41 protein-coding genes and 1 riboswitch are annotated in these 44,240 nt (G+C 39.5%); of the genes, 37 read left to right on the top strand and 4 right to left on the bottom strand.

Annotation, left to right across the window (positions count from 1 at the left end; genetic code table 11):
* The first annotated feature begins 274 nt into the window (after nt 1-274).
* The 12 genes from ABH966_RS24525 (at nt 275) to ABH966_RS24470 (ending at nt 14,731) form a co-directional block, all read left to right on the top strand.
* The gene (locus ABH966_RS24525; RefSeq protein WP_370083066.1) at nt 275-664 is read left to right on the top strand and encodes a MerR family transcriptional regulator; all 390 of its coding nucleotides are present in this window, start codon (nt 275-277) and stop codon (nt 662-664) included.
* Nucleotides 657-2,159: a class I adenylate-forming enzyme family protein gene (locus ABH966_RS24520; RefSeq protein ID WP_370083064.1), complete on the top strand. Its 1,503-nt coding sequence runs from the start codon at nt 657-659 to the stop codon at nt 2,157-2,159. Before ABH966_RS24525 ends, ABH966_RS24520 begins: the two co-directional genes overlap by 8 nt.
* A 1-nt stretch (nt 2,160) precedes the next feature.
* A complete protein-coding gene (locus ABH966_RS24515) occupies nt 2,161-3,828 on the top strand; it encodes an acyl-CoA dehydrogenase family protein (RefSeq protein WP_370083062.1) in 1,668 nt (555 codons plus the stop codon).
* Nucleotides 3,829-3,904: 76 nt separating this feature from the next.
* Nucleotides 3,905-4,087: riboswitch (cobalamin riboswitch) on the top strand.
* Nucleotides 4,088-4,115: 28 nt separating this feature from the next.
* Nucleotides 4,116-4,316, top strand: coding sequence for a hypothetical protein (locus ABH966_RS24510; protein WP_370083060.1), 201 nt, complete (start codon nt 4,116-4,118; stop codon nt 4,314-4,316).
* 99 nt (nt 4,317-4,415) lie between these two features.
* Nucleotides 4,416-5,381, top strand: a complete 966-nt coding sequence (locus tag ABH966_RS24505) for an ABC transporter substrate-binding protein (protein WP_370083058.1) — start codon at nt 4,416-4,418, stop codon at nt 5,379-5,381.
* Nucleotides 5,378-6,379, top strand: coding sequence for a FecCD family ABC transporter permease (locus ABH966_RS24500; RefSeq protein WP_370083056.1), 1,002 nt, complete (start codon nt 5,378-5,380; stop codon nt 6,377-6,379). Before ABH966_RS24505 ends, ABH966_RS24500 begins: the two co-directional genes overlap by 4 nt.
* Nucleotides 6,376-7,851: an adenosylcobinamide amidohydrolase gene (locus ABH966_RS24495; protein ID WP_370083054.1), complete on the top strand. Its 1,476-nt coding sequence runs from the start codon at nt 6,376-6,378 to the stop codon at nt 7,849-7,851. Before ABH966_RS24500 ends, ABH966_RS24495 begins: the two co-directional genes overlap by 4 nt.
* A gap of 168 nt (nt 7,852-8,019) precedes the next feature.
* A complete protein-coding gene (locus ABH966_RS24490) occupies nt 8,020-8,583 on the top strand; it encodes a cob(I)yrinic acid a,c-diamide adenosyltransferase (RefSeq protein ID WP_248717808.1) in 564 nt (187 codons plus the stop codon).
* 464 nt (nt 8,584-9,047) lie between these two features.
* Nucleotides 9,048-11,270 carry a heterodisulfide reductase-related iron-sulfur binding cluster gene (locus ABH966_RS24485; protein WP_370083052.1) on the top strand — a complete coding sequence of 741 codons (2,223 nt, stop codon included), beginning with the start codon at nt 9,048-9,050 and terminating at the stop codon, nt 11,268-11,270.
* 198 nt (nt 11,271-11,468) lie between these two features.
* Complete coding sequence (locus ABH966_RS24480) at nt 11,469-12,674, top strand: acetyl-CoA C-acetyltransferase (RefSeq protein WP_370083050.1); 1,206 nt, start codon at nt 11,469-11,471, stop codon at nt 12,672-12,674.
* Nucleotides 12,674-13,525, top strand: a complete 852-nt coding sequence (locus tag ABH966_RS24475) for a 3-hydroxybutyryl-CoA dehydrogenase (protein WP_370083068.1) — start codon at nt 12,674-12,676, stop codon at nt 13,523-13,525. The genes ABH966_RS24480 and ABH966_RS24475 overlap by 1 nt, the downstream gene beginning before the upstream one ends.
* A gap of 69 nt (nt 13,526-13,594) precedes the next feature.
* A complete protein-coding gene (locus tag ABH966_RS24470) occupies nt 13,595-14,731 on the top strand; it encodes an acyl-CoA dehydrogenase (protein ID WP_370083048.1) in 1,137 nt (378 codons plus the stop codon).
* Between the two features lie 5 nt (nt 14,732-14,736).
* Here the strand turns inward: ABH966_RS24470 and ABH966_RS24465 are convergent, their stop codons facing one another.
* The gene (locus tag ABH966_RS24465) at nt 14,737-14,940 is read right to left on the bottom strand and encodes a hypothetical protein (RefSeq protein WP_370083046.1); all 204 of its coding nucleotides are present in this window, start codon (nt 14,938-14,940) and stop codon (nt 14,737-14,739) included.
* Nucleotides 14,941-14,984: 44 nt separating this feature from the next.
* Between ABH966_RS24465 and ABH966_RS24460 the strand changes: the two genes are divergently transcribed.
* From ABH966_RS24460 to ABH966_RS24435, 6 genes are all read left to right on the top strand, one after another.
* Nucleotides 14,985-16,121, top strand: a complete 1,137-nt coding sequence (locus tag ABH966_RS24460) for an acyl-CoA dehydrogenase (RefSeq protein ID WP_370083044.1) — start codon at nt 14,985-14,987, stop codon at nt 16,119-16,121.
* A 3-nt stretch (nt 16,122-16,124) separates the two neighbouring features.
* Entirely contained in the window at nt 16,125-16,757 is a 633-nt protein-coding gene (locus tag ABH966_RS24455) for a TetR/AcrR family transcriptional regulator (RefSeq protein ID WP_323654254.1), read from the top strand.
* A 310-nt stretch (nt 16,758-17,067) separates the two neighbouring features.
* On the top strand, nt 17,068-20,316 hold the full coding sequence (gene icmF, locus ABH966_RS24450; protein ID WP_370083042.1) for a fused isobutyryl-CoA mutase/GTPase IcmF: 3,249 nt from the start codon (nt 17,068-17,070) through the stop codon (nt 20,314-20,316).
* 121 nt (nt 20,317-20,437) lie between these two features.
* On the top strand, nt 20,438-20,599 hold the full coding sequence (locus ABH966_RS24445) for a hypothetical protein (protein ID WP_370083040.1): 162 nt from the start codon (nt 20,438-20,440) through the stop codon (nt 20,597-20,599).
* A 151-nt stretch (nt 20,600-20,750) separates the two neighbouring features.
* Nucleotides 20,751-21,287: a DNA-directed RNA polymerase subunit delta gene (rpoE, locus tag ABH966_RS24440; protein WP_370083038.1), complete on the top strand. Its 537-nt coding sequence runs from the start codon at nt 20,751-20,753 to the stop codon at nt 21,285-21,287.
* A gap of 567 nt (nt 21,288-21,854) precedes the next feature.
* Nucleotides 21,855-23,447: a CTP synthase gene (locus ABH966_RS24435; RefSeq protein WP_370083036.1), complete on the top strand. Its 1,593-nt coding sequence runs from the start codon at nt 21,855-21,857 to the stop codon at nt 23,445-23,447.
* A gap of 105 nt (nt 23,448-23,552) precedes the next feature.
* On the opposite strand, the gene ABH966_RS24430 is transcribed toward ABH966_RS24435, so the two are convergent.
* Entirely contained in the window at nt 23,553-24,083 is a 531-nt protein-coding gene (locus tag ABH966_RS24430) for a DUF2529 family protein (protein WP_370083034.1), read from the bottom strand.
* Between the two features lie 155 nt (nt 24,084-24,238).
* Between ABH966_RS24430 and ABH966_RS24425 the strand changes: the two genes are divergently transcribed.
* The 16 genes from ABH966_RS24425 to ABH966_RS24350 all read left to right on the top strand — a co-directional run bounded on the left by ABH966_RS24425 (nt 24,239) and on the right by ABH966_RS24350 (nt 40,092).
* Nucleotides 24,239-24,595 carry a response regulator gene (locus ABH966_RS24425; protein ID WP_132360320.1) on the top strand — a complete coding sequence of 119 codons (357 nt, stop codon included), beginning with the start codon at nt 24,239-24,241 and terminating at the stop codon, nt 24,593-24,595.
* Nucleotides 24,596-25,327: 732 nt separating this feature from the next.
* Nucleotides 25,328-26,182 (top strand): class II fructose-bisphosphate aldolase, encoded by an 855-nt coding sequence (locus ABH966_RS24420; protein ID WP_370083032.1) that lies wholly within the window; start codon nt 25,328-25,330, stop codon nt 26,180-26,182.
* A 282-nt stretch (nt 26,183-26,464) separates the two neighbouring features.
* Nucleotides 26,465-27,115, top strand: a complete 651-nt coding sequence (gene fsa / locus ABH966_RS24415; RefSeq protein ID WP_370083030.1) for a fructose-6-phosphate aldolase — start codon at nt 26,465-26,467, stop codon at nt 27,113-27,115.
* 62 nt (nt 27,116-27,177) lie between these two features.
* Nucleotides 27,178-28,464: a UDP-N-acetylglucosamine 1-carboxyvinyltransferase gene (locus ABH966_RS24410; protein ID WP_370083028.1), complete on the top strand. Its 1,287-nt coding sequence runs from the start codon at nt 27,178-27,180 to the stop codon at nt 28,462-28,464.
* A gap of 95 nt (nt 28,465-28,559) precedes the next feature.
* Nucleotides 28,560-29,516 (top strand): class II fructose-bisphosphatase, encoded by a 957-nt coding sequence (gene glpX, locus ABH966_RS24405; RefSeq protein ID WP_370083026.1) that lies wholly within the window; start codon nt 28,560-28,562, stop codon nt 29,514-29,516.
* Nucleotides 29,517-29,763: 247 nt separating this feature from the next.
* Nucleotides 29,764-31,047 (top strand): transcription termination factor Rho, encoded by a 1,284-nt coding sequence (rho, locus tag ABH966_RS24400; RefSeq protein WP_370083024.1) that lies wholly within the window; start codon nt 29,764-29,766, stop codon nt 31,045-31,047.
* A gap of 463 nt (nt 31,048-31,510) precedes the next feature.
* Nucleotides 31,511-32,299, top strand: a complete 789-nt coding sequence (locus ABH966_RS24395; RefSeq protein ID WP_370083022.1) for a hypothetical protein — start codon at nt 31,511-31,513, stop codon at nt 32,297-32,299.
* Nucleotides 32,300-32,455: 156 nt separating this feature from the next.
* The gene (gene rpmE / locus ABH966_RS24390) at nt 32,456-32,659 is read left to right on the top strand and encodes a 50S ribosomal protein L31 (RefSeq protein WP_100543414.1); all 204 of its coding nucleotides are present in this window, start codon (nt 32,456-32,458) and stop codon (nt 32,657-32,659) included.
* Between the two features lie 308 nt (nt 32,660-32,967).
* The gene (locus tag ABH966_RS24385) at nt 32,968-33,540 is read left to right on the top strand and encodes a thymidine kinase (RefSeq protein WP_249075164.1); all 573 of its coding nucleotides are present in this window, start codon (nt 32,968-32,970) and stop codon (nt 33,538-33,540) included.
* Between the two features lie 185 nt (nt 33,541-33,725).
* Entirely contained in the window at nt 33,726-34,802 is a 1,077-nt protein-coding gene (gene prfA / locus ABH966_RS24380; RefSeq protein ID WP_370083019.1) for a peptide chain release factor 1, read from the top strand.
* Complete coding sequence (prmC, locus tag ABH966_RS24375; protein ID WP_370083017.1) at nt 34,789-35,649, top strand: peptide chain release factor N(5)-glutamine methyltransferase; 861 nt, start codon at nt 34,789-34,791, stop codon at nt 35,647-35,649. The genes prfA and prmC overlap by 14 nt, the downstream gene beginning before the upstream one ends.
* A 44-nt stretch (nt 35,650-35,693) precedes the next feature.
* Nucleotides 35,694-36,305, top strand: coding sequence for a stage II sporulation protein R (locus ABH966_RS24370; RefSeq protein WP_370083015.1), 612 nt, complete (start codon nt 35,694-35,696; stop codon nt 36,303-36,305).
* 101 nt (nt 36,306-36,406) lie between these two features.
* A complete protein-coding gene (locus tag ABH966_RS24365) occupies nt 36,407-37,441 on the top strand; it encodes an L-threonylcarbamoyladenylate synthase (RefSeq protein WP_370083013.1) in 1,035 nt (344 codons plus the stop codon).
* Between the two features lie 396 nt (nt 37,442-37,837).
* On the top strand, nt 37,838-38,335 hold the full coding sequence (locus ABH966_RS24360; RefSeq protein ID WP_370083011.1) for a manganese efflux pump MntP: 498 nt from the start codon (nt 37,838-37,840) through the stop codon (nt 38,333-38,335).
* 24 nt (nt 38,336-38,359) lie between these two features.
* Nucleotides 38,360-38,800 carry a low molecular weight protein arginine phosphatase gene (locus tag ABH966_RS24355; RefSeq protein WP_370083009.1) on the top strand — a complete coding sequence of 147 codons (441 nt, stop codon included), beginning with the start codon at nt 38,360-38,362 and terminating at the stop codon, nt 38,798-38,800.
* An 8-nt stretch (nt 38,801-38,808) separates the two neighbouring features.
* The gene (locus ABH966_RS24350) at nt 38,809-40,092 is read left to right on the top strand and encodes a methyl-accepting chemotaxis protein (RefSeq protein ID WP_370083007.1); all 1,284 of its coding nucleotides are present in this window, start codon (nt 38,809-38,811) and stop codon (nt 40,090-40,092) included.
* Between the two features lie 81 nt (nt 40,093-40,173).
* Here ABH966_RS24350 and ABH966_RS24345 read toward each other — a convergent pair whose 3' ends face one another.
* Together ABH966_RS24345 and ABH966_RS24340 are read right to left on the bottom strand one after the other, a co-directional pair.
* A complete protein-coding gene (locus ABH966_RS24345) occupies nt 40,174-40,527 on the bottom strand; it encodes a hypothetical protein (protein WP_370083005.1) in 354 nt (117 codons plus the stop codon).
* Entirely contained in the window at nt 40,461-41,063 is a 603-nt protein-coding gene (locus ABH966_RS24340; RefSeq protein ID WP_370083003.1) for a hypothetical protein, read from the bottom strand. Before ABH966_RS24340 ends, ABH966_RS24345 begins: the two co-directional genes overlap by 67 nt.
* A gap of 367 nt (nt 41,064-41,430) precedes the next feature.
* Here ABH966_RS24340 and rpiB point away from each other — a divergent pair, with 367 nt between their 5' ends.
* From rpiB to glyA, 3 genes are all read left to right on the top strand, one after another.
* Entirely contained in the window at nt 41,431-41,868 is a 438-nt protein-coding gene (rpiB, locus tag ABH966_RS24335) for a ribose 5-phosphate isomerase B (RefSeq protein WP_132360346.1), read from the top strand.
* Nucleotides 41,869-41,982: 114 nt separating this feature from the next.
* Complete coding sequence (locus tag ABH966_RS24330) at nt 41,983-42,525, top strand: TIGR01440 family protein (RefSeq protein ID WP_370083001.1); 543 nt, start codon at nt 41,983-41,985, stop codon at nt 42,523-42,525.
* Between the two features lie 60 nt (nt 42,526-42,585).
* Complete coding sequence (gene glyA, locus ABH966_RS24325; RefSeq protein ID WP_370082999.1) at nt 42,586-43,827, top strand: serine hydroxymethyltransferase; 1,242 nt, start codon at nt 42,586-42,588, stop codon at nt 43,825-43,827.
* Nucleotides 43,828-44,240 lie beyond the last annotated feature (413 nt).

The raw sequence follows: 44,240 nt of genomic DNA, 5'->3' as shown, positions 1-44,240 counted from the left end.
GACGGAAGCAACAGACGAATCGACGGATAGAAGCAGAAGTGACGGATAGAACAGTCAAAGTGACGGAATGAATCGCCAAAGCGACGGAAAGCCCCGCTAAACGACGGAAAGAACAGCCGCCCCGACGGATACAACAGCCAAACTGACAAACAGCACCCGAAATAAATCGATTCATCTACTTAAAGTAAGTATTTTCTCCAAAATTCAGAAATCTTGTTGTAGTTTACGTTAGCGTCAATGGTATACTGATGGAAAACGGAAGGGGGAGATGATGTTGAAGACGATTCAAGAAGTGGCTAAGCAGTTTAATGTTTCAACACGGACCATTCGTTATTATGAGGAACTTGGGCTGCTTAATCCTAATCGATCATCTACTAATCAGCGAACCTTTTCAAAAAAAGAATTAGCGAAGCTTAAGCTTATTTTCCGAGGAAAGCGATACGGTTTTTCACCTGAGGAGATCAAGGAAATGGTATTGCTGTTTGATTATGATCGCACGGGCATTCAGCAGTTGGAGCGTACGGTCGAATATGGGGAGCAAAAAATGCAAGAAATTGATGGCAAAATTGCAGAGCTTGTACAGATGAAAAAGGAGTTACAGCAATTACAAGGCATATTTACAGAAAAATTAGCGACTTTAAAGGGAGAGATGCATGATGAATAGTTCGAATTTGTTAGCACGTAATGCGCGAAAGTACCCTATGAGTGAAGCTGTTGTTTGTCAGGGCAGACGTGTGACTTATCGTGATTTAGATGAGCAAGTGACACGTCTTAGTCATGCTTTGTTAGAGCAGGGGGTCTGGCAAGGCGATAAAGTGATCATTTTTATGCCAAATGTTGTAGAGTTTGTTGTTAGCTATTTTGCTATTCAGCGTATTGGAGCTATTGTTGTTCCAGTAAATGCGAAATTTACGCTGCAAGAGGTTGAGTATGTAGCGCAGCATGCTGATGCTAAAGCTATTCTAGTGCATGAGGCGATTTTTGCAGCAGTTGAAAACATCACGGTTGTTCCTTTAAAAATCAAAACAGGTCAAGAGCAGGCTGATTGGCTAATCTATGAATCACTTATTCAACATGCAAGCAGTCAAACAATTGATTGCCAGTTGAATGAAGATGATGTTTCTACGATTTTATATACCTCGGGTACAACGGGAAAACCAAAGGGAGTATTGTTTAGCTATCGCAATATTTTAACTGTAGCGCAAATGATTGCAGTAGAAATGGAAGTAAAGCCAGAAAGTCGGATTCTTCTTATGATGCCGTTGACGCATTCAGCCCCATTACATTTATTTTTAATGGCAGGAGTATTTGTAGGCTCGACAAATGTGCTAACGCCAACATTTACGCCTGATTTATTGATAGATTCAATCGAGCGGGAACGGACAACGCATTTCTTCGGCGCACCTGTCGCGTATTTGTTAACCGCTCAAATGCCAAGATTGCAAACAGCTGATTTATCATCGATGAAATGGTGGTCTTATGGCGGAGCGCCGTTATCACAAAACGAAGTCCGCCATTTACAAGAAGCTTTCAGAACAGAAAACTTAACTTGTGTTTATGGCCTAACAGAGGCTGGTCCAAACGGTTCAATATTGTTTGGCGAAGAGCATGCAACGAAGGCAGGGAGCGTTGGTAGGCGTGCACCGCTTGGGGCGGAGCTGCGTATTATTAACGACAATGGAGAAGATGTCAGTGTTGGTGAAGTAGGAGAAATTGTGATATTCGGTGAGGGTAATATGCTGGGCTATTACAAGGATGATATGGCAACAAAGGCTGCATTTATAGATGGCTGGCTGAAAACAGGTGACTTAGCTCGCTTAGATGAGGACGGCTATATTTGGATTGTCGATCGTAAAAAGGATGTCATTTTGTCAGGCGGTGTGAATATTTATCCGAAAGAAATTGAAGATAGTATGTTGAGCTATGAGGGGATTTTTGAAGTGGCAGTAATAGGTGTACCGCATCCGGAGTGGGGAGAAACGGTGAAGGCCGTTTATGCCGCTAAAACGGAAATTGACGAGGATGAACTGAAAGCTTATTTGGAGGAGCATCTTGCTAAATATAAAATTCCACGCATCTTTGAACGTGTGGAAGCGTTACCACGAAATGCATCGGGCAAAATACTAAAACAATCCTTGAAGGGACAAGAGGTGAGATAGCATGAAGGTTTTACAGCGGGAAGAAATGAAAACAACAAATTTTTTTAACGATAATGATACACTTCATAAAGTTTTAGAAATGATGCTAGATAAAGAGTTTGTGGACTATGCAAAACGTGAGTTAACAGATTTTGGTGAGCTTTGTGCTGGAGATATTGATGTGAGAGCCAAACATACGGATCGAGAGGGTGAACCTCGATTACAAAGGTATAATGCCTATGGTGAAGAAGTGTCAGAGGTTTGGGTTAATGATGGCTATAAAAAAACAATAGAAGAAACGTACAATACCGGCATAGTTGGCTATGTGCATAAGGATATTCCGCAATTAGGTAGGAAGGGAAATTATGTGTATAGCTTTGCTCAAGGCTATATACTATCACATGCTGAGCCAGGCTTTTACTGTCCTGTTACTTTAACAATGGCAACGGCTTATCTCCTTGATCATTATGCGAGTGATGAGGTAAAGGAGCGCTTTTTACCACATGTTTGTGCAACAGGAGATACAGAGCTATATGAGGGGGCTACATTTTTAACGGAGCGTCAAGGTGGCTCTGATGTTGGGGCGAATGTTGTGGAGGCAAGACAGGACGGCAATCAGTATCGCTTATATGGGGAAAAATATTTTGCATCAAACGCAGGAATGTGTGGAGTAACTATGGTATTGGCGCGCATGAAAGGGGCTCAGGTAGGCTCAAAGGGCTTAACATTATTTGCAGTTCCGTGGCGAAATGAGGATGGCACAGTTAATAATCTCCGCATTCGGCGTTTAAAGGATAAACTTGGCGTTAGAGCAGTGCCTTCTGGTGAGGTGGAATTTGATGGTGCGCTAGCATATGTTGTTGGTGATCCGAATAAAGGAATTTATTATATGCTGGAGGCACTTAATTTATCAAGAATTTGCAATGCGGTTGCTTCTATCGGCATTATGCGCCGCGGATATTTAGAGGCGAAGTATTATGTGACAAATCGTCATGCCTTTGGTAAACCTTTAACGCAATATCCTATGATTCAGGATACACTAGGGAAATTCGCTGCCAAGCTTCATGTAGAAGTTGCCACGGTTTTTGATCTTATTCAGCTTTACGATAAAGTAACTAGTGGGCAGGGGAATAAAGAAGACATTATTTTAAACCGCTTGTATATTGCTATCATGAAAAAAGAAACGGCAGAGCAAGCTGTACATTATGCTAGTGAAGCCATTGAATTACATGGCGGAAACGGCTATATTGAAGATTTTGTTACACCTCGGTTATTAAGAGATGCACAGGTACTTACTGTGTGGGAAGGGACTGCGAATATTTTAGCTTTAGAGCTCATTCGTTTAGTTGATAAGTTTCATGCGCACGAAATGTTTGTTCGTGTCATGGAAGAACGTCTAGAAAAACTAGTTGCCAGTCCATTAGTTGAAATTGTCGTGGATCAATTAGCAAAACTAGAATCAACTTTGCAAACATTTAGCCGTTTAGATGATGCAACAAAAACGTTTGAAGCAAAAAAGGTCGCAGAGAAAATGGCGCATTTATATGAAAGTGTGGTAGCAGTCGAATGGGCACAAAGATTCGGTGGCAAATATGAGAAGCTAGCAGATATTTATTTAGAGCACACATGGGCATTGCGAGAAATGGGTGCACCAATGAAAACGGTACAGTATTTTTCAGATATCGTTTAACTTCTTTTAGTATATTGATTTGTTTAGAAGTCGTCTCGAATGGAGGCGACTTCTTTCATTTTCATGTATAATACAATCAACTGAATATTATAAAGGTTCTTTACTTAAGTAAAGTGAAAAGGGAAATCGGTGTAATTCCGATGCGGTCCCGCCACTGTATGTGTGAGTTTTTTCAATCTGCGCCACTGAAAATTTCGGGAAGGCTTGAAAAAGCGTATGGAGCACGAGCCAGGAGACCTGCCTTTATAGAAAACACGTTGTAGCCTACGAGGATAGGATGGTGGATTTTGTATATGTATTTTTGTGCAAATTTGACCCCCTCATTATTTTATGATGAGGGGTATTTGTTTTGGAAGATGAATGTCGATAAATTTGAAAACATGGGCGATAAATTCACAATGTTAGGCGATAAACTCAAAAAGTTGGGTGATAAATTCACAATGTTAGGTGATAAACTCAAAATGTTGGCTGGAAGTTCGCAATGTTGACGATAACCCCACAATGTTAGGCGATCAAAAACTAAAATGTATCGATCAATCAGAAAAACAATAAAAACTATACGCACAAATAGACTAAGGAGGATTCACATGAAGAAAATTTGGAAAATAGGGTTATCAGCATTTTTAGCTATGGGCTTACTTGCTGCATGTAATACAAAAGAGGCGACAAATGAAAAGCCGTCATCTTCTGAGCAACAAGAGACTGCAAAAGTAGATCAAGCAACATTCCCAATGACGATAAAGGATGCTACTGGCAAGGATATTACGCTAGAGGCACCTCCTGAAAAAATTGTCTCACTCATTCCGAGTAACACAGAAATATTATTTGGCCTTGGCTTAAATAATGAAATAGTTGGCGTGACCGATAATGACGATTATCCACCAGAGGTTACTAAAAAAGAAAAGGTTGGCGGTATGGATTATAATATTGAAAAAATTATTGCTTTATCGCCAGATATCGTTTTTACGCATGCGTCAGGTATGAGTTATTCAAAAGGAGCCATTGAACAGCTTGAGGCGGTAGGTGTGAAAGTATTTGTTGTAGCGGATGCAAAAAACTTTAATGAAACTTACACAACGATTGAACAGCTTGGTCGTGCAACAGGAAAACTAGAAGAAGCTAAAAAAATTGTTGCAAATATGAAGGCAAAAGTTAAAGAAGTTGAAACAAAACTTGACGGTGTTGAGCCGAAGAAAGTCTTTGTAGAATCGTCTGATGAGCCACAGATTTATACAGCTGGTAAAGGTACATTTATGAATGAAATGCTAGAAATGATTCATGCTGAAAATGTGGCAGCAGATGTAAATGACTGGTATCAAATCGATGCTGAAAAAATTATCGCGAAAAATCCAGATGTCATTGTTGTGGCATATAATTATGTACCTGAAATTTTAACGAAAATTCCACAACGTGCAGGCTTTGAGACAATCTCTGCCGTAAAAAATAAAGCCATAGTACAAGTAGATGAAAATATGATAAGTCGTCAAGGTCCTCGATTAGCAGATGGTCTTGAGGAACTAGCAAAAGCTGTCTACCCTGAGGCGTTTAAATGAGTAAAACAATTGTAGCCTATGTAACAGCAATTACGCTTCTAACCATTAGCATCTGGTGTGGTGTGGCGATAGGCTCAGTTCATATTCCACTAGAAGTGTTGTGGAATAAGGCGGCTGATGAAACAGCCGCCAATATTTTATGGAAAATTCGATTACCCCGAGTCCTGCTGGCAGGGCTTGTAGGGGCGTCACTTGCAATTGCAGGGGCAGCTTTTCAGGGCTTATTAAAAAATCCTTTGGCTGATCCTTATACATTAGGTGTTTCCTCTGGTGCATCAGTTGGCGCAGTTATGACAATTTTTTTTAGTATATCAATACCTGTAGTAGGCCATTTTACATTGCCGACCTTTAGTATGATAGGTGCCATATTAACGATGGTAGCTGTTATGGGCTTTGCTAGAATAGTAGACCGCTCGCTAAAAATGGAAACTCTTATTTTAACAGGGGTTATATTTAGTTCATTTTTAGGTTCTTTGATTTCATTAATGATTGCATTGTCTGGTGAAGAGCTACGCCAAGTAATCGGATGGTTGCTAGGCTCAGTATCGATGCGTGGTTGGCCATATGTTCAGATGATTATTCCGTTTGTCATAATTGGCTCAATTATGCTTTGGACACAAAGACGCGAGTTAAATGTTCTGTTATATGGTGAAGAACGCGCGCAGCATTTAGGTGTCAATGTTAAGCGCAGTAAATATATTATTTTAGTGGGTGGATCCATGTTGACGGGAGCTGCGGTAGCTGTTTCTGGAACGATTGGCTTTGTTGGTTTAGTTGTTCCTCATATGACGAGAATGGTTTGGGGTTCTGATCACCGTCATTTATTGCCATTATCATTTTTAAATGGGGCAACTTTGCTGATTATTTGTGATTTAATAGCACGAACAATTATTATGCCAAGAGAGCTACCGATTGGTGTCATTACTGCATTTATTGGGGCGCCCGTTTTTTCCTATATTTTTTATAAGCAACGTAGAAGCAAGGGGGTACGGGCATGATTGTTGTTGAACATCTTTCCGGCGGCTATGAAGACGTACCGATCGTCCAGGATATAAGTTTTTCCGTTGAAAAAGGCAAAATACTAGGGATTTTAGGGCCGAATGGTAGCGGGAAATCCACACTGTTAAAAGTAATAAGTGGCATACTACCAGCAACTGCAGGCACTATATTAGTAGATGGCAAAAATAGTAGCTCTTACAATGCTCGTGCATTAGCAAAAAAAATGGCGGTGCTTCCACAATTACACGCTAATGCCTTTTCAAACAGTGTACGGGAGGCAGTATCACTTGGGCGTTATCCACATCAAACAGGCTTCTTTTCAAGCTGGTCTGATCGCGATGAACAAGCAGTACAACATGCCATGATGCAAACTGGTGTGAAACGCTATGAACAGACACCGTTGGAATTTTTGTCGGGCGGTGAACAGCAAAGGGTATTTGTAGCTCAAGCTCTTGCACAAACCGCGGAAATATTGCTGCTAGATGAACCAACGAACCATCTAGATATTGCTCATCAACGCCAAATTTTAGATATGGTGCGAAAAGAAGCAATTGAAAGTGGTTTGACCGTTATTATGGTACTACATGATATGAATTTAGCCTCCCTCTATTGTGATGAATTATTACTAATGGAGGAAGGTCGGATGCGAGCATTGGGGGCGCCACATGAAGTATTAATCGCTTCGCAAATCGAAGATGTTTATCATGCCAGAGTTGCAACTTATGCACATCCAGAAATTCCAAAGCCTCAAATTACAATGATGCCAGCCTCAGTTGAACATCAGCAGCGTGCTGTCATTACAAAAGAAAATTTCACTATTACAGATCGTTATATTAAGCTTCAATCAGAGTTTCCGTTAAAAACAGTGTCCTCAGCTGTCCATAATCCGGGTATCGGTTGGTATGATTGTCTGTTAAATCGCTCTGTACCAATAGATTATGTCATTAGTGATGTAAAGAAAGAGGTTGCTGGATTTTTACTAAAAGAGCATTTTTCATCTACAAGTACCGTCGTCATGTTAACAGCTGTCCCAACAAATCTTGTAGCTATTAATGAATTTAAAGCTTCCTTTGGCAGCGTACTTGTTGCAGTTACGGCCGGAGTTGGCAATGCTGTTGATGTGTCTCGTACACATGAAAGACAAGATGAACCACATATTGGTACAATAAATACGTGGGTTATTGTTAATGGTTGTTTATCAGAAGAAGCGTTTTTCCAAGCAATGATGACGGCTACCGAGGCGAAAACAAAGGCATTGCAATCGGAAAATATTCGTGATGAGCTTAGTGGTACAATTGCGACAGGTACTGCTACAGATAGTTTATTGATAGCAGCTACACAAAAAGGGGAAGAAATGCTGTACGGAGGCCCCATTACTGATGTAGGTAAGATTATCGGTAAAGGTGTTTTTGAAACAACTGTGCAGGCAATAGAAAATTATCTTCATTCAGCAGAAACCTCTGCTGAATGAAGATAATGCCTCCGGCGGATGTCACGGATTTTCAAGGGAATGAATTGTGAGGGCACAATTCAAAATCCGAACGCATTGTTTATCTGTGCGAAAGCGTAGTGCTAACGTAGCGACAGCAACAATTACGCCAAGGCGAAATTGATAAAATAATTCTAGGAGATGAGAGAAATGAAGCTTTACACGAAAACAGGCGATACAGGGAAAACAAGTCTTATCGGTGGACGCGTTGATAAAGATAGCTTACGCGTTGAAACATATGGGGCCATCGATGAATTAAATTCTTTTATTGGTAAGGCAGTTAGTGAATTAGATCGTGAGTTATTCAAGGATATTTTAATTGATTTAGAAACGATTCAACATGAGCTTTTTGATGCGGGTGGCGACCTTGCTAACGTCATGAAGGAACGTCATTATAAGCTGACAGAGCAGCCAATTGAAGTGTTGGAAACGCGTATTGATGCATTGTCAGATGAAGCACCGCCGTTACAGCGCTTTATTCTCCCAGGTGGTGCACCAGCAGCTGCAACATTACACATTGCTCGCACAGTAGCACGTCGAGCAGAGCGTCAAATGGTAACGCTTATGAAGGAAATCGAAGACGTACCGACAATTGTACAAAAATATTTAAACCGTCTATCTGACTATTTATTTGCAGCAGCACGTGTTGTTAATTTTAGATTGAATGTCGCAGATGTTGAGTATATTCGAAGCGGCAATGTCTTTAAAAAATAGTCTGCTATTTATAGACAAATTACGCTCGTTAGCAATACATGGGGTTGATTTCCGTTCCGACTATAATTCATTTTTATATAAATACTTTGGAGATTTATCGGAACAAAATCTCACTTTATCGGAACAATTTTAGCTTTTATCGGAATGTTTTCTCGTTTTATCGGAACAATTTCAGTTTTTATCGGAATAATTTCAATTAGAACGGAAATCATCCCACGTTATGGTGAGAAGTTATATTTGTAAATAATAAGAAAAATAGTCACTCTGAAAAATTCAAGGTGGCTTTTTTTCTTGTAAAATGTAAGAATATAAAATTATCAGAAATATTTCCGTTTTATGTTGACTGAATGCTCACTCATTTATTAGAATGGGAATATAATGATGGAATGACGTACATTTACGTATGAGCTAGCAAATTTACCACAAAGAGAGAAACTTACGACAAACTAAAGGGGGGACCAACCATGAGTCCATTAGTAATTGCAAACATTGTTCTAACAGTCGTGGTTGTGCTTTATGCAGTAGGATTGTTTTTCTATCTGTTAAAAACACGCTATAAGTTTGTGCAATTGGGGAAAAAGGTTGAGTTTGATGAAAGTGTTAAAGAACGAGTTCGTTATCTTATGGTCAATGTACTTGGCCAAAACAAGCTATTAAAAGATCCAAAGAGTGGTTTAATTCACGTCATGTTCTTCTATGGATTTTTGATGGTGCAGCTTGGTGCCATTGATTTAATTTGGAAGGGGTTAGCACCTGGATCACATTTACCGCTTGGCGTTTTCTACAGTGTGTTTACATTCTTCCAAGAGCTTGTAGTATTAATGATTTTAGTGGCGGTTGTGTGGGCATTTTACCGACGCTATGTAGAAAAGCTAGTACGTCTAAAACGAGGCTGGAAAAATGGTCTTGTCCTAATTTTCATTGGTGGGTTAATGGTATCCACATTACTTGCAAATGGTATGGGAATAATTTGGCATGGTGAAGAACTAACTTATACAGAGCCAGTTGCTTCTAGCATTGCCGCTATTTTTAGTTTCTTACCAGCATCAGCAGCGGCTGTTGTTTTCTTTGTAATGTGGTGGGTGCACTTACTAACTCTTTTGACATTCTTAGTGTATGTACCACAATCGAAGCACTTCCACTTGATTGTAAGCCCGATTAATGTGTATATGAACCGTTTGGATCGTACAGGTACTTTAACACCAATCGACTTTGAAGCATTAGAAAATGCTGAAGATGAAGAGGATATTCCAGCAATTGGTGTTGGACGTATTCAAGACTTTACACAAAAACAAATGCTCGATTTATATTCTTGTGTAGAGTGCGGACGCTGTACAAATATGTGTCCAGCGTCAGGTACAGGAAAAATGCTATCACCGATGGATTTAATCGTGAAGCTACGTGATCATTTAACATTTACAGGTGCTGTTGAGACAAAGCAAAAGCCATGGGTTCCTTATCAATTCTTTGCTAACACAAAGGGGAATCAGCTAGCGATCGCAGCTGGTGCTGAGGGGGCAGTCATTGAAGATATCTACAGCCCTTCTTTAATTGGCGATGTTATTACAGAATCAGAGATTTGGGCATGTACAACTTGCCGTAACTGTGAGGATCAATGTCCTGTTATGAACGAACATGTCGATAAAATTATTGATTTACGTCGTTACTTAACAATGACTGAAGGGAAAGTAAACCCTGATGCACAACGCGCGATGACAAATATCGAGCGTCAAGGTAATCCTTGGGGCTTAAACCGTAAAGAAAAAGAAAATTGGCGTGACCTAGATCCAACAATTCATATTCCAACAGTGAAAGAGCTGAAAAAATCAGGCGAGGAAATGGAATATTTATTCTGGGTAGGTTCAATGGGTGCATTTGATAACCGCTCGCAAAAAATTGCATTAGCTTTCTGTCGTTTATTAAACGAGGCGGGCGTGAAGTTTGCGATTTTAGGAAATAAAGAGAAAAACTCAGGGGACACTCCTCGTCGTTTAGGAAATGAGTTCTTATTCCAAGAGCTGGCAACAGCAAATATCGATGAATTTGAGAAAAACGATGTGAAGAAAATCGTTACGATTGACCCGCACGCATACAATATCTTTAAAAATGAATACCAAGACTTTGGCTGGCAGGGCGAGGTCTACCACCATACTGAATTATTGAATCAATTGATTGAAGAAAATCGTCTAGCGTTAAATTATGAAGTTCATGAAACGATTGTTTTCCACGATTCTTGTTATTTAGGTCGTTATAACGATGTTTATGATGCACCACGCGAGATATTACGTGGTATCCCAGGTGTTAAGCTTGTGGAAATGGAGCGTAATCGTGAAACGGCAATGTGCTGTGGTGCAGGTGGCGGTTTAATGTGGATGGAAGAGCATGTCGGCAACCGTATTAACGTAGCACGAACAGAACAAGCTTTAGCAACTGATGCATCTGTTATCTCTTCTGGATGTCCTTACTGCTTAACAATGCTTGAGGATGGAACAAAGGCAAAAGAGGTTGAGGATTCAATCGGTACATTCGATGTTGCAGAACTATTAGAGCGTTCTGTATTTGGTGAAAAAGTGAAAGCTGTCGAAGAATCTGTTGAAGAAGCAGCGGATGTAATGGTTGAAGAAGTGGTAGCTTCAGTGGACAGTGTCGAACAAGACAAGAATACAGAGGCTAACGCAGAAAAATGATAGTTATTGTAGAAATATTTCTGTTATCTGAAAAATATAAATTGCACAATAAATAATTGTTTTGTAGAATAAGATTAAATGGAGATGGGAGTTGATCAATAAACTCCCATTTTTCATCGCAAGAGGTCGAGCGAGCGTTCAGTCAACGTAGACGCTCTAATACTTCTTCTAGAACGTAAAACAAAAGGGGTGTTTTACTTGAATAGAGCTGTAATTTTAGCAGGAGCAAGAACTGCATTTGGTAAGTTTGGAGGTTCACTATCAGCATTAAGTGCAAGTGATTTAGGTGCAATCGCCATAAAAGGGGCACTTGAGAAAGCGAATCTTTCGCCTGATGAAGTGGATGAAGTAATTTTAGGCTCCGTTTTACAAGGGGGACAGGGCCAAATTCCTTCAAGGCAGGCTGCAATCAAAGCAAATTTACCAATAGCGGTAAAAACAGAAACGATTAACAAAGTTTGTGCGTCAGGGATGCGTGCTGTAACACTAGCAGATCAGCTAATTCGATTAGGGGACGAAGAAGTAATGATCGCTGGTGGCATGGAGTCCATGTCCAATGCACCGTATTATTTACAAAATGGTCGAACTGGCTTACGCATGGGCGACTCAACGATGGTGGATGGCATGCTATATGATGGCTTAACATGTGCCTTTAATAAGGCAAGGCCGCATATGGGAAGCTACGGTAATACAACGGCGAAAGAATATTCGTTAAGCCGTGAGGAGCAGGATGCTTGGTCAGTTCGCAGTCATGAACGTGCACTTGCAGCAATTGAAAAAGGTTACTTTGCTGAAGAAATTGTGCCTGTGGAAATTCCACAACGTAAGGGAGAACCGCTTCAAGTCGATACAGACGAGGCACCAAGAGCTGGTACATCAATGGAGGTACTTGCAAAACTCAAACCAGCCTTTGACAAGGATGGAACAATTACAGCAGGTAATGCACCTGGTGTTAACGATGGTGCATGTGCCTTAGTAGTAATGAGTGAAGAACGTGCAACTCGTGAAGGCAGAGAGCCACTTGCAGTTATTATCGGCCATGAAGAGATTGCTATTGAGCCAGAGAGCTTCCCGCAAACACCAGGGCTTGTCATTAACAAATTACTGAAAAAGACGGGGAAATCATTAGCTGACATTGATTTGATCGAAATCAATGAAGCATTTGCAGCAGTAGCACTTGTCAGCAAACAATTGGCGGATTTAGATGCTGAAAAGGTCAATGTTAACGGTGGTGCAGTTGCATTAGGTCATCCAATCGGAGCATCTGGAGCACGCATTATTTTAACACTTGCTCATGAATTAAAGCGCCGTGGCGGTGGTATCGGAATTGCTGCTATCTGCTCAGGTGGAGGGCAAGGCGATGCGGTTATGATTGAAGTACCGAAAACAGGGGGACATGAATGATGGGAATTCAAAAAGTAATGGTTATTGGTGCTGGGCAAATGGGCTCCGGCATTGCACAAGTTTGTGCACAAGCTGGTTATGACGTCAAACTGAACGACATGAAGCAAGAATTTTTCGAACGTGGTTTAGGAGTCATTACGAAAAACCTGACACGTGATGTCGAAAAGGGTCGTAAAACTGAGGATGAGAAGGCGGCCATTCTAGGTCGTATTAATATGTCACTAGATTTAGAGGATGCTAGTGACGTAGATATTATCATCGAGGCAGCAGTGGAAAATATGGAAGTAAAGCAATCCATCTTTAAGCAAATTGATCAGATTGCACCGGCACATGCCATTTTAGCTACGAATACATCATCTTTACCAATTACGGAAATTGCAGCTGTCACAAATCGTCCAGAGCAAGTGATTGGTATGCACTTTATGAATCCGGTACCTGTTATGAAGCTTGTAGAAATTATTAGAGGGTTAGCTACGAGTGATGAAGTCTACAAAGCGGTTGAAGAAATGACAGTAAAATTATCGAAAACGCCAGTGGAAGTAAATGACTTCCCAGGCTTTATTTCAAATCGTATTTTATTACCAATGATTAATGAAGCGATCTACGCATTGTATGAGGGTGTAGCATCGAAGGAAGCTATTGATGATGTGATGAAGCTCGGAATGAATCATCCGATGGGGCCATTAACATTAGCAGATTTCATTGGTCTTGATACATGTCTATCCATCATGGAGATTTTACATGAGGGCTTAGGTGATAGTAAATATAGACCTTGTCCATTGCTTCGTAAATATGTGGCAGCAGGATGGCTAGGTAAAAAATCTGGAAGAGGATTTTACGTTTACGAATAATCCTATGGGGATGGGACGATTCAAACGAAGTGTAATGCTACGGGACAACGTACAGGGGTGACATTATAGATGCATTTACAATTTACAGATGAACAAATAATGATGCGTGATATGGTTCGGAATTTCGCTCAGAATAAAATCGAACCGTGGGTAGAACGTATGGAGGCAGGAGAGTTTCCACGCGAACTCCTTGCACAAATGGGAGAATTAGGTTTAATGGGGATCACGACGCCTGAGGAATTAGGCGGCTCAGCGATGGATTTTACATCGTACATAATTGCTATCAATGAACTGTCGAAGGTTAGCGCGGTAATGGGGGTTATTTTATCTGTGCATACTTCGGTTGGAACAAATCCCATTATTTATTTCGGCAACGATGAACAAAAGAAACGTTATGTTCCAAAGCTTGCTGCAGGTGAATATTTAGGGGCATTTTGTTTAACGGAGCCTAGCGCTGGTTCTGACGCTGGCTCTTTACAATCTAAAGCGGTGCGAGATGGAGATGAATATGTCATCAACGGCTCCAAGGTGTTTATTACAAACGGCGGAGAAGCAGATGTTTATATTGTCTTTGCCTCAACGAATCCTGCTGAAAAAACACGCGGTATTTCAGCATTTATAGTTGAAAAAGGAACACCTGGCTTAATCATAGGGAAAGATGAACATAAAATGGGTCTACACGGCTCACGTACAGTTCAACTAACATTCGACAACTGTCGCATTCCAGCTACGAACCTTCTTGGGGAGGAAGGGGAAGGCTTTAAAATTGCAATGGCCAACTTAGATGTTGGACGTATTGGAATCGCAGCACAAGCTCTAGGCATTGCTGAAGCAACGCTAGAGGCAGCTACTGCCTATGCCAAAGAACGTGTTCAATTTGGAAAGCCTATTGCAGCGCAACAAGGGGTTGGCTTCAAGCTTGCTGATATGGCGACTGCTGTAGAAGCAGCGAAATTATTAGTTTATCGGGCAGCGGATTTACGCACAAAAGGGTTACCGTGTGGAGCCGAGGCCTCGACGGCAAAACTTTTTGCCTCTCGTACGGCAGTGCAAACAGCAATAGACGCTATCCAAATTTTTGGTGGCTATGGCTATACAAAAGACTATCCCGTAGAGCGTTATTTCCGAGATGCAAAGGTGACAGAAATATACGAGGGTACAAGTGAAATTCAAAAGCTAGTCATTAGTAAACATTTACTTAAATAAGGTCTTTACAATGTTGATTTTTCAAGGATGATGTCGATTGCTAAAATAAATCGCTCGGGTAACCCGGAAATCTGATCAGGTAAAGCAATAAATCGCTCGAGTAACCCGAAGAACTGCTCAGGTAAAGCAATGAATCGCTCAGGTAACAAAAAGATTTGCTCGGTTTCTCGAAGCAATAATCCAGAAACATTATCAAAAATTGAAATCAACAATATAGCACTAACAGAGTCTAACGAAAAAGGGGAAATGGACAATGAACTTTCAATTATCAGAAGAGCATGAGCAATTACGCGAAATGATTCGTGATTTTGCTATTAATGAAGTAGCACCAACAGCAGCTGAACGTGACGAGAACGAAGAGTTTGACCGTGCAATTTTTGATAAAATGGCGGAGCTAGGCTTAACAGGTATTCCATGGCCAGAAGAATACGGCGGTGCAGGCTTTGATTATCTTGCGTATGTCATTGCTGTAGAAGAATTATCACGTGTATGTGCGTCAACAGGGGTAACTTTATCAGCACATACTTCGCTTGCGGGTTGGCCGATCTATAAATTCGGTAATGAAGAACAAAAACAAAAATATCTTCGTCCGATGGCAGAAGGTAAACATATCGGTGCATATGGCTTAACGGAGCCAGGATCAGGTTCTGATGCTGGAGGCATGAAAACTTATGCAAAACGTGATGGCGATGATTATATTTTAAACGGCTCGAAGATTTTCATTACCAATGGTGGAGTAGCAGATACATATGTTGTATTTGCAGTAACAGACCCAGAAGCTAAACATGGCACAACCGCTTTTATCGTTGAAGCTGGCTATGAAGGCTTCTCGGTAGGAAAGAAGGAGAAAAAACTAGGAATTCGTTCATCTCCTACAACTGAAATTATTTTTGATAACTGTCGCGTTCCGAAAGAAAACATGCTTGGAGCTGAGGGAGAAGGCTTCAAAATTGCGATGACAACACTTGATGGAGGACGTAATGGTATTGCGGCACAAGCTGTAGGGATTGCACAAGGTGCGTTAGATGCAGCTGTTGAATACGGTAAAGAGCGTGTGCAATTTGGTAAGCCGATTACTGCTAACCAAGGTGTCTCCTTTAAACTAGCGGATATGGCAACTCAAATTGAAGCATCTCGACTGCTTACATACCAAGCGGCCTGGTTGGAATCAAATGGTCTACCTTATGGTAAGGCATCTGCAATGGCAAAATTAATGGCTGGCGATACTGCGATGAATGTAACGACTGAGGCGATTCAAGTCTTTGGTGGATATGGCTATACGAAAGATTATCCAGTTGAGCGCTTCATGCGTGATGCAAAAATCACACAAATTTATGAAGGTACACAAGAGATTCAACGACTTGTTATCTCTCGTATGTTGACAAAATAACGTATGACAGAAAGAGATAAAAGACCCCAAGTACAGTCAACGGTAAAAGATGAAAATCTCATCGCCATTCGTCGAGAACAAATGATAGAGGGAGCCATTAAATTATTTAAAGAAAAAGGTTTTCATCGTGCTACCACGAGAGAAATCGCAAAAGCTGCAGGCTTTAGTATCGGAACATTATATGAATATATTCGTACTAAGGAAGATGTCCTTTACCTTGTATGTGATAGTATTTATCACCATGCGATGGAGCGACTTTCAAGTTATGAGATTAAGGCAGGAACTATAGAAGAGTTAAAGGAAATGATTCGAGAGTATTTCTTGCAAATTGATAGTATGGTTGATGAGCTGACAATCATGTATCAGGAAACTAAATCATTATCAAAAGAAGCACAACGTTATGTATTTAGTAAAGAGTTTGAAATGGTAGGTACTTTTGAGCGATTACTACAACGCTGTGTGCAGTCAGGTGAAATAACGATGACGGATCAACAAATTCACTTGGCAGCAAATAACTTAGTCGTTTCTGGACAAAGCTGGGCATTCCGTAAATGGGCGCTCCATCGTCAGCACTCTATTGACGAATTTATTGAAATGCAAATAACATTGTTTATTTCGGGCATAAAGGGGTTCTAATAAGTTCCGTAAAGGGGTTGTCGGTAATTGCATAGAGCGACATTGCAATTACCGGCTTTTTTATGAGGCTCATCACCAAAGTTGGGGATGATATTTGTTAAAAATGTATGTCATGTAAATTAGTTGATTGAAGTGGAGACTGGGCGACTCCTTGGGGATCAGCGTCACAGATGAGACCCTGGAGCGAGCGGTGCGAGTGAAGCGGCTCATCGGACGCCCCCAGGAAAGCGCCCAGTCGGAACGGAAATCAACCACACTTTATGATGATGAGTCGATAAAGAACATTAAGGGGAGAAAGTGGGGATTTCATATGACAAAGGTAGAAGTATATCGTCCAAAAAATCACGTACGTTTTGTAACAGCATCGAGTCTTTTTGATGGACATGATGCTTCGGTTAACATTATGCGACGTATTTTACAATCAAGCGGTGTAGAGGTAATCCATTTAGGACATAACCGCTCCGTGGAAGAAGTCGTAAATGCTGCGATTCAAGAGGATGCTCAAGGTATTGCGGTATCTTCTTATCAAGGCGGGCATATGGAATACTTTAAATATATGTATGATTTGCTGCGTGAAAAAGGGGCGCCACATATTAAAATTTATGGTGGTGGCGGTGGTGTTATTTTACCACGTGAAATTAAAGAGCTACATGCTTACGGGATTGCAGGGATTTTCTCACCAGAGGATGGGCGTGTTTTAGGTTTACAAGGGATGATTAATGAGAAAATTAAAGGAACTGATTTCCCGACTGCTATAGGTAGCTATCAAGAAAAGCTGGATGCTCTATCCACAGAAACACCTGAAATTTTAGCAAATTTATTAACTGCTGCTGAGTCAAATGATGATGAAGAAACGAAAAAGATGCTAGCGGAAGCTCGCAAACGCTCAAAAGGGACGCCTATATTGGGCATTACTGGAACAGGTGGTGCGGGTAAATCTTCCTTAACAGATGAATTAATTCGCCGCTTCTTGAAGGAGTTTCCGGATAAACGCGTAGCTATTCTTTCTGTCGATCCGACAAAGCAAAAGACAGGTGGGGCTTTACTTGGTGACCGAATTCGTATGAATGCGATTTTCAATAATCGCGTATATATGCGTAGTTTAGCAACCCGTGGATCTCGTACAGAACTTACTGCTTCCATTGGGGATGTGCTAGATGTAACGCGTGTAGCGGGTTATGATTTAATCATTGTAGAAACAAGTGGTATTGGTCAGGGTGATGCGGAAATTACAAAATACACTGATCTATCCATGTATGTGATGACAAGTGAGTTTGGTGCTCCAACTCAGCTTGAAAAAATTGACATGATCGATTTTGCGGATGTAATCGCTATCAATAAATTTGAACGCAAAGGTTCTGAGGATGCATTACGTCAAGTGCAGAAGCAATATCAACGTTCACGAGAGCTTTGGGATGAATCGATTGATACTATGCCTGTGTACGGTACGATTGCCAGTCAATTTAATGATAAAGGAACGAATGCTTTATTTGCTGCATTAGTCAATATCATTAATACGAAGACAGGTAGTAATTGGGAAACAGGCTATGAGCAATTTGCGAAAACTCAAAAGCAAGATGTTATCATTCCAAACGATCGTCGTTATTATTTACGAGAACTGACAGATACTGTGCGTGGCTATCATAAAAAATCAGAGCAACAGGTGGAATTTGCTCGCCGTCTATTCCAATTAGAGGGAGCTATTGCAGCGGTTAAGGAAAAAGCGCCAAATGATGCACTTATCGCATCTCTCACTTCTTTAGCGGAAGGTGTTAGAGATGAATTAACAGCTGAGTCTAAACGAATATTAGACAATTGGCATGCTTTAAAAGAAGCGTATGCAGGAGACGAATTTGTCACGAAAGTTCGTGATAAAGAAATTCGAACAATTTTAAAGACAGTAAGCCTTTCTGGTATAAAAATACCTAAAGTTGCTTTACCAAAATTCGTAGATTATGGTGAAATTTTACGCTGGGTTTATAGAGAAAATGTACCTGGTGAATTCCCTTATACAGCGGGGGTATTCCAATTTAAACGTGAAGGTGAAGATCCGAAGCGACAATTTGCTGGTGAAGGCACGCCTGAGCGTACGAATAAACGATTCCATTATTTATCGAAGGATGATGATGCAAAACGATTATCAACAGCATTTGATTCGGTAACACTTTATGGTGAGGATCCTGATTACCGACCAGATATTTATGGGAAAGTTGGAGAATCGGGTGTATCTATTTGTACGCTAGAGGATATGAAAAAGCTTTATGCAGGTTTTGATTTATGTGCGCCATCAACTTCAGTATCAATGACAATTAACGGTCCAGCACCGGTTATTTTGGCGATGTTCATGAATACGGCTATTGATCAGCAAGTGAAACTACGTGAGGAAGAACTTGGTCGACCTTTAACAGTTGAAGAATTTACGGAGACACGTGAGAAGACATTACAGGTTGTACGTGGAACCGTGCAAGCAGATATTTTAAAAGAAGACCAAGGGCAAAATACATGTATTTTCTCAACAGAGTTTGCGTTACGAATGATGGGAGATATTCAGCAATACTTTATCGATCATAAAGTTCGTAATTATTACTCAGTATCTATTTCTGGTTACCATATTGCTGAAGCTGGTGCGAACCCAATATCACAATTGGCCTTCACATTAGCAAATGGCTTCACGTATGTGGAATATTATTTAAGCCGAGGAATGAATATTGACGACTTTGCGCCAAATCTATCATTCTTCTTCTCTAACGGACTTGATCCAGAGTACACAGTTATTGGACGTGTAGCCCGTCGCATTTGGGCAGTTGTCATGCGTGATAAGTACGGCGCCAATGAACGAGCACAAAAATTAAAATATCATATCCAAACATCTGGACGCAGTTTGCATGCACAGGAGATTGATTTTAATGATATCCGCACAACGTTACAGGCGTTAATGGCATTACAGGATAACTGTAATTCATTGCATACAAATGCATATGATGAGGCCATTACAACGCCTACGGAAGAATCTGTACGTCGTGCAATGGCTATTCAAATGATTATTACGAAGGAACATGGCTTAGCGAAAAACGAAAATCCATTACAAGGAGCGTTTATCGTAGAAGAGTTAACAGATCTTGTAGAAGAAGCGGTACTAGAAGAGTTTGATCGTATCAATGATCGTGGTGGCGTGCTAGGTGCAATGGAAACACAATATCAACGTGGTAAAATTCAAGAGGAATCCATGCACTACGAGATGCTAAAGCATTCAGGTGAGTTACCAATCATTGGTGTGAACACATACTTAAATCCGAACCCACCTTCAGAAGATGAAATTAACAATATGGAAATTGCGCGTGCCTCGACGGAAGAAAAAGAGACGCAAATTCATAATTTACATGCCTTCTGGAAGCAACATGAAGGTGAGAACGAAGCGGCCCTTGCCCGTTTACAACAAGTAGCTGTAAACAACGGTAATATTTTCGCGGAGCTTATGGAAACCGTAAAAGTCGCTAGCTTAGGGCAGATCACAAATGCTTTATATGAGGTTGGCGGACAATATCGTCGTAATATGTAATTCGTAGTATTTTGTTTGTGCAAAATGTTTGTGAAGTTTTAAGTGTCTAGTCTTAGGATTAGGCACTTCTTTTTATTTCCGTTATAATAAGAAATGTAAAAAAAAGGGGAGGCGCAGTAGAATGATGAAATCAACAATTAACTACATCATTATTTTGGCTTTGGTGGTAGGAGTTATTTTCCTGTATGATAAGCAATTTGGCGCTGTTCCTTTACTTATATTATCTTTCTATTTGTTTTACTTAGGGATAAAAAAAATGCGTGATATAAAAAACAGTAATTGAAGCTAGCAAAGAGGATAAAACTTTGTATATAATGGGTATTATGCTTATGATATGGAAAGTTACTTTTGTGCGGCCTTTTTTGCTGCGCTCCGACAATAAAGCTATATAAATTTTAAAACGTCCAATGTGATGAGGGAAAGGAAGTGCACGAATGAATTTTCGTGAAATGACAAAAGAACAATTAACGGAAGAGTCGTTAATTAACTTAGCGTATGCAATTTTAAATGAAAAACGTGCCTCAGTGTCTTTTAATGACTTATTAACAATTATTCAAGAGCTTGTAGGCTATAGTGATGAAGAAATGAAAGCTCGCCTACTACAATTTTACACAGATTTAAATGTAGATGGCCGCTTCTTATTTAATCAGGAAACTGGCTGGGGCTTACGTGAATGGTATAAAGTTGAACAGATTGAAGAAGAAACAGCTCCTTCTGTTAAAACTCATAAGAAAAAATCTAAAGCTGCCGTTGAAGAAGATGATTTAGATGAAGATATAGAGGAAGAAGATATTGACTTCGATGAAGATTATGAAGAATTCGTTGAAGAAGATGATGATCTAGATGAAGAAGAAGAAGATAAAGAAGATATCGATTTTGATGAAGAAGATATAGAGGAAATCGATGAAGAAATCGACGAGGACTTTACTGATGAAGATGAAGAGGAATTTGAAGAAGAGGACGAAATCTAACTTATTTCAGCAAACAACCGCTGAAATAAGCCGATTCCGGATGCAATTATGCTGAGGCATAATTGATGATAATTACTCTTTGAAATTTTCTTTCTTTTATCCGTGTAGTAAAAAATCTTGACTTCTATCGCGGTTCCGTTTAATCTTTTACTTGGGCTCCTTAATTAAAGGAGAAAGACCGTGTATGTAATACGCTTCCCCTGCAAACCTATGCAGGAGGAGCGTTTTTTTATTTTTTTAACTATATTCAGTCAAGTTCTCCCATGTTTATAGCTACGGAATGAATATAAATGCTCTAAATTATTCATGATGTATATTAATCGGTGACTGAGTATATGTTAGGATGGATTTTTTAAAAGGAAAGTAGAAAAGAGATAGAAACGATTACAGCTTCGAATCGACTACAATTTTGTAGGCATTCTCGGCTTTTCTTATTTTAGGGATAAGAAATATCAATTTCTTAGGCCGTAGAGACATTTGCATTAATGCTCAAGATTACTTAGCTTAGGACGTGAATGCACTTTTCTTACTAGTAATTTCTAGAACAACAAAAGGAGGAATTTTTTCATGACGAAGTATATTTTTGTAACAGGTGGGGTTGTTTCTTCACTTGGAAAAGGGATTGTAGCAGCATCTCTAGGTCGTTTATTAAAAAATCGCGGATTAGAAGTAACGATTCAAAAATTTGACCCATATATCAATATTGACCCAGGTACAATGAGTCCTTATCAACATGGTGAGGTTTTCGTAACAGATGATGGCGCAGAAGCTGACTTAGACTTAGGTCACTACGAACGTTTCATTGATATTAACCTAGGAAAACATTCTACAGTAACATCAGGACGTGTTTATCAATCTGTATTACAAAAAGAACGCCGCGGTGAATACAACGGTGGAACAGTACAAGTAATTCCTCACATTACAAATGAGATCAAAGATCGTATTCAACGAGCTGGTCGCGAAACTAATGCAGACGTAGTTATTACAGAAGTAGGCGGAACAGTTGGAGATATTGAGTCATTGCCATTCCTTGAAGCAATTCGTCAAATGAAAACGAATTTAGGTCATAACAATGTGATGTATGTTCACTGTACGCTTATTCCTTATATTAAAGCTGCAGGTGAGCTAAAAACAAAACCAACTCAGCATTCTGTAAAAGAATTACGTTCTTTAGGTATTCAACCAAATATTATCGTTGTACGCACAGAGCAAGAAGTGCCTCAGGATATGAAAGAAAAATTAGCTTTATTCTGTGATGTTCAGCCACACGAAATTATTGAATCTCGCGATGCAGAACATTTATATGAAGTACCACTAAACCTTCATGCACAAGATATTGATGATATCGTGCTTGACCATTTTGGCATTGAAGCACCAGAGGCAGATATGGAAGAATGGCGCGAGCTTGTAGCAAAAGTGAAGAGCTTACCAAATAAACGAAAAGTAGCATTAGTAGGTAAATATGTAGAACTACAAGATGCTTACATTTCTGTTGTAGAGGCATTAAAGCATGCAGGCTATGCATTTAATTCTGATATTGAGATTGATTGGATCAATGCAGAACATGTGGATGCTGACAATGTTGTTTCATTATTAAAAGGTGCTGATGCAATTTTAGTTCCAGGTGGCTTCGGTGATCGTGGAGTTGAAGGTAAAATTTTAGCGACGCAATATGCTCGTGAAAATAATGTACCATTCTTAGGTATTTGCCTAGGTATGCAACTTGCAACAGTAGAATTTGCTCGTAACGTACTTGGTTTACAAGGAGCGCATTCTACAGAGCTTGATCCAAAAACGCAATATCCTATTATCGATTTCCTACCAGATCAAAACGACAGTGTAGACATCGGTGGTACATTACGTTTAGGTTTATATCCATGTAAGTTAAAAGAAGGCTCAAAGGCAATCCAAGCTTATGGTCAAGAACTTGTTTATGAACGTCACCGCCATCGTTATGAATTTAACAATGAATATCGTGAAGCGATGGAAGCTGAAGGTCTTGTCTTCTCAGGTACAAGCCCTGACGGTAAATTAGTGGAAATTATCGAGTTACCAGAAAATAATTTCTTCGTAGCATGTCAATTCCACCCTGAATTGGTATCACGTCCAAACCGTCCACAGCCATTGTTCCGTGATTTTATCGGATCAACATTCAAATAATGAAAAAAGAGTTGTCTCAAGTGCTGAGACAACTCTTTTTTTTCTTCATAATCTGCGCTTGACAGCGGCAGCGTCAATTATGCAAAGGCGAAAATGATGGAATTATTACAACTCTTCGTCATCAAGGCCAAGCATTTCATCATACGCAATTTTTACTGCTTCATAAACAAAAAGGGCAGCAATAGCATGTGGCACGACTATGCGCTTGCCTAAATCGTTTGGTAATAAACCACCGCGCATGCGTGTTGAAATATACGTATACGCTAAATCTGCTAGTGGGTTTTCGGAATTAACAACTTCGCTAGCAACTGCTGCAAATGGAATAAACTGATTATTTAATTGCAGTGCTAAGGCTAATGCATCCTCATCGTGTGCACTACGTGTAAAAATGCATACACGATCAGCTTCCGTAATCACTGTATCTTTTGTCCAAGGGACTAACTTCGTAAAACGTTCCACAGCTTGGCATGCATTTAATTCGACAACTTGCATTTCGCCAAAACATGCGAAATAGACATTGCCTTCACCAATACCCGCTTGTGCAAGTAATCGCGCTGTTTCTTCAATAGCTTCCTCTTCATTTTGTGTTATTCTTTGTAATAATCCACTTAATTGTGTTGTTAGAATTTTTGACATGATCCCACCTCAATCAATATTATAGGTATGAAAAGAGCATAAAGCAAAAGCAGATAATTTATAATACTAGAAGGTATTAAGAGGTTAAAGGAGAATAATACATAATATAGGAAGTTTTTCTGTAAGAATAATAACTCAAAAAGGGCGGAATGAATGTGAAACGATTACTAATTGTCGATGATCAACCAGGAATTCGTTTACTTTTAAATGAAGTGTTGAAAAAGGAAGGTTATGTTACATATTTAGCTGCAAATGGTATGGAAGCACTGAAATATGCTGAGGAGGAAATGGATTGTGTCCTATTAGACATGAAAATTCCAGGGATGGATGGCATAGAAATTTTAAAGCGCTTAAAAGAGAAGTGGCCACAACTCCCAGTATTTATGATGACTGCATATGGTGAATTGGACGTTGTACAGGAGGCATTAGATTTAGGAGCAATTCGATATTTTACTAAGCCTTTTGATATTTTTGAAGTGCGAGATGAAGTTAATAAAACATTAAAAGTTTAGATGAACAGGCAGTGGTCAACACCGCCTGTTTTTTATGGTTATTATTCGATTTGAAGTAATGTTCTATCGTTTCATATTCATTTTGCTTCCGAAATATAAGGCTCATCATAACGTGAGGTTTAATTTCCGCTCCTACTCGGCGCTTTGTTGTTGTTGTTGTTGTTGTTGTTGCTGTCGCTACGCTTTCGCACAGTGCAAAGCTTCCTTGGGGCGTCCGATGAGCTGCAGTTTTGAGATTTATCGAGAACTTTTGATTGTTTATCACCCAACTTTATCGATTTATCACCCAACTTTCGAAAAATATCGACATCTACCTTCATGCAACACTATCTGACCGCACTGATAATTTGCGCCGCTTATGACATAAGCATATTTTTTTACGCAAAATTTAACATCAAAAAAGCACAAGAAATCAACGTTTCTAAATTGATTTCTCGCGCTTTTTAAGGTTTTGACGAGTTTTGTCCCAGCAACTAGAACCTTCGTTTCGTTTCACTGTACTGCGGTTTGACGCTGTCGCTCGCTTTCGTGTAGAAAATAACAGCCCCTGCTTTTCAGGGGCTAAACCTTCGTTCCGTTGCACTCCATTGCGGTTGGCACTGTCGCTCCGTTGCACTTCGCTTTCGTGCAGAAAACAAAGTAACCTGAAATGCTTTTCAGGTTACTTTGTTTTTGCTATGATTGAATAGCATATCTATGTAAAAGAATAGTCCTAAGAGGAGGATTTTTAGTATGGCATTAGTATCTATGAAAGAGATGTTAATTAAAGCAAAAGCAGAAGGTTATGCGGTTGGTCAGTTCAACATCAACAACCTTGAGTGGACTCAAGCAATTTTACAAGCAGCACAAGAAGAAAAATCTCCAGTTATTCTAGGCGTTTCTGAAGGCGCAGGTAAATATATGGGCGGATTCATCTCCGTTGTACACATGGTAAAAGGTTTGATGGAATCTTATGGCACTACAGTACCTGTAGCTATTCATCTTGACCATGGTTCAAGCTTTGAAAAATGTAAAGAAGCAATTGATGCAGGATTTACTTCGGTTATGATTGATGCATCTCATCATCCATTCGAGGAAAATGTTGCGACTACTTCAAAAGTAGTTGAGTACGCTCATGCGAAAGGTGTTTCTGTTGAAGCGGAGCTTGGCACAGTAGGCGGTGACGAGGATGGCGTTATCGGTGGTATTATGTACGCTGATCCAGAGGAATGCCGTAAAATGGTTGAGTTAACAGATATCGATTGCTTAGCGCCAGCACTAGGCTCTGTACATGGTCCTTACAAAGGAGAACCAAATTTAGGTTTTAAAGAAATGGAAGAAATCTCTAAATTAGCAGATTTACCATTAGTATTACATGGTGGTACAGGAATTCCAACAAAAGATATCCAACGCTCAATTTCATTAGGTACAGCAAAAATTAACGTCAATACTGAAAATCAAATTGCTGCTACTAAAGTAATCCGTGAAGTTCTTGATAAAGATAAAGTTGTTTATGACCCTCGTAAATTCCTTGCTCCAGCACGTGAAGCGATTAAAACAACAGTTATCGGGAAAATCCGTGAATTTGGTAGTGCGCAAAAAGCATAATTTTTGTATCTAAAAGTACAAAAGATCAGATGAATACACAAAATAAGAGAAGTGTTGATGCTGTTATCGACCTTCTCTTGTTTTTGAAATGATAAATTTTTGGCGAAAATTTAAATATGGGGGTTCATCACCAAAAGTTGGGGATGGCATTTGTGTTAAAACGAATGTAATGTATAATAGTTGATTTCCGATTCAACTGAACGGCCCTAGTAAAGCGCCCAATCGGAACGAAAATCAACCCAGTTATGGTAATGAACCAGACAGTGATCAGGAGGGAATATAATGAAATTTTTCATTGATACAGCAAACTTTGAAGAGATTAAAGAAGCACACGCATGGGGTATTTTATCAGGTGTTACGACAAACCCATCGTTAGTTGCTAAAGAAGAGAACGTTTCTTTCCATGATCGACTTCGTGAAATCACAGAGCTTGTAGATGGCTCAGTGAGTGGGGAAGTAATTGCTCTAGATGCGGAAGGTATGATTAAAGAAGGCTTAGAATTGGCTGAAATTGCTCCAAATATTACAGTTAAACTGCCAATGACTCCAGCTGGCTTAGAGGCATGTCGCTTCTTTGCAGACAAAGGTATTAAAACGAACGTAACATTAATCTTTAGTGCCAACCAAGCATTAATGGCTGCTCGTGCAGGTGCTACATATGTATCACCATTTATCGGTCGTCTAGATGATATGGGGCAAAACGGTGTAGAACTAATTGAAACGATTGCAGATATTTTCACAATCCATAATATCGATACGCAAATTATCGCTGCATCTATTCGTCATCCACAGCACGTAACAGCGGCAGCACTTGCTGGTGCACATATTGCAACTACTCCTTTTAAAGTATTAAAGCAACTTTTCCATCATCCATTAACGGAAAAAGGAATTGAAGGATTTTTAACGGATTGGAATAAGAGAAAAGGCAAATAATAAGATTATATAGTGAGCCAATTGCAGAAAAATTACTTTCCAATCATGAGGGAGAACGCGAAATGGATGTTTATAAAATTACAGGCGAAAATCGTCTAAAGGGTACAATAAAAGTTAGTGGTGCAAAAAATAGTGCAGTCGCCTTAATTCCAGCATCAATTTTGGCGAACTCTCCAGTGACAATTGGAGGGATACCAGAAATTTCTGATGCATGGACGTTAAAGGCATTATTAGAGGAAATCGGTGGAGAAGTGTCATTTGAGGATGGCATAATGACCATAGATCCGACAGAAATGATTGCATTGCCATTACCAAACGGCAACGTGAAAAAGCTTCGTGCCTCCTATTACTTAATGGGAGCAATGCTAGGCCGCTTTAAAAAAGCTGTGATTGGTTTACCAGGAGGCTGTTTCTTAGGGCCGCGTCCTATTGACCAACATATAAAAGGCTTTGAGGCATTAGGTGCGAAAATCACTAATGAGCATGGAGCAATTTATTTACGTGCTGATGAATTAATTGGCGCAAAAATATATTTAGACGTTGCCAGTGTTGGTGCAACAATTAATATTATGTTAGCTGCAGTCCTTGCGAAGGGACGTACGGTTATTGAAAATGCAGCAAAAGAACCGGAAATTATTGATGTAGCTACTCTTCTCACTAACATGGGAGCTAATATTAAAGGTGCAGGTACAAGTGTTATCCGTATTGAAGGCGTAGAGGAACTTCATGGTACGGAGCATACGATTATTCCAGATCGTATTGAAGCTGCTACATTTATGATTATGGCTGCCGCTTTAGGTGAAGGCATTACAATTGATAATGTTATTCCATTGCATTTAGAGGCGATTATTGCAAAGCTTCGTGAAATGGGTGTGAAAATTGAAATCGGTGAAGAAAGTATTTTTGTGCCAAAAACGGATCTCTCCACATTGCAAGCCGTTGATGTGAAAACATTAGTGTATCCTGGATTCCCAACTGATATTCAGCAACCACTTTCTGTTTTAATGTCTCAAGCATTTGGTTCCTCAAAGATAACAGATACAATCTATACAGCTCGATTTAAGCATATTGATGAACTTCGTCGTTTGAATTCCAATGCACGCGTTGAAGGCAATACAGCTATTATTACAGGGCCTAGTAAATTACATGGTTCAACTGTAACTGCTACCGATCTTCGTGCTGGTGCCGCATTAGTATTAGCAGGCCTGTTAGCTGAAGGTGAAACGGAAATTCATGATATCTATCATATTGAGCGTGGTTATAGCTCACTTATTGAGAAATTACGTGATTTAGGCGCTGATATTCGACGTGAAACAATAATGGCCCGCGTAGCAGAGGCAAAGGAATAATGAGAGCTAAAAGTTTTGAACTAACTATGTTACAATAGAGGTAATTTGAATGTTTCGGCGATTAAAAATGCCGATAACGGGAGGCAAATAAAACAATGGAACGTAGTTTATCGATGGAAGTAGTACGAGTAACAGAGGCAGCAGCAATCGCATCCGGGAAATGGATGGGTCGCGGTTTGAAAATTGAGGCAGATGATGCAGCGACGACAGCGATGCGTGTAATGTTCGATACAATTCCAATGCATGCTACAGTGGTGATTGGTGAAGGCGAAATGGATGAAGCACCAATGCTTTATATTGGTGAAGAGCTTGGCCTACGTAATGGAGGTCCTCAAGTAGATATCGCAGTTGACCCATTAGAAGGTACAAATATTGTAGCGAAGGGTACAAATGGTGCAATGACAGTTCTTGCTATTGCAGATAAAGGTAATCTGTTAAACGCACCTGATATGTACATGGAAAAAATTGCAGTAGGACCAGAGGCAGCAGGTAAGGTAGATATTAACGCTTCTGTTACGTATAATTTATTACAGGTAGCAAAAGCTAAAAATAAAGATATTTCAGACGTAGTAGCTACACTTTTAGATCGACCACGTCACCAAGCAATTGTTGATGAAATCCGAGAAGCTGGGGCACGTATTAAATTTATTCAAGACGGCGACGTTGGAGCAGCTATCAATACTGCTTTTGATGAAACTGGCATTGATATTATGTTTGGTACAGGTGGTGCACCAGAGGGTGTAATTTCAGCTGTTGCATTAAAATGTCTAGGTGGAGACTTCCAAGCGAAGCTAGTCCCAGAAGATGAGGAACAGTTAGAACGTTGCAAAAAAATGGGTGTAGATGTAGAGAAAGTTCTTTATTTAGATGACCTAGTTAAAGGTGACGATGCTATTTTTGCAGCGACTGCTGTAACAGATTGTGAGCTTTTAAAAGGTGTGCAGTATAAAGGAGCCTATGCATTAACACATTCAGTTGTTATGCGAGCTAAATCTGGAACTGTGCGTTTTGTAGAAGGTCGTCACGCTCTTGATAAAAAACCTAGCTATTAATAAAAATTTCTTCTAAAATATACCTAGTGCATCTTTTTGCGCTAGGTACCTTCTTCTAAATTTTCAACCATCCCATAGTTTTATAAGGCTATATTATGCTTCATTGTTTTGCATAGTTAATTCAAGTACCTATCGCTCTGATTCAAGCTGACAGGTACGAATAGACTACAGAGCCTATCGTAAAAAAAACTTCTTTGTTAACCCCAAAAACAGCAATTATATTTTGAAAAAGACTGGAGTTGTGCATATGTCTGCATTGACAATCGCTCAATTAGAAAACATGACGTTAAAAGAGCTTTACGCCCTTGCACGCCAATACAAAATTTCATATTATAGCAAGCTAACGAAAAAAGAATTAATATTTGCTATTTTGAAAACACGTTCGGAGCAAGAGGGCTATTTCTTTATGGAAGGTGTACTAGAAATTGTTTCGCAAGAGGGCTTTGGCTTCCTTCGACCAATTAACTATTCTCCAAGTAAAGAAGATATTTATATTTCTGCGTCTCAAATTCGTCGCTTTGACTTACGAAATGGGGACAAGGTATCTGGTAAAGTACGTCCACCTAAAGAAAACGAACGCTATTATGGACTACTACAGGTGGATGCTGTTAACGGCGAAGACCCAGAAGTAGCAAAGGAACGTGTGCATTTTCCTGCATTAACGCCTTTATATCCTGATCGCCAAATTAAGCTTGAAACAACACAACGTAATTTATCGACTCGTATTATGGATTTAGTGGCACCTGTAGGCTTTGGGCAACGTGGATTGATCGTTGCACCACCAAAGGCAGGGAAAACTTCATTATTAAAAGAAATCGCGAATGCTATTACAACAAATTATCCGGATGCAGAGTTAATTGTCTTACTTATTGACGAACGCCCTGAGGAAGTAACTGATATCGAACGTTCTGTGAATGCAGATGTAGTGAGCTCGACTTTCGATGAGGTTCCAGAAAATCATGTGAAAGTTGCAGAAATTGTATTAGAACGTGCACGACGCTTAGTTGAGCATAAGCGTGATGTTATTATTTTAATGGACTCTATTACACGTTTAGCTCGAGCGTATAACTTAGTTATTCCTCCGAGCGGTCGTACGCTTTCAGGCGGTATTGATCCTGCTGCCTTCCATAGACCAAAACGATTCTTCGGTTCTGCACGTAATATTGAAGAAGGCGGTAGCTTAACAATTTTAGCAACAGCTTTAGTGGATACAGGATCTCGCATGGATGAGGTCATTTATGAAGAATTTAAAGGAACAGGTAATTTAGAGCTTCACCTTGATCGCCAATTAGCAGAGCGTCGTATTTTCCCTGCGCTTGATATCCGCCGTTCAGGTACACGTAAGGAAGAGCTTCTGCTTGAGCCTGAGCAACTTGAAAAGCTATGGGCAATTCGTAAAACATTCTCGGACGCACCTGATTTCGCGGAGCGCTTCATGAAAAAATTACGTACGACAAATTCAAATGAAGAATTCTTTGAAAAGTTAAATGAAGATATGAAAAAAGCTACTAAAGGTAAGGGCTTACTATAAACATGAATCACCGTTGACTAGCAATAGTCGATGGTGATTTTTTTGATGTTCTATTTGTTAGTTTGAAATTATAAGAAATCTATTCCCAGTCGGAACAGAAATGACCACACATTAAAGTGCTGAGCTGATTATAATCATAATAATTTAATCTATTATTTCATAAATTTGTATTGTATAATTTTGTTACAATATACAGGGGATTATGCTCAGTAATGGGATTTTATGAAAAAATGAAGGGAGTAAAAAGTGGAGAAGTATTATTTTGTATAAACTGTGGTAATTACTCTACAAAAAAATCTGAGGAAAATGAACCGAAATAAATCCTCAGCATCATCAAGAAATAGCCCCTCGATAAATCCCCAGCTACTACAGTTCTACTAATTATGAACGTAAAAGAAATAGGTCTTTTCGTATGATTGTTGATTTAGATACGAAAAAGACAAAATTATAATGAGGTGTGTTTATGAAAGACTGTATAACATGTGGTCATTCACAGGAAGAAGGAAAATTCTGTGGGAAATGTGGGACTCCATTTGAAAATGCTGCACGTGAACAAGCAGCAACAATGGATAGCATGAGTGATGATGATCAGACTGTTCAGGGAACTACGCAAAATAATGAGCAAATGGAATTAATTAAAAAGAATTCTAAGTTATACTTTAATTATTTTTTAGAACAATTAAAAATGCCATCCGCAAATTTTAATGTAGAAGCTACTTGGAAAAATAGTCTTGCTAGTATGATTATCTATGTTGTATTAACAGCAATATCAGTATACTTATTAACGAAAAATTTCTTTTCTGGAGGATTTGGTTTCTTCGAAAGCTTTAGTCCATCTTTTATTCAAGTATTCTTTTATATGTCATTATTAATATCTTTACTAATAGCAATAAGTGTCTTAGGTATATTCTTAACCTCAAAGCTATTTTCAGAAAGTCAAAGTTTTACAAATGTTATTAGTAAAATAGGAAACTATTATACACTACCTATAGCCTTTGCGGTTTTAAGTATTTTATTTGGGTTATTTAAATCATTTAAGTATTCAATAATGATGATATACGGTGGGGTTGCATTAGTTATTGGAATCATCCCTATTTTTGTCATTATTAAGTTGTTAAGTAATAAATCTAAAACTATTGATAGTTTTTATGGTTTTATTTTCTATTTAGTAGTAGCAGGTATTTTATCTAAAATTATTTTCTCTTTTATTATTGACTCTGCAATAGGGCGATATTTAAATTATTTGTTATAAATAACTAATCATTAACTATTGTCAAATGTATATTTTATATGCTAATATAGCAAAGTATGCAACGTGTACATATGTAGCCGACATATTCGGGCTATGTAAGGTACAGTTCGATAATACTCTGTTCCAGATGGTTCAGGGCGAGAGGAGAAAACGAATATGAAACAAGGAATTCATCCAGATTACAAAGAAGCAACAGTAACTTGCTCTTGCGGTAATTCTTTCAAAACTGGTTCAGTAAAAGAAAACATCGTTGTCGAGTTCTGCAACGAATGTCACCCATTCTATACTGGCCGTCAAAAATTCGCGTCTGCTGATGGTCGCGTGGATCGTTTCAACAAAAAATACGGTCTTAAAAACTAATGTTAGTTTAATACCTGCCAAGCATGTGCTTGGCAGGTATTTTTTTCAGTATAATCAATTATGCCTCGGCATAATTGCGTCCGATATCGGCTTTGTGCTTGCACAAAGAACTCCTTTCCGATTCCGTGACATCCGCCGGAGGCTTTAACTTCTTTCAGGGGGCATTTGGACACCCGTTGAAAAGTAGATTAAATCCGTATTCATCTCAACATCTATAGAGGTGGGAGACTTCTGATGAAAGAAGTTAAGAAACCCTGATGCGAGTCTTTTCAGTATCCAGATCGACATGAAGAAAGGGAGAAGACAAAATGGCACAGCTATATTTTAAACACGGTGCAATGAATAGTGGTAAATCTATAGAAATTCTAAAAGTTGCGCATAACTATGAAGAACAACAAAAACCTGTAATGATGTTTACACCAGGCATAGATACGCGAGATGAAGTAGGCTTTATCTCAAGTCGAGTAGGCTTACGTCAACAAGCCATTCCTGTTAATGATGATACAAATATTTTTGAGCTAGTAAAAAACAATGCTGTAAAACCATATTGCGTACTTGTTGATGAAGTACAATTTCTAAAAAAAGAGCATGTTTTGCAGTTAGCCTATATCGTAGATGAGTTAGATATTCCAGTCATGGGCTTCGGTCTAAAAAACGATTTCCAAAATGAGTTATTTGAAGGCAGTCAGTACATGCTTACATATGCAGATAAAATTGAGGAAATGAAGACGATTTGCTGGTTCTGTCATAAAAAAGCGACAATGAATTTACGTGTTGATGAAAGTGGAAAGCCTGTTTATACAGGTGATCAAATTCAAATTGGAGGAAATGATTCCTACTATCCGGTTTGTCGAAAATGTCACACGCATCCGCCGCTATAATGCACAAAGATTCAGTTGATAGAACTAAGAAAAAGTAGCATACATGCGGAAATTTCCTTATACTAAGTAGTGGAAATGAAAAATGTTCAAAAAATATTCTTACGCGCTTAGCGTAATTCTAATTTAAAGTTTCTCTGCAATTACTAAAGAGCAAACTTCATAAAAACTTAATAGAGGTGAAATCCATGTTCGATCGATTACAAGCAGTGGAGGATCGTTACGAAAGGCTAACAGAGCTTTTGAGTGATCCAGATATTGTGAATGATAGTAAAAAACTACGTGAATATTCTAAAGAACAATCAGATATCCAGGAAACTGTAGATGCTTATCGTGAATATAAAAATGTAAAAGAGCAATTAGCTGAAACACGTGAAATGCTAGATAGTGAAAAAGATCCTGATATGCACGAGATGGTGAAAGAAGAATTCAATCTACTAAAAGAACAGCAAGAAGAGTTAGAAGAACGTTTACGCATTCTATTAATTCCGAAAGACCCTAATGATAATAAAAACGTTATTATGGAGATTCGTGGAGCAGCTGGTGGAGACGAGGCGAATATTTTCGCTGGTGATTTGTTCCGTATGTACTCTCGTTACGCAGAGACACAAGGCTGGAAAATTGACATAATGGAAGCGACGCCAAACGCAATGGGCGGGTATAAAGAAGTTATTGTTATGATTAACGGTCAAGGTGCATATTCAAAATTCAAATTTGAAAATGGTGCGCACCGTGTACAACGTGTACCTGCAACAGAATCTCAAGGCCGTATTCATACATCGACAGCGACAGTAGCTTGCTTACCTGAGGTTGAAGAAGTAGATGTTGAAATCCATGAAAAAGATATCCGAGTTGATACTTTTGCATCTTCTGGTGCCGGTGGTCAGTCGGTAAATACTACGATGTCAGCTGTCCGTATGACTCACTTACCGACAGGTGTTGTTGTTTCGATGCAGGATGAACGATCACAAATTAAAAACCGTGAAAAGGCAATGAAAATTCTACGTGCTCGTGTTGCTGATATGTATTTGCAAGAAGCACAAAAGGAAATCGATGCCACACGTAAATCAGCTGTAGGTTCAGGCGATCGCTCTGAGCGTATTCGCACATACAATTATCCACAAAACCGTGTAACAGACCACCGTATTGGTTTAACGATTCAAAAACTAGATCAAATCGTCGAAGGTAGACTAGGCGAAATTATTGATGCGCTCATTTTAGAGGAGCAAGCATCAAAGCTAGAGCGATTAAATGATGACCTATAATAGTGTAATGGAGGCCCTTCAATGGGCTTCTTCTTTTTTAGTGGATAATGATCGTGAGGAAACGGCAGCACGTATTGTCATGCAGCATATACTTGGCACTAGCTATTCAGAAGTAATGTTACACCTTCAAGATAAATTAACGGCTGAACAAAAAGAAAAATTTAAAGAACTCATCGAAGAGCATGTAAGTGGACGACCTGTACAGTATTGCCTCGGTAGTGAAGAATTTTATGGCCGTTCATTTATTGTCGATGAGTCAGTACTTATTCCAAGGCCCGAGACCGAAGAATTAGTGCTTGGAACAATTAATCGTATGAACAAAATATTTAATGATCAAGCAGTGAAGTTTGCGGACATCGGAACTGGTAGTGGTGCAATTGCTATTTCTATGAAGCTAGAATGTCCAGAGCTAACAGTCGTAGCTACTGATTTATCCGAAGCTGCTTTAACTACAGCACAAAGAAATGCACAAAGATTAGCAGCGGATATTGATTTTCGACTAGGGGATTTAACGAAACCTCTGGCAGGTGAGAAATTTGATATCGTGTTATCGAATCCACCGTATATTGCTTTTGATGAGGCGAAAGAGATGTCGAGTACCGTGCTAGAGCATGAACCGCATAGTGCTCTTTTTGCAGAAGAAGACGGACTTATTTTATATAGAAAGTTGGCTGAGCAGCTTCCGTCCCTTATGAATAAACCCGCGCTCATTGGTCTTGAAATCGGTTATACACAAGGAGAGCAGGTGGCTCAATTCTTTAAAAATAGTTTTCCGCAGGCTACAGTTTCGATAGAAAAAGATATAAATGGTAAGCCTCGAATGATTTTTTGTGAAATTCATGTATAAAGTATCTACTTCTTGCCAACAATGTTGAGCAAGGAGGGATTTTTATGTTAAACGAATACAAGATTATTAGATTATCTAAACGAAATATCATTCTAGCTTTTGCAAGATTAGTATTTATTGCGATTGCTTTACAATTATGTGTTTTATATATTCCAACATTAGTAGGTTTTGCGAAAGCGTCTATCAATCATGAGCAAGAAAATGATTTTCGTATACGCGTTATTGCCAATAGCAATACGAATCAGGATCAGCTTGAAAAAGAACAGCTTGTCAAAAATTTAAAGCCCTATTTTACACAAGTAGTAGCTAGTGCTGGAGCTAAAACTGTGGATAATGAGCAAATGCTTTTATTAAAACAAGAAATTGAAGCGGAAATAAAAGAAAATTATCCACAGCTGGATACACAAGTTGTACTTGGGGATAACTTATTTCCACCAAAGAGAAAGGACGCTGTACTTTATCCACAAAATTTGTATCATTCGATTGTCGTGAAAATCGGTGATGCACGTGGTGATAACTGGTGGTGTAGCGTATTCCCATCAATTTGTGAGCCTGATAAAGTAGAAGCGAAAGAAAAAGTAAAAGAAGAAGTGAAAGAAGAGAAGGAACACGTTACATTTTTTATATGGGAATGGATTAAAGGTCTTTTTGAATGAATTGTTCACGAATTCAGACAACTTATGCACAATTTTTCATAAGTTATAAACATTATGTGGATAATTCAGTAAAAACGAATAATTGAAGGAAGGTTTTAATTATGGAAACCGTTTGCAAGATTGTGGACAGTAATGTGAATAGTCGGACAAATTATACACAAGCTGTGGATATCTTAAATGCAGGTGAGGTCGTGGCATTTCCAACAGAAACGGTTTATGGCCTAGGAGCTGTTGCAACAAATGACACGGCAGTCAAAAAGATATTTGAAGCAAAAGGTCGTCCTTCTGACAATCCGCTAATTGTCCACATTGGCACGCAAGAGGAAGCTGAACTTTATATAGAGCATATTTCTGAAGTAGCCAAAAAATGCATGGATTTATTTTGGCCGGGTCCACTAACACTTGTAATGCCCGTTAAGCCAAATGTGCTGGCGGATAGTGTGACAGCTGGTCTATCGACTGTCGGCATTCGTATGCCGGATCATCCAGTTGCGCTTGCCTTACTTCAACAATTAAAAAAGCCACTTGCTGCGCCGAGTGCTAATCGTAGTGGAAAGCCAAGTCCTACAGAAGCAATACATGTTCAAGATGATTTGGGAGGGTACATACCTTATATTTTAGATGGAGGCTCTACTGGGATTGGACTTGAATCCACAGTGTTAGATGTTACACACGAACCTCCAGTAATTTTGCGTCCAGGCGGAATTACGAAGGAAATGTTAGAGGCTAAGATTGGTCAAGTACTGCAACCTTCAAAAATAGAGCAGAAATTAGAGGCTACTCCAAAAGCCCCTGGTATGAAATATACACACTATGCTCCTAACGCCCCTGTGCTATTAATCGATTGTGATTTGGAGAAAGTCCATGAGGCTGTACATCAATTACAAAAACAAGGGCATAGAGTAGCGTTACTTGCACCAGCTAGCTTTGCTGATAGCAAGGCTGATTTTTATTTCTCAGTAGGAGAGGCCGGTAGTAAAGAAGAAATGGGTGCAACATTGTATCATGCTCTAAGAGCTTGCGATAAAACAACAGCTACAATTATCCTTGCGACTACTACATCGACTGAAGGTGTAGGAGCTGCAATTATGAATCGTCTTGAGAAAGCAGCCGGAGGAAAATGGTATACTCGTTAATAAAATACCTATAAAAATAGTATGCTAGAAGTAACTTCTGGCATGCTATTTTTGTATTCAAGATAAAGGAAACGTTAACATCAACCCCACTGATTATTAGTCTTCACCAATCGGGCTTTTACGGGCAGTAAATTTCTCTGCAGTGTGAGGTGGGAGTCTTGTACTTGGCGCTTAGCTTTCGGTACAGGTCAATTACTGCCCGTTAATGCGGGATAAAAATCTGCATAGACCTTGATCTATAGCTTTAAAAAGCCTAGCAAGTTTTTACTATAAATGAAGGTGATTGTTCATTGTTGGAGTGACTTTTAACACTTAGATGTAAGGAAAATGTATTATGATAATACTGTATTTCCGAGCATAAGATGATAAAATATTAGAGAGCGAAGGAGTGCTTTCTTGCAGGGGATTCTTGCAGGTATATTAACGTCTGTAGATGTGATTGGTTTATATGTATTAATACCAAATGTTAGATATCGATTTTTTTTATCAGTTTGGACAGCTGCTTTGCATATGCTTTTCCCGTTACTAGGTTTCGAATTAGGACACTTTTTAGTGCATTTCTTCTTAGAGTGGGGACAATGGATTTCAAGTATTTTATTATTTTGCATGGGCTTACATTTACTATTATTTTCGCGAAAAGATGAAAAGGTTACTATTTCACCAATACTTTTAGCTGTGACTGCAAGCCTAGATACCTTTTCAGTAAGTGTTTCTTTTGGTATGCTACACTTAGAGAAAACAGTATTTATTATAAGTGCAGGTGTAAGTGCGCTTATTTGCTCTTATGGGTCATTAGTCATTGCACGAAGAAGTCAGGTCTTACTTGGCAATAAATTTCAAATCATTACAGGGATTTTTTTTATCATTATGAGTGTACTAGCTATCCGGCAATAGAGAAAATAATGGAGGGTGATAAGTATGAAAATACTATTTGTTTGCACCGGAAATACTTGTCGCAGTCCCATGGCAGAGGTTATTTTAAAACATAAACAAACTGACAATGTTGAGGTCCGTTCAGCGGGCATTTATGCCATGCCAAATGCGGGGATGTCTGCACATGCACAACAAGTATTATATGAAGCAAATATGACGCATCAGCATTTAGCAACACAATTATCAATAACTGAAATGGAGTGGGCTGATTTAATTTTAACAATGACAACAGCTCACAAAGACACAATAATCGCTAATTATCCAAATGCACAACAAAAAGTCTTTACTTTAAAAGAGTATACAAGCGAAGGTAGCGTAGGAAATGTTGTAGATCCTTACGGTGGTAGTAAAGAAATATATATAGAAACATTTGCAGAATTAACAGAATTGGTAGAACGATTAGTAAAAAAAATTGAAGAGAATTGAGGGTCTCTATGAAAAAACAGTTTGGCTTACGACTTAAACTAGTATTATTTGTCGGTATTCTTGCACTAATCACATACAGTATTAGTTTTATATTTATCGAATATTTACAACCTACCTTCTTCCCAGAGACTAATCGTAAACTGTTTGAAATTTTCACTTATGTGTCAGGGATTGCGTGGTCAGGTATTTTGGCTGCAGTTTTCAGCGTAATCTTAATTAAACCTTTACAGAAGCTCGAAAATTCAGCTTCCCGTGTAGCAGAAGGGAAAATTGGCCAAGATGTAGAAATGCCGAAAACAAGTGATGAGATTCGTTCTGTTGCAGAGGCATTCCAACAAATGGTGTTGAATTTAAGAGGAATGGTGGAAAGTATAGATAATAACTTCCAGCAAACCAATCAATCCATTATCCAACTATCTGATGAAGCAGCTGTTGCAACAAAAAAAGCAGAGAATATTGCTTCTACAGTAAAGCATATTTCTTCTGGTGCAGAGACATCAGCAACGGCAGTCCAAGATACAGCTGAAGCAATTGAAGATGTACGAGCTCTCGCGACAGAAGTTAATAGTAGAGCAGAGGCATCAGCAACGCAATCTAAAGAGATTTTACATAATTTAACGACAACAACAACAGCGATCGAAACATTAGTGAATAGTATTCAGCAAATCGCGGCTGGCAATACTGAGGCATTAGAAAGCATTCATCTATTAGAGGAAAATGCTGGACAGGTAGAGCGCATCATTAGCTTAGTTGGTGATATTGCAGCACAAACAAATTTACTAGCTTTAAACGCTTCAATCGAAGCAGCGCGTGCTGGTGAACATGGCAAAGGTTTTGCCGTTGTAGCTGAAGAAGTTCGTAGTTTAGCGGATGAAAGTGCGAAGGCGGTACAGGGCATTACTTCCCTTATTCAATCCATGCAACAAAACGTTGAAATTGTTGTAAAACAAATGAACCAACAGGTGACATTTGCGACAAAAGAAGCCGCACGTGTATCAGAAACAACAACAGCAGTTGAAGGGATGTCTTCAAGTGTACATGAAATGGCGACAGCGATTGTAGAAATTTCTACACTTATTGAGCAGCAAATGCATAATATTGAAACAACTGCTCGTCAATCTCAAGAGGTTGCAGCCATTGCTCAAGAAACGTCAGCAGGTGCACAAGAAGTTCGCAGTGCAGCAGAAGAACAAGCATACGCAATTGAACAAATAGGAAAACTAGCAGAAGGTTTAAAGAAACAATCAGAAGAGCTGCATAAAATGATTCAACAATTTGATAGACAAGCATAAATGGTGAAGGTTTTAGACTGTAGATAAACTCGAATGAGGTTCGAGTTTGCTACAGTTTTTTTTTATGTTGTATGAGGTTGTTTATGGTGCCCCCAGAGGTGATAGTGGCTGATAGATGAGGCGAAGTGACGGATAGAACTCGAAGCGACGGAAAGAAGAGCGGCAACGACGGAAAGAACTGCCGAAGCGACGGATGAAGCGACCAAAACGACGGAAAGAAGAGTCGAAGTGACGGATAGAATTTGAAGCGACGGAAAGAAGAGCAGCAACGACGGAAAGAACAGGAGAAGCGACGGATGAAGCGACCGGAACGACGGAAAGAAGAGCAGCAACGACGGAAAGAACTGCCGAAACGACGGATGAAGCGATCAGAACGATGGAAAGAAGAGCAGGAGTGACGGATAGAACTCGAAGCGACGGAAAGAAGAGCGGCAACGACGGAAAGAACTGCCGAAGCGACGGATGAAGCGACCAGGACGATGGAAAGAAGAGCAGCAACGACGGAAAGAACAGCTGAAGCGACGGATGAAGCGATCAGAACGACGGAAAGAACAGCCGAAGCGACGGATGAAGCGACCAAAACGACGGAAAGAAGAGTCGAAGTGACGGATAGAATTCGAAGCGACGGAAAGAAGAGCAGCGACGACGGAAAGAACAGGAGAAGCGACGGATGAAGCGACCGGAACGACGGAAAGAAGAGCAGGAGTGACGGATAGAACTCGAAGCGACGGAAAGAAGAGCGGCAACGACGGAAAGAACTGCCGAAGCGACGGATGAAGCGACCAAAACGACGGAAAGAAGAGTCGAAGTGACGGATAGAATTTGAAGCGACGGAAAGAAGAGCAGCAACGGCGGAAAGAACTGCCGAAGCGACGGATGAAGCGACCAAAACGACGGAAAGAACAGCTGAAGCGACGGATGAAGCGACCAAAACGACGGAAAGAAGAGTTGAAGTGACGAACAAAACTCAAAGCGACGGATAGTACATCAAACTAAGAAAGTTCACATCAATTACGCCACGCTCGCATTTTATATAGAATCCCTCTATAGTGCTAACTACTGAAAAAATATTGATATAGCATGTCCACTGCAATTGCAAAGGTAAAAAAACTTTAGAAGATAGAACATTGCAACAAAAGACTGTTATCCGAATTTATCAACATGATATTCACAATATCCACAGAAAAAGGACTTTAAAAGTGAATGTTTTGATGATTGATTACAAGAAATGTTCGTCTTTTAGGAGAAATCAGCATAAAAACGCAAGAAAAATCATGTTATTCTTGAGATAGAAGTGGTACACTAGTGTTGACTATAATTTCGAAAAGAGGGAACCCAGTGAGAATAGCAATTTCTTCTGATCACGGAGGCAATAACTTACGTCGTGAGATTATGCAGCTGTTAGATGAGCTACATATTAGCTACGAAGATTTTGGTCCACAATCTGCGGATTCAGTAGACTATCCTGATTATGCAAAACCAGTTACTGAAGGTGTTGCTAGCGGGGAATTTGATAAAGGTATTTTAATTTGTGGTACAGGCATTGGTATGTCTATTGCTGCAAATAAAATTAAGGGGATTCGCTGTGCTTTAGTGCATGATTTATTTAGTGCGAAAGCAACGCGTTGCCACAACGATTCTAATATTTTAGCAATGGGTGAGCGTGTTATTGGGCCAGGCCTTGCGCGTGAAATCGCTAAAGTATGGCTTGAGACAGATTTTGAAGGTGGCCGTCATACGCGCCGCATTGAAAAAATCGCTGAGCTTGAGCAGTAAGAAAAGCAATTTAGTTTGTTAATATATGTCCCTAAGCTAAAAAGTGTCATCAAAGAAATTGGAGTGCTTTTTAGCTATATGACATAAATAATTTAGAATAAGGGGCTGAGCATAGTGGTTGTTCAACAAATACGAACACATTTGACTCAGTTACTCAGTGAATTTGAAGAGCAGGTAACTCTACGAACAAATACTATTTTTGTTGTAGGCTGCTCGACATCTGAAGTGATTGGTCAGAAAATTGGCACAGCGGGCGCGCTTGAAATTGGAGAAGCAATTTTTGAGCCGTTGCAGGCATTTGCAAAGAAACATCAACTACATCTAGCGTTCCAAGGATGTGAGCATATTAATCGTGCTATTACAATGGAAGCAACAACAGCAGACCAATTTGGTTATGAACCAGTAACAGTTGTACCAGTTCGTACAGCAGGCGGCTCGATGTCTGCTTATGCGTTTACACAATTTACAAATCCAGTTGTTGTGGAAGCTGTGCAAGCAAATGCAGGTATTGACATTGGTCAAACACTTATAGGTATGCATTTAAAGGCAGTAGCTGTTCCAGTTCGTACTTCTGTGCGAATGGTAGGAGAAGCGGTTGTGACAATTGCAACAACACGTCCAAAGCTGATTGGCGGAGAGCGTGCAGTATATAAATAAAATTACCTCTGAAATCAGTGGTATACAAAGAACGATTATACTTAGGAGGCTTTTTCAAACATGGCATACGAAAAATTAGCAGTACAAGACAAAGCAGTATTAGACGGAATTCTTGCGGAAAAAAAACGTCAACAAGCAAATATTGAGTTAATCGCATCAGAAAACTTTGTATCTGAAGCAGTAATGGAAGCACAAGGTTCTGTTCTAACTAATAAATATGCTGAAGGTTATCCAGGTAAACGCTACTATGGCGGCTGTGAACACGTAGATGTTGTGGAAGATATCGCACGTGATCGTGTGAAAGAAATCTTTGGTGCAGAATATGCAAACGTACAACCACACTCTGGTGCACAAGCAAACATGGCTGTATACCACACGATTTTAGAACCAGGCGATACTGTACTTGGGATGAATCTATCTCATGGCGGTCACTTAACACATGGATCTCCTGTAAACTTCTCAGGTATTCTATATAACTTCGTTGAATATGGCGTAACGGAAGATACTCAAGTAATCAATTATGAAGATGTACGTCAAAAAGCGTTAGAACATAAGCCCAAACTAATTGTTGCAGGTGCATCTGCATACCCACGAGAAATCGATTTTGCTAAATTCCGTGAAATCGCTGATGAAGTAGGAGCATATTTCATGGTGGATATGGCGCATATCGCTGGTCTTGTAGCTGCTGGTGAGCACCAATCACCAGTGCCATACGCTGATTTTGTGACATCTACAACACATAAAACATTACGTGGCCCACGTGGTGGTTTAATCCTTGCTTCGAAAGAATGGGAGCAAAAGCTTAACAAATCTGTATTCCCAGGTATCCAAGGTGGACCATTAATGCACGTAATCGCTGCAAAAGCTGTAGCATTCGGTGAAGCATTACAACCAGAATTCAAAGAGTATGCAAAACAAATTAAAGCTAATGCGAAAGCTTTAGCAGAAGTATTAATTGCAGAAGGTGTTGAAATTGTATCTGGTGGTACGGATAACCACTTGTTACTTCTTAATGTGAAATCTCTTGGCCTAACAGGAAAAGTAGCAGAGCACGCACTTGATGAAGTAGGTATTACAACAAATAAAAATACAATTCCTTACGATACAGAATCTCCATTCGTAACTTCTGGTATCCGTATTGGTACACCGGCAGTAACATCTCGTGGCTTCAATGAAGAGGACATGAAAGAAGTAGGTGCCATTATTGCTACGGTTCTTAGAAATCCAGAAGATGAAGCAGTAAAAGCTGAAGCAAAAGCTCGCGTAAAAGCATTAACTGATAAACATCCATTATACGTATAATTTAACTTCTTTCAGCATACTGAAAGAGGTTAAAGCCTCCGGCGGATGTCACGGAATCAGGACGGAATTCTTTATGCAAGCACAAAGCCGATTCCAGACGCAATTATGCAGAGGTATAATTGATTAGATAAAGCTGTGGTTAAAGTGATAAATGCACTTTAACCACAGCTTTTTTGCAATTGTCTGCAGTGCAAGCTGGACGATTTCTTGAGGATTAGCGTCAAGGACGAGCAATGGATCGGGGGCAAGATCCTATAATAATTCCTCGTAACCCACTTCTTATTGTTGCTGCCGCTACGCTTTCGCACAGATAAAACATATTGTTGCTGCCGCTACGCTTTCGCACAGATAAAACATATTGTTGCTGCCGCTACGCTTTCGCACAGATAAAACATATTGTTGCTGCCGCTACG

This window comes from Lysinibacillus sp. RC46 (assembly GCF_041262385.1).
In the GTDB taxonomy this organism is placed as follows: domain Bacteria; phylum Bacillota; class Bacilli; order Bacillales_A; family Planococcaceae; genus Lysinibacillus.
The sequence above is the reverse complement of the archived record's forward strand: the minus strand, read 5'-3'. Positions and strand labels throughout refer to the sequence as shown.

What these genes read in the sequence shown, in the direction of transcription:
- ABH966_RS24520 (WP_370083064.1), top strand. Translation starts at nt 657, where the DNA reads ATGAATAGTTCGAATTTGTTAGCACGTAATGCGCGAAAGTACCCTATG.
- ABH966_RS24515 (WP_370083062.1), top strand. Translation starts at nt 2,161, where the DNA reads ATGAAGGTTTTACAGCGGGAAGAAATGAAAACAACAAATTTTTTTAAC.
- ABH966_RS24505 (WP_370083058.1), top strand. Translation starts at nt 4,416, where the DNA reads ATGAAGAAAATTTGGAAAATAGGGTTATCAGCATTTTTAGCTATGGGC.
- ABH966_RS24500 (WP_370083056.1), top strand. Translation starts at nt 5,378, where the DNA reads ATGAGTAAAACAATTGTAGCCTATGTAACAGCAATTACGCTTCTAACC.
- ABH966_RS24495 (WP_370083054.1), top strand. Translation starts at nt 6,376, where the DNA reads ATGATTGTTGTTGAACATCTTTCCGGCGGCTATGAAGACGTACCGATC.
- ABH966_RS24490 (WP_248717808.1), top strand. Translation starts at nt 8,020, where the DNA reads ATGAAGCTTTACACGAAAACAGGCGATACAGGGAAAACAAGTCTTATC.
- ABH966_RS24485 (WP_370083052.1), top strand. Translation starts at nt 9,048, where the DNA reads ATGAGTCCATTAGTAATTGCAAACATTGTTCTAACAGTCGTGGTTGTG.
- ABH966_RS24475 (WP_370083068.1), top strand. Translation starts at nt 12,674, where the DNA reads ATGGGAATTCAAAAAGTAATGGTTATTGGTGCTGGGCAAATGGGCTCC.
- ABH966_RS24470 (WP_370083048.1), top strand. Translation starts at nt 13,595, where the DNA reads ATGCATTTACAATTTACAGATGAACAAATAATGATGCGTGATATGGTT.
- ABH966_RS24460 (WP_370083044.1), top strand. Translation starts at nt 14,985, where the DNA reads ATGAACTTTCAATTATCAGAAGAGCATGAGCAATTACGCGAAATGATT.
- ABH966_RS24455 (WP_323654254.1), top strand. Translation starts at nt 16,125, where the DNA reads ATGACAGAAAGAGATAAAAGACCCCAAGTACAGTCAACGGTAAAAGAT.
- icmF (WP_370083042.1), top strand. Translation starts at nt 17,068, where the DNA reads ATGACAAAGGTAGAAGTATATCGTCCAAAAAATCACGTACGTTTTGTA.
- ABH966_RS24445 (WP_370083040.1), top strand. Translation starts at nt 20,438, where the DNA reads ATGATGAAATCAACAATTAACTACATCATTATTTTGGCTTTGGTGGTA.
- rpoE (WP_370083038.1), top strand. Translation starts at nt 20,751, where the DNA reads ATGAATTTTCGTGAAATGACAAAAGAACAATTAACGGAAGAGTCGTTA.
- ABH966_RS24435 (WP_370083036.1), top strand. Translation starts at nt 21,855, where the DNA reads ATGACGAAGTATATTTTTGTAACAGGTGGGGTTGTTTCTTCACTTGGA.
- ABH966_RS24430 (WP_370083034.1), bottom strand. Translation starts at nt 24,083, where the DNA reads ATGTCAAAAATTCTAACAACACAATTAAGTGGATTATTACAAAGAATA.
- ABH966_RS24420 (WP_370083032.1), top strand. Translation starts at nt 25,328, where the DNA reads ATGGCATTAGTATCTATGAAAGAGATGTTAATTAAAGCAAAAGCAGAA.
- fsa (WP_370083030.1), top strand. Translation starts at nt 26,465, where the DNA reads ATGAAATTTTTCATTGATACAGCAAACTTTGAAGAGATTAAAGAAGCA.
- ABH966_RS24410 (WP_370083028.1), top strand. Translation starts at nt 27,178, where the DNA reads ATGGATGTTTATAAAATTACAGGCGAAAATCGTCTAAAGGGTACAATA.
- glpX (WP_370083026.1), top strand. Translation starts at nt 28,560, where the DNA reads ATGGAACGTAGTTTATCGATGGAAGTAGTACGAGTAACAGAGGCAGCA.
- rho (WP_370083024.1), top strand. Translation starts at nt 29,764, where the DNA reads ATGTCTGCATTGACAATCGCTCAATTAGAAAACATGACGTTAAAAGAG.
- ABH966_RS24395 (WP_370083022.1), top strand. Translation starts at nt 31,511, where the DNA reads ATGAAAGACTGTATAACATGTGGTCATTCACAGGAAGAAGGAAAATTC.
- rpmE (WP_100543414.1), top strand. Translation starts at nt 32,456, where the DNA reads ATGAAACAAGGAATTCATCCAGATTACAAAGAAGCAACAGTAACTTGC.
- ABH966_RS24385 (WP_249075164.1), top strand. Translation starts at nt 32,968, where the DNA reads ATGGCACAGCTATATTTTAAACACGGTGCAATGAATAGTGGTAAATCT.
- prfA (WP_370083019.1), top strand. Translation starts at nt 33,726, where the DNA reads ATGTTCGATCGATTACAAGCAGTGGAGGATCGTTACGAAAGGCTAACA.
- prmC (WP_370083017.1), top strand. Translation starts at nt 34,789, where the DNA reads ATGATGACCTATAATAGTGTAATGGAGGCCCTTCAATGGGCTTCTTCT.
- ABH966_RS24370 (WP_370083015.1), top strand. Translation starts at nt 35,694, where the DNA reads ATGTTAAACGAATACAAGATTATTAGATTATCTAAACGAAATATCATT.
- ABH966_RS24365 (WP_370083013.1), top strand. Translation starts at nt 36,407, where the DNA reads ATGGAAACCGTTTGCAAGATTGTGGACAGTAATGTGAATAGTCGGACA.
- ABH966_RS24355 (WP_370083009.1), top strand. Translation starts at nt 38,360, where the DNA reads ATGAAAATACTATTTGTTTGCACCGGAAATACTTGTCGCAGTCCCATG.
- ABH966_RS24350 (WP_370083007.1), top strand. Translation starts at nt 38,809, where the DNA reads ATGAAAAAACAGTTTGGCTTACGACTTAAACTAGTATTATTTGTCGGT.
- glyA (WP_370082999.1), top strand. Translation starts at nt 42,586, where the DNA reads ATGGCATACGAAAAATTAGCAGTACAAGACAAAGCAGTATTAGACGGA.